The sequence below is a fragment of the Bradyrhizobium sp. NBAIM14 genome, from assembly GCF_020193895.1.
Taxonomy (GTDB): domain Bacteria; phylum Pseudomonadota; class Alphaproteobacteria; order Rhizobiales; family Xanthobacteraceae; genus Bradyrhizobium; species Bradyrhizobium yuanmingense.
Genome location: NZ_JADYVQ010000002.1, coordinates 1 through 57,671 on the forward strand (window position 1 = coordinate 1; position 57,671 = coordinate 57,671).

Genomic DNA, 57,671 nt, shown 5'->3' on the forward strand with positions numbered 1-57,671 from the left:
CCGTCCCGGTTGCGAGCGCGCCGGGATCGAAGGTCGCCGTCGGATCGCTCCAGCCATAACCGCCATGCACGCCGGCGTAAAAACCGGTCCAGCTGAATGCGACCGGCGCGGGCGGCGCCTTGGTGTAAGCCCTGCCGAGATCGGCCGCGGAGGCGGCGTGGGAGAGACAGAGAGCCGAGATCAGGAGAGTACCGGAGACAATGGATTTCATGACTTCCCTCAAATTGCGCCGAGAGGCGGCGCACCCATGGAACGATTCAGTAGCGGCTTTTCGCCTGCCTATTTCACAGAGGTGATCGCAACCACCATCTGCATGCGCGTTTGCCACCGTGCACCTAGTCGCAATAGCAGAAGCCATAGACGGCACCGATCTTCGCAATGTGAATATCCGCACTGGTCTTTCGCGACGTGGTGTCTGCGTTCGACCTGAAAATGGTCGTGGTGCCCAGGGTCTGCGTGCTCGAGCTGGTCCGTGTCTCGTTGCGGTCGATGTCGAAGTGCATGTAGCGATATTCGCCGCGCAATGACCATCGCTGCGTCAGCTTGAACTCGCCGCCCGCGCCGGCCGTATAACCCGCCACCCACTTGCCGTTGGGCCCTTCGAAATTGCCGGGATCGGGAAAAGTGAAATGGCCCAGCGCCAGGCCGCCGAGACCGTAAAGCATCAAGTTCGGGGTCACGAGATAGCCGGCCCGGCCGATCACGCCGACGTTCGAGCGCAATTGCTCGCTGGCCTGCATCGCCACCTGATTGACACCTGTCGTCACGACACCGTTGGAAACTTGCCGGGTATTCCTCGTTTGCTCGCCGACCGTCTTGAACGCGACATCGGAGAACAGCGTGCCTTCGATCTGACCGCCGGCCACGACATTGCCGGCTCGCCAATTGTAGCCTGCGAACAGGTCGACCATCGAGCCCATCGTGTCGCCGACGGCATTGCCGCGGGTCGTCGTGCTGACGACGCCATTCGTCGTTAGCACGGCGCCATTGAAATTCTGCTGCGCGGAGTCGGCCGTCGAGGCGAGGTTCTGTCGGGCGCGGCCTGCGCCGGCAGCGAAATAGGCGCCGAGATAGGGGCCCGCCCAGTGGTCGCTGGGCGCGCCAGGCATCGCGGCCATGGCCGAACGCGGTCCGCCTTCACCGAACCGGTAGACCATGCCGATCTTCCCGGTGTGGAAATCGGCATTGATCTGACGATGGGTGCTGTCGGTGGACACAGAGGTCCTGGAGGATCCGGTCGATTGCGAGTTCGATGCGAATTTGCTGGATTCGTCGCGGTCGAAGCCGTAATGCGCATAGCGATACTCGCCACGCAGCGACCAATTGCCTGTCAGCTTCACTTCGCCGCCGGCGCCCAATGTGTAGCCGGCCACCCACTTGCCGCTGGAATCGCCGCGGCTGAAGTCCCCGTCTGCGTTAGTGAAATGCCCCAGCGCCAGACCCCCGAGGCCGTAGAGCAGCACGTTCGGTGTCACCAGATAACCGGCCCGGCCGATCACGCCGACATTCGAACGCAGCTGCTGCGGAGCCTGGCTCGCGGCGGTTTGCGAGCCCGAGAACCGCGAGGTGACAGCTCCGTTCGAGGTGTCGACTGAGGTGAATGTCTGAGGACCGATGGTGTTGAACGTAACGTCGGAGAACACCGAGCCTTCGATCTGCCCGCCGGCCACGACATTGCCGGCGCGCCAATTGTAGCCCGCGAAAAGATCGACCATCGAGCCCGTCACGTCCCCGACGGGACGGCCGCGCGCCGATTCAGTGCTGGTGGAGGTCGTGGTCCCGACGCTGGTGGTCGTGCTGGTCCTGCTGTTGTTCGTTGCGATGGTTTCCGCCGCACGTCCGGCACCGGCACCAAAATAGGCACCGATATAGGGTCCCGCCCAGCCGTCGCTCCAGGCCGGGCCCGGCGGTGCCGCCATCGCCGACCGCGCGCCTGACGCGCCGAATTGGTAAACCAGTCCAACCTTGCCGACGTGGAAATCGGCATCGATATGCCGCCGGTGGACGGTGCTGTTGGTGGACGTGTTGGTGCCGCCGCCCGATACGGACGTCGACGAGTTGCCTGACGGCTCGTTACGGTCATATCCGAAATGCATGTAGCGGTATTCGCCGCGCAGCGACCAGCTGTCCGTCAGCTTGACCTCGCCGCCCGCGCCCGCGACATAACCGGCCACCCATTTGCCGTTCTTGTCGCTGACCTGCGCTTCCGGGTCGGGATAATTGTCGGGATAGGTCAGGTGCCCCAGCGCCAGGCCTCCGAGGCCGTACAGCAGCACATTCGGTGTCACCAGATAACCGGCCCGGCCGATCACGCCGACGTTCGAGCGCAATTGCTGCCGGTCCTCGATGCTGTTCGTCCCCGATTCTGTCGAGGTGACGACGCCGTTGTCGCTCGACACCGAGCTGTATGCCTCGTTGCCGACCATCCTTGTGGTGACGTCGCTGAACAGGGTGCCTTCGATCTGCCCGCCGACCACGACATTGCCGGTTCGCCAATTGTAGCCCGCGAACAGATCGACCATCGAACCGGTCATGTCGCCGGCGAGATTGCCGAATCCTGATCGCGTGAACGCCGACGACCCGCCGAGACTGCTGGCATTGCCTTCGTCGTCGATTCTCGTGGAGGTCTGCCTTGCCCGTCCGGCGCCGGCGCTGACGTAAGCACCGATATAGGGGCCGGCCCAGCTGTCACCCCAGGCGCCTGCGAATGAAGACCCGCGTGCTGCCGAAGGTATCGCCGCCATTGCGGACAGCGGCCCGGAATCACCGAATTGGTAGACCAGACCGATCTTGGCCAGGTGGAAATCAGCATTTATGCGTGACGAAAAGGATTGACTGCTAGTCGAGACGGACGTGGTTGCGCCCGTCGCCGAGTTGGCCGTTGAGCTGGCGGCTGCGCTCCGGTTGAAGCCAAAGTTCAGATACCGATACTCGCCGCGCAGCGACCAATTGCCGGTCAGCTTCAGCTCGCCGCCGGCGCCGACCGTGTAGCCGGCCACCCATTTGTTGTTGTCACCGCCGAAAGGATCGGCGCCGTCGGCAAAGGTAAAGTGACCGAGCTCGAGGCCGCCGAGGCCATACAGCAGCAGATCCGGACGCGCGAGAAAACCGACCCGGCCGATCAGCCCGACCCGCGAGCGCAGCTGCTGGTTGCTCTGCACGATCGCCGTGCGGGCACCCGTCGAGGTCACCGCCCCGAGCAGCACGTTGGTGCTGACGCTGTTGAGCGTCTCGTTGCCGAACGGCTTCAACGCGACATCGGAAAAGACCGTGCCTTCGACCTGTCCGCCCGCCACGATACTCCCGGCCTGCCAATTATACCCCGCGAACAGGTCGACCATCGAACCGGTCACATCGCCCGCAAGATTGCTCGCAGTCGTTCCGGCCAGGGTCGAGCTCGACGTCACAACACCGGCGTTTGTCGAGACAGAACTGTTACCGAAACGGCCCGTCGAGGATTCCGTCACACGTCCGGCACCCGCGCCGAAATAGGCGCCGATATAAGGCCCGGCCCAGCTATCCACCCAAGCGGGTCGGGGTGGCGCCTTCACAGAGAGGTCGGCGGCCAGAGCTCCTGCAGAAACCATGATCGAGGCGCCAGCCAATGAAGCGCCCGTCAGTGATGTCAGCTTTTTCACTCCACCCCCCAATTCCAATTCCAAAGCAGGCGCTCCAAAACCACAGGAACGCGCCCCGTCAAAAGGCGTAGCGCACCACGCCCTTGCCGCCGTCGTTTGATGGCTAAGTTACTGACACGTCATGGCCATCGGCTTCTTGTCCTGGCCTGCACCCGAGTTGAACGATTCCGCATCGTCTGCCCTTTTCGGAATCCATGTTGCTCGGTGGATACATTCGCCCGTTCAAAGCATGACGAAGTTTGACAGCGACGTGCTCGACTTAGACTGGCGCGCGCAGCCAATTGGTTCTCGCAGAGAATGCGGCGCTTTACCGCACACGTAGCGCTTGCGCCGCGATAAACTCTGCGGCGGTATCAAGTTACACCTGAACTTTGCCGTGCAACGATGTCCAAGGTCGTATTCGCTTCGGATCAGCTTCCCGCGCATCTTGACGAAGGTGCGCGCCAGCGGCTGTGGCTCGACCTGTTCACCGACCATTTGTGCGCGGCGGACATTTCGTTCTTTCCCGATGCGCCGTTTTACTCGCGGTCCGAATTCCTGAAACTCGGCGATATCGCGGTCACCCAGCTTGAGGCTAATATTCAGACGGCAGTTCGTACCCAGCGTCACGTCGAAGCCGATACCCGCGGCGACTACATCATCGGCACCACGTTCAACGGTGTGAGTACGCTGATCAGGCAGGAAGGCCGCGAAGCCATTCGCGGCGCGGGGGAGGCGATGCTCTATACCAACGCCGCGCCGATCGCGTCGCAACTTGATGGGCCGATCGCCTTTCGCGGCATCACGGTGCCGCGCGCGCTGCTGGCCGAGCGGCTGCCGAATTTCGAGGACCTTGCCTTGACGCCGTTGGCTGCATCGCCGGCCTTGCGTCACCTGGAGCGCTATCTCGCCATCGTCATCGACTCCGACATCGATGCCGACCTCGTGCTGAAGGAGAACATCGGCACGCATCTCATCGATCTGGTCGCGCTGGCCCTCGGCGCCCGCGGCGATTCAGCCGAGCTTGCGACGCGGCGCGGGTTGCGTGCCGCGCGGCTGCAGGACGTGATCGCAGATATCAGGGGGCGTTTCGCTGATCCGTCGTTTTCGCCGAGCGAACTTGCACGCAAGTTAGGGCTTTCGCCGCGTTACGTCCAGGAACTGCTGCAGGAGACCGGATCGAGCTTTACCGAACGTGTCACCGAGCTGCGGTTGCAGAAGGCACGGAAGATGCTGCTCGATTCCCGCTACAACCGATCGAAGATCAGCGATATCGCCTATGCCTGCGGATTCAACGAGGTGTCCTACTTCAACCGCTGTTTCCGCCGCCGCTTCGGAACTTCGCCGAGGCATTATCGCCGCGATGTCGGCGAGCCGATGTGATCGGACGCGCAGTCCGGCGCTCGGCTGGCTCGCGTCCACCACGCACCATGATCGCCTCCGATCGTGTCGTGGCTGCGGCTTGCCAGGCGGAGACACCTTGCCGCCGCTGTTGGTGTTGAGGCAAAGTGTCCGCAAGAAAGTCAGGGCTATCGCATATGACTAGTGGCGGCCTGCGCGCACTCAGCCCTCATCCTGAGAGCCCGCCTAAAGCGGGCATCTCGAAGGATGGCCGCAAGGAGAAGCTTTCAAATGCGATAGCCCCGCGCAAGGCAGGGAGGTCAGCATGTCACTGCTCGGCAAGGCCGCCGTCGCGATGTGGTGGAGTGTCCGCCCGGAGCAGCGCAGCGAGTTCGGTGACTGGCATTCGCACGAGCACTTTCCCGAGCGGATGAGCATTCCCGGCTTTCGCCGGGGTTCGCGCTGGACCAGCGCGACGGATGCCGAGGGCTTCTTCGTGCTCTACGAGCTCGAGCACTACGGCGTTCTCACGTCGAAGGGATATCTCGACCGGCTCAATGCGCCGACGCCGTGGTCGACGAAGATGATGCCACATCATCTCGGCATGGTGCGCAGCCAGTGCCGGATCGCCGCGAGCTTTGGCGGCGGCATCGCAGGCGCGCTCGCCACCATCAGGCTGTCGCCGCTCAACGGACGGGCCGCCGAGCTACAGGCCCACCTTCTCGATACGCTTGGCGCTCTCGCCTCCAAGCCGGGGCTGACGGGCGCCCACCTCCTCCTGACCGATACGCCCAAGACGAGTTCGCCCACCACTGAACAGCAAATCCGCGGCAATGACGGTGCCGCCGACTGGATCATTCTGGTGTCAGGTTACGATATCGATGCGGTTGACGCTGTCATCGCCGGACAGCTCTCGCCGCCATCGCTTCAAAGAGCGGGCGCGCAGGATGGTCCGACGCCAGGTCGTTACAGATTGGCGTTCACAATGACACCGAATGACGTTGGGGCCTAGGCCGAGCCGATCAAAGAGCGCGCCGCTGCTCCGCAAAGAACTTCCTTGCCGCGGCTTGAAGTTTGCGCCCATCGTTTGGTCGTAGACCGACAATGAGCGCCTCCTGAACTCATTTGGGCGTCGAGCTCTTCTTGGAGGATTGTCCGCCAGGGGTGCTGCTGCCCGAGCCGTCCGTGGTGCCGGTCGACGAGGTCCCGGTCGTCATGCCGCCTTTGGTTTTGTCATTGTTCTTCGTGGTGTCGCTTGTTCCGCCCACCCCGGATTGCGCGCCTCCCTGTTGCTGACTGGGTTGCGCCATTGCGGTGGATCCCATCATCGAGGCGATCACTGCGCCCAGCATGAGCTTCTTGATCATCTGACTGTCTCCTGTTCTGATCGCGAACAACAAGCCGATACGCTCCGTGTTCCTCACGTGCGCGGTTAAACCAGGAGAGAGCTTCTGCGCTCTGCGGTCCCTGCGCAGGCAGGGTTCTCGCATATGAGGGGTTCGCGGTCCCGGCACCCGCGACAAAAAATCCGCAAAGTCCTGTCGGATCAGCGACGTCCCGGTCGTCCTCGTGACATGAATGGGCCATAGAGGCCAGCTCGGGCCCATCAACACTGAGGATAACAACCATGCCCAATACCGTCCGCCTGCACCGCGTTCTCGCCACCAGCCCGGAGAAAGTCTATCGCGCCTTCCTGGAAGCCGACGCGATGGCGAAATGGCTTCCGCCGAACGGCTTTACCTGCACCGTGCAACATTTCGAGCCCAAGGTCGGCGGCACGTTCAAGATGTCGTTCCGGAACTTCACGACGGGCAACAGCCATTCGTTCGGCGGCGAATATCTCGAGCTCGTGCCGGGCGAACGTCTCCGCTACACCGACAGATTCGACGACCCCAACCTGCCCGGCGAAATCCAGGTGACCGTGATCCTGAAGAAAGTCTCGGTCGGCACCGAGATCGACATCACGCAGGCCGGTATCCCCGACGTCATTCCACCGGAGGCGTGCTATCTCGGCTGGCAGGAATCGCTGCGTAATCTGGCCAGGCTCGTCGAGCCGGAGATCAATGAATAGCGGTCAGTATGGTAGGGTGGGCCAAGCGACTTGTCCGCCGTAGCTCGACGAGCGAAGGCGGAAGCGTGCCCACCACCAACGGTCTCTCAACCTCGCAAAGATGGTGGGCACGGCGCGCGAAGAGCGCGCCTTTGCCCACCCAACGGCACTTGCCAGATGGCGCGCACGGCGGAGCGCGCCTTTGCCCACGCGGCGGCACTGGTGTGCAGTCTTGATATGCATCAAGCCGTCAAGACGGCGAAGCGGCTAGGAGCAGACGTCTTCCCTGCGCGCGTCGGAGGCGAAATGATGCGATCTGCTGTCGAATGGTTGATCATTGCCGGTCTTGCCGCCGGTTTCGCCACCGCCGCCAAGGGCGAAGACGTCGATATCGGCAAGGCGGAATTTCAGTCTTCGTGCGCGAGCTGTCATGGCACTGACGCGAGGGGCAACGGACCCGTCGGCAGCCAGCTCAAGACCCGGCCTTCCGACTTGACCGTGCTGACCAAGAACAACAACGGGGTGTTTCCCACCAACGCCGTCTACGAAACCCTGTATGGGTCGAAATCGGTCCCGGCGCACGGCACCCGTGAAATGCCGATCTGGGGCGAGCGGTTCAACCCCATCGTCAACCTGCCTCACGCCGTGGATTCCTATTACTGGCAAAAGGCAGGGCCGCAGCAGAACCCGGAGGTCGTCGTGCGGACTCGGATTCTCGCCGTGATCGACTACCTGAACCGAATTCAGCAGAAATAGCGATCGAACAGCGTCGCCGCACAGACGCCGAACGCCGCCTGCTATGCCTTCGCGGCAGGTGCACCGCCTGCCGTCCAGCGCTCGGGATCCGGACTGTGCCCGATCAGCGCCAGGCCATAGGCGATCGACTCGAACTGGTCGCCGGACATCAGGCGCTCGTTGCCGAAGCGGTCGGCGAACAATTTTCGGACCGCAGGCACAAACGAGGTGCCGCCGGTCAGAAACACCTTCTCCACCTCGCGCGAGGCGATGCGGGCCTCGGCCAGCACCTTGTCGACGGTGGCACCTAACCGGGCGATGTCGTCGGCAATCCAGGCTTCGAATTTCTTCCGCGTGATGGCCGCGCCGATGTCGACGCCGCCGCCCCTAAAGCGGAAGTCCACCTCGTCCTGCGCCGAGAGCGCCACCTTGGCGTCGGACACCGCGCGGTAAAGCGCAAAGCCGAGGTCGAGATCGACGATAGTGATGAAGTCCTCGAGCAGCTCGGGCTTCAGCGCGGTGCGCGCGAGCTCGCGGAGCTCGCGCAGATCGCCGTTGCTCTTCATCATCGCGAGCTGATGCCAGCGCGCCAGGTTCGTGTAGTGCCCGGTCGGGACCGGCAGCACCTTGTCGAACGAGCGGAAGCTGGAGCCCTTGCCGAGCCGCGGCGACACGATGTGGTCGACGATGCGATAGTCGAAGGTGTCGCCGGCAACGCCGATGCCGGCATGGCCGAGCGGCTCGGCGCGAAGAACGCCGCCCGTACGCGAGAAACGCATCACGGAAAAGTCGCTGGTGCCGCCGCCGAAATCGGCCACCAGCACGGTGGCATCGCGCTCCAGCCTGCGGGCAAACGAGAATGCCGCGCCCACGGGCTCGTAGACATAGCGCGCGTGGCCGGCGCCCAAGCGCTCGAACGCGGCGCGGTAGCGCTGCATCGCCAGCGCCTCGTCGGGATTGCCGCCGGCAAAGCGCACAGGGCGACCGACCGTGATGTTCGCCGCCTCGAAGCCGAACTTGTCCCCGCCATGGCGCGCCAGCGTGCGCAGGAACGCCGCCAGGATGTCCTCGAATTTGTAGCGCTGCCGGAAGACTTGCGTGGTGTTGAAGCTCGAGCTCGCTGCGAAGGTCTTGAACGATTGCAGGAAACGGTAGACGTGGCGTCCTTCGAGAAACTGCTCGATCGCCCATGGCCCGCCCTCCGCCTGGGCACCGGCGCCCGGCCGGTCCTCCCAGAAGCACAGCGCCGACACGTAGACGCTGTGACGCTGCCCGCCATGGTCGAAGCGAATGGCTTCGACCCGTCGGTCGTCCGCCGCCAGCGCAACGACCGTGTTGCTGGTGCCAAAATCGATGCCGATCGAGACGGCGGGCGAGGCGCTCGACATGAACCACTCTGAATGATGCTTGGAAAGGGGGCAGAGCACTAACGGCTTTACCGTCCCCTTGCAAGACCTGGTCCGAGATGGTCGAGCGCGGACCTCACGTCGCGTGGCTGGCAGGCACGTCGATCAGTTGGACTGATCGCCTCGACGCCAGGCCGGAAACGGATCGGCGAGAGCGGACCATGCGGCGATGTCCATGGTGGACGTATCAGGGACAAGGCATGCGTCCAGCCTGCCACGGATCTCGGCCTCGTCCATGCCGGTGCCGATGAACACGATCTCCTGGCGACGATCGCCGTACAGCTTGTCCCAATACTGGCCGAGCCGCTTGCGCCAGGCCTCATCGTTCGGCCACCGCTCCTTTGGAACGCTCGCCCACCAGAACCCCAGCGCTTCGGTCCTCACAATCGCTCCCGCCTGGCTGATCTCGCCGAGCCATTGCGGCCTCGTCGCCAGCCAGAAATGACCCTTCGCCCGGATCACGCCTGGCCAGGATGCCTTGACGAACTTGTCGAACTTCGCCGGATCGAACGGCCGGCGGGCGCGGTAGACGAAGTTCTTGACGCCATATTCCTGCGTTTCAGGCACGTGGTCGGCGAAACCATAGAGCTCCTTGTACCAGAGCGGATGCTGCTGGGCCTTCTCGAAGTCGAACCGGCCGGTGTTGAGCACGCGGTCGAACGGCACGCGGCTGTGATTGGCCTCGATGATGTCGGCTTCGGGATTCAACGAGCGGATGATCTGCCGTGCCGCCTCGCGCTGTTGCGGCGAGGCATCGTCCACCTTGTTGAGGACGATCACGTCGGCGAACTCGAGCTGCTCCACGAGGAGATCGACCAGCGTCCGCTTGTCGCCGTCCAGCGCCTCGCCGCGCTCGCCGAGGAACTCGGTCGAGGAATAGTCCTTCAGCAGGTTGGCGGCGTCGACCACCGTCACCATCGTGTCCAGGTGGGCGATATCGGAGAGGCTTTCGCCCTCTTCCGAGCGGAAATCGAACGTCGCTGCGACGGGGAGCGGCTCCGAAATGCCCGTCGATTCGATCAGCAGATAATCGAAGCGCCCGCTTTCGGCGAGCGCACGTACTTCCCTCAGGAGATCGTCGCGCAGGGTGCAGCAGATGCAACCGTTGGTCATCTCCACCAGTTTCTCATCAGTCCGCGAGAGGTTGGCACCACCATCGCGGACCAGGTCCGCATCGATGTTCACCTCGCTCATGTCGTTCACGATTACCGCCACTTTCAAGCCGTGCCGATTGTTCAGGACGTGATTCAGCAAAGTGGTCTTTCCAGCCCCGAGGAAGCCGGACAAGACGGTAACGGGGAGTTTGGGCATGGAGATCGAACAGCCTCTTGAGGGGGATGGGCCGAGGACGACGAGACACGGCATCTCACTATGTAATGTTATAACATTACATTCGCTATACGACCTGACCCTGTCAAGGCGCTCGGTTCACCGCCTATGCCGCAATGCGGAAGAAAGAATGCTGCTATGCAAACAAGAGCATGGACGCTGGCATCTGGCATACATAGATTGTTCCCAGAAATGAGACAGCAAGACTGACTGTTCTCAAGAAAGGGATTTCCGATGTCGAAGACCGCTTCCGTCGCTCTTGCGCCCTCCTCCTCGCTGTTCGCGCGCCTGATGGCCGCGATCGACGGCTTGCTGCTGGCGAGCGCCGAAATCTCCAATCGCAACGGGGACTTGCCGCGTTTCGGCCTGTAAGAAGGCCTTCGCTGCCTCACCGAACGGGCGACGGCACAGAAGCCAAAAACACGGTGTTTGACCAAATGGCCCCGCCTGTCGGGGCCATTTCTGTTTGGCAGCGCCCTCCCTCGCAGGCGAGCGGAACTGCGACGATTAGTCCGCCGAGGCCAACCGACGATTCCGGTTGTTTGTCTACTGGCATTTCGCATACCATCCATTCAAACAAGAATGGTTGCACGATTCAAAAGTGTAAGGACGGGGAAGCGTAACGCAGGACGGAAGGCCGAGTGGCAAGTTTTGCCGCGCCCTTGGCGAAGCCTTAGCCGAAAGATGCGGATGCCGCGCGTTATCCCTGCTCATACAGTTTCTATCGGGACTGCCATGGGTGCTAGACCGCAAGGGTAATCCCGGGGCATGTGACTCGGGATGGGCTAACGCAAGCCGACAAAGAGCGGCTGCGTTGAGGGTTCGACAGGGAGTGAACAAGATGAAGCCATTCGTTCTGAATGTCGCGTTGGCGGCAATGGTGATGTCGTGCGCGAGCAGCACCGCTAGCCGTGCCGCCTGGGAGCCGGTCCGTCCGGTCGAGTTCATCGTGCCCGCGGGCACAGGCGGCGGCGCCGACCAGATGGCGCGCACCATCCAGGGCATCGTCACCAAGCACAATCTGATGAAGCAGCCGCTGGTCGTCATCAACAAGGCCGGTGGCGCAGGCGGTGAAGGCTTCCTCGATGTGAAGACGTCGGCGAACAATCCGCACAAGATCATCATCACGCTGTCGAACCTGTTCACGACGCCGCTGGCGACGGGCATCCCCTTCAACTGGAAGGATTTGACTCCGGTTGCGATGCTCGCGCTCGACGAGTTCGTGCTTTGGGTGAATGCCGAGAAGCCGTACAGCTCCGTGAAAGACTATGTCGAGGCCGCGAAGAAGGCACCAAGCGGCACGTTCAAGATGGGCGGCACTGGATCCAAGCAGGAAGACCAGATCATCACGGTCGGGATCGAGAAGGCCATCGACGCCAAGTTCACCTACATTCCCTACAAGGGCGGCGGCGAAGTCGCGGTGCAGCTGGTCGGCAACCACGTCGATTCGACCGTCAACAACCCGATCGAGGCGGTCGCGCAATGGCGCGGCGGCAAGCTCCGTCCGCTCTGCGTGTTCGACGCCCAGCCGATGGCCTATGACGAGCCGATCGCCGACGGCAAGGCCTGGAAGGACATTCCGACCTGCAAGTCGCAGGGCCTTGCGATGGAATATCTCATGCTGCGCGGTATCTTCATGTCGCCCAAGGCCACGAAGGACCAGGTCGAATATTACGTCGAGCTGTTCAAGAAGGTCCGCGCCACGCCGGAGTGGCAGGAGTTCATGAAGAGCGGCGCCTTCAACACGACCTTCCTGACCGGCGCCGATTACGCCAAGTGGATCGAGGCGGAGGAGAAGCGGCACGAAAGCCTGATGAAGGAAGCCGGCTTCCTCGCATCGAATTGAGCCTGGCATCGATGACGGCCGAGGATGCTGTGCGTCCTCGCGCCGGCAGCGACTGCGAAAGACTGCATTTCCGCCTGGAGGCCTCATGACTGAACGATCCCGAGCCGAATCCGGCCCCGCCCACAAGACGCTGGAAATCGGCATGGGGCTGCTGATCGGCGTGTTCGGCCTCATCGTGATCTTCGGCAGCCTCAAGGCCGGCATCAATTGGGGCCCGGAGGGGCCGCGCGCCGGATTTTTCCCGTTCTATATCGGCGCGGCCATCGTCGCGGCGAGTGCGATCAACGTCTGGAACGCGCAGCGCGACGACGACGGACGGTTGTTCGCCGAATGGGGGCAGCTGCGCCAGGTCATGAGCGTCGTGGTGCCGACCGCCATCTACGTCGGCACAATGCCGTTCATCGGCCTTTACGTCGGCTCAATGCTCTTCATCGCCTGGTTCATGCGCTGGCTCGGCGGCTATCGCTGGCTGACCGTCGCAGCGGTGGCGGTCGGCATGCCGGTCGTGACTTACCTCGTTTTCGAGCGCTGGTTCCTCGTCCCTCTGCCCAAGGGGCCGCTCGAGGAATGGCTCGGCCTGTGAGACCCATCCACCCATTCAATTGCTGCTGCAGGACGTTTTGACATGGAAGAGTTGGCCAATCTGTTTCACGGCTTCGCGGTCGCCCTGCAGCCCTACAACATCATGCTGATGGTGATCGGCATCACGCTCGGCGTCCTCATCGGCGTGCTGCCGGGGCTCGGGGGCGCCAACGGCGTCGCGATCCTGCTTCCGCTGACCTTCAGCATGCCGCCGACATCGGCCATCATCATGCTGTCCTGCATCTATTGGGGCGCATTGTTCGGGGGAGCCATCACCTCGATCCTGTTCAACATCCCTGGCGAGCCATGGTCGGTGGCGACCACCTTCGACGGCTATCCGATGGCCCAGCAGGGCAAGCCCGGCGAGGCCCTGACGGCGGCCTTTACCTCCTCCTTCGTCGGCGCGCTGTTTGCCGTCGTCATGATCACGCTGGTTGCGCCGCTCGTCGCGGGCTTTGCGCTTCGATTTGGGCCGGCGGAGAAGTTCGCGGTGTATTTCCTCGCCTTCTGCTCCTTCGTCGGCCTCAGCAAGGAGCCGCCGTTCAAGACCATCGCCGCAATGATGATCGGCTTTGCGCTCGCGGCGGTCGGGCTGGACTCGATCACCGGACAATTGCGGCTGACCTTCGGCATCACCGAACTGCTCAACGGCTTCGACTTCCTGATCGCCGTGATCGGCCTGTTCGGCATCGGCGAGATCCTGCTGACCATGGAGGAAGGGCTCGCCTTCCGCGGCGGCAAAGCCAGCATCAACCTTCGTGTCGTGCTCCAGACCTGGCGCGAGTTGCCCGCCTATTGGATGACATCGCTGCGGTCCTGCCTGATCGGCTGCTGGATGGGCGTCACCCCGGCCGGCGCGACGCCTGCTTCCTTCATGAGCTACGGCATCGCCAAGCGACTGGCGCGACGCGGCAACAATTTCGGCAAGGGCGAGATCGAGGGCGTGATCGCGCCGGAGACGGCCGCACACGCCGCCGGCACCGCGGCGCTGCTGCCGATGCTGTCGCTCGGCGTGCCGGGCTCGCCGACCGCCGCCGTGCTGCTCGGCGGCCTCTTGATCTGGGGCCTGCAGCCTGGCCCGATGCTGTTCGTCGAGCAGAAGGAATTCGTCTGGGGCCTGATCGCCTCGATGTATCTCGGCAATCTCGTCGGGCTCATCGTCGTACTCACCTGCGTGCCGATCTTCGCCGCGATCCTGCGCGTACCCTTCGGCATCATCGCGCCGTTGATCCTGGTGCTCTGCGCGATCGGCGCCTATTCGGTGCACAACAGCACCTTCGACGTGATGCTGATGTTGGTGTTCGGCGTGATCGGCTATCTCCTGAAGAAGTGCAATTACCCGCTCGCGCCGCTGGTGCTCGCCATCGTGCTCGGCGACAAGGCCGAGGAAGCCTTCCGACAATCGCTGCTGGGCTCGCAAGGATCGCTCGGGGTGTTCTTCTCCAACGGCCTCGTCAGCACCATCATGGCGCTCGGCTTGGTCGCCCTGTTCTGGTCCGCGATCCAGGAAGGCTACAGCCGGCTGCGCACGTCGATGGCGTGAGGCGGGATCTGCGCAATCCGCATCGGTACCGACGCCAAATTGCCGCACTCCAGACTTCTGGAATATAGAATTCCAGAGATTGCGCCGTCCCCGCCGACGGCGCCTCGGCGCACGCGACCAATGCAGGCCTGCAAGAACGCCAAGTGCATAGGCTTTCAACAACGCCCCGCGACGTCGACGATCCGAGATAAAGCGCTGTAAAAACAGCCTCTTAGCTTTAATCAACTGCAATCGCCGCCATCACGCCGACGCGATCGGGCTTTACATTTCCGCGCTCATAGCGCATGTGAACAAGCCCGCGCTATTTCGCCGCACCCTCCCGTCCTCGCTTGAATCTTGGCATATTGCATACCAGAGTGCGCGCCAGCGCATGCATAAAAATGATGGGCGCGTTTGGGAGGGTTTTTGATGACGGACATGGTGCAGTCGGCAGCAGCGGCCCCGAGTGCCGCGCGCGTAAGCGATGCCTATCGCTGGGCGCAATTGGCGATCGGTGTGGCGGCGATGGTGATGATCGCCAACTACCAATATGGCTGGACGTTCTTCGTCCCCGACATCCAGAAGACGTTCGGCTGGGATCGTGCCTCGATCCAATGGGCCTTCACGCTCTTCGTGTTGTTCGAGACCTGGCTGGTGCCGGTTGAAGGATGGTTCGTCGACAAATACGGCCCGCGCATCGTGGTGCTGGTCGGCGGCGTGCTCTGCGCTATCGGCTGGGCGATCAACGCGCAGGCGACCTCGCTGAACGGCTACTATCTCGGCATGATCATCGCAGGCATCGGCGCCGGCGGCGTGTACGGCACCTGCGTCGGCAACGCGCTGAAATGGTTTCCGGACAAGCGCGGTCTTGCGGCCGGCATCACGGCGGCCGGCTTCGGGGCAGGCTCCGCGCTGACCGTGGCGCCGATCCAGGCCATGATCAAGGACAGCGGATTCCAGACCACCTTCCTCTATTTCGGCCTCGGGCAAGGCATCATCATCTGCCTCCTCGCCTTCTTCCTGCTCGCGCCGAAAGCGGGCCAGGTGCCGCACGTGGTGGCGAATGCTAATATCATCCAGACCCGGCGCAACTATCAGCCGACCGAAGTGCTGCGCCAGCCGATCTTCTGGCTGATGTACTTCATGTTCGTGATCGTCGGCGCGGGTGGACTGATGGTCACCGCGAACCTGAAGCCGATCGCGGTTGACTGGAAGGTCGACAGCGTCCCTGTGACGCTGATGGCGGTGACGATGACGGCGGTGACCTTCGCGGCCACGATCGACCGCGTGCTCAACGGCCTGACGCGTCCGTTCTTCGGCTGGATCTCCGACATGATCGGCCGCGAGAACACGATGTTCATCGCCTTCGGCATGGAAGGGTTCGGCATCTGGATGCTCTACCTCTGGGGCCACGATCCGGTCTGGTTCGTGCTGCTCTCGGGCTTCGTGTTCTTCGCCTGGGGTGAGATCTACTCGCTATTCCCCTCGACCTGCACCGACACGTTCGGCACCAAGTTCGCGACCACCAATGCCGGCCTGCTCTACACCGCGAAGGGCACCGCCGCGCTGCTGGTGCCGATCGCCAACTACATGCAGCAGACATCGGGGACCTGGGACAGCGTGTTCATCATCGCGGCCGGCGCCAACATCCTGGCTTCGGTGCTGGCGATCGCGGTGCTCAAGCCCTGGCGCAAGGTCGTGGTCGCGAAATCGACGATCTGACCGGCGATACAATTCAGCAAGCACGACGCCCGGCCTCACGGCCGGGCGTTTTTCTTTGGCGATCGTCGCATCGCCTCGCCGGGGCGCGAGCGGAGCCACCAAGAAGTGACAAGTTAGGGCTTGCAATGTGGAATATCGTATACCAATCTCCGCGTCGCGCCTGCGACGATAAGCCACAATACTCGCGACACCAGGTCGTCTTGCGATCCTGTGTCACGGACAATCAGGCGCTGGGAGGTTCTCGATGATTTCCAGCCCGGACGGCGCCGTCACCGCCGCGCCGCTTCGCACCGGTTTCCGCTGGCTCCAGCTCGGCATGGGCATCGTCTGCATGGCGATGATCGCCAATCTGCAATATGGCTGGACGCTGTTCGTCGATCCGATCGATGCCGCCCACCACTGGGGGCGCACCGCGATCCAGCTCGCCTTCACCATCTTCGTCGTCACCGAGACCTGGCTGGTGCCGGTCGAGGCCTGGTTCGTCGACAAATACGGCCCGCGCATCGTCATCATGTTCGGCGGCGTGATGATCGCACTGTCCTGGATCCTCAACGCCTCCGCTGACAGCCTCACCCTGCTCTATGCGGCGGCGATCGTCGGCGGCATGGGCGCGGGTGCCGTGTACGGCACCTGCGTCGGCAACGCGCTGAAATGGTTTCCCGACCGCCGCGGCCTCGCGGCGGGCGCGACCGCTGCCGGCTTCGGCGCAGGGGCCGCGATCACCATCGTGCCGATCGCGAGCATGATCGCCTCGAGCGGCTATCAGCACGCCTTCCTCACCTTCGGCATCGCCCAGGGCCTCGTCGTGTTCGTGCTCGCCTTCTTCATCCAGCCGCCGCGCCTCTCCATTCCGCCGAAGAAGAAGCAGATCAACCTGCCGCAGACCAGGATCGATTTCACCCCGCCGCAAGTGCTGCGCAGCCCTGTTTTCTGGGCGATGTATCTCGTCTTCGTCATGGTCGCTTCCGGCGGGCTGATCACTGCGGCGCAGATCGCCCCGATCGCACGCGACTTCGGGATTGCCAACACGCCGGTGACGCTCGCCGGCTTCCAGATGGCGGCGCTGACCTTCGCGATCTCGCTCGACCGCATCTTCGACGGATTCGGGCGACCCTTCTTCGGCTGGGTCTCCGACACGATCGGCCGCGAGCCCACCATGTTCATCGCCTTCGGCACCGCCGCCTTGATGCTGCTGACGCTCTCGGCCTATGGCCGGGTGCCTGTCGTCTTCGTGCTGGCGACCGCGGTGTATTTCGGCGTGTTCGGCGAGATCTATTCGCTGTTCCCCGCAACCTGCGGCGATACCTTCGGTGCGAAGTTCGCAACCACCAACAACGGCATGCTCTACACTGCGAAGGGCACGGCTTCCCTGCTCGTCCCGCTCGCGAGCGTGATCTCGACCGCCTATGGCTGGAAGGCCGTGTTCGTGCTGGCGGTGGCACTGAATGCCATGGCGGCGCTGATGGCGCTGCTCGTGATCAAGCCGCTGCGCCGCGCCTTCATCCACGGCCAGGAAGCCGAGCGCACGGACAAAGCGACCGGCACTGCCAAGACCGAGACGGCGTGAGCTGCTGAACCTTGCCGGCTTGCGAAGGGGCGCAGCGATGCGCCCCTTTCTTTTTGGGGCACGGCGATAATGTCAGTACGCCTGTCGCAAGATTTTTCGGATCCGCCAAATCCAGCGCTTGACGATTGGCATTATGTATACCACACTTCCTCACCACTCACCCAGGGAGGTTGCAATGCTGGTCGGAGACATTCTGCGCAAGAAGACGCCGCGCGTTGTCACGGTGCGTATGAACGAAACGGTGGGGATCGCGGCCAAGCTGATGCGCGCCAACAATATCAGCGCGCTGGTGGTCAAGGATGTGGTCCGCTCCGAGGGCAACACCGCGGTCGGCATGTTCACCGAGCGCGACGTGGTGCGCGCCGTCGCCGAGCACGGCGCGGGCGCCGTCAACGTCAAAGTCTCCCAGCTGGTCTCGGTGCAGCAGCTGGTGTCCTGCACCTCCACCGACACGATCGAGCACGTCCGGCATCTGATGAACCGTCATCATATCCGCCATCTGCCCGTGATCGACGATTACAGCCTCGTCTCCGTCATCAGCATGCGCGACATCGCCGCGGCGATGGACGAGGCGCTCAACGGCACGCCGCAAGCGGCGGCTTAAAGCATGATCCGGAAAAGCGCGCAGCGGTTTTCCGACAAGATCATGCTCAAACAATAGACTAAAGCGCATCGCGCTTTAGAGCGGCAAAACTTCCCCCTGCGACTGCCGGCCCCGGCTCGGATCCTTCCGAGCCGGACCGGATCTTTCGTCCCAAAATCCGTCTCTGCTCGCGAGGATTTCATGAAGATCTGCATCTACGGCGCCGGCGCGATCGGCGGATATCTCGGGGTTCAGCTCGCGCGCGCGGGCGCCGACGTCAGCCTGATCGCACGCGGCGCGCACCTTGCCGCCATGCGCGAGCGCGGCCTGACGCTGCTCGCGGGCGAGGAAAAGCACACCGTTCATCCGCGCTGCACCGATGACCCCACCGAGCTCGGCGTGCAGGACTTCATCATCATCACGCTGAAGGCCCATTCGATCACCGGCGTAATCGAAAAGATGCAGCCGCTGCTCGGGCCTCACACCCGCATCGTCACCGCCGTCAACGGCATTCCCTATTGGTACTTCTACAAGCACGGCGGCCAATACGAGAACTCGACGCTGGAGAGCATCGATCCCGGCGGCCGGCAGTGGGGTGAGCTGGGGGCCGAGCGCGCCATCGGCTGCATCGTCTATCCCGCCACCGAGATCGAGGCGCCCGGCGTGATCCGCCACGTCTACGGCAACAACTTTCCGCTCGGCGAGCCCTCGGGCGAGATCACCTCCGACGTGCAGCGCCTCGCCGATCTCTTCGCCGCCGCCGGCCTGAAGGCTCCCGTGCTCGACCGCATCCGCGACGAGATCTGGTTGAAGCTTTGGGGCAATGTCTGCTTCAACCCGATCAGCGCGCTGACCCACGCCACGCTCGACGTGATCTGCACCGATCCCGCCACGCGCGCGCTGTCGCGCGCGATCATGGTGGAGACGCAAGCCATCGCCGAGACCTTCGGCGTCAAGTTCCGCGTCGACGTCGAGCGCCGCATCGAGGGGGCGCGCAAGGTTGGCGCGCACAAGACCTCGATGCTGCAGGATCTCGAGCGCGGCCGCCCGATGGAGATCGATCCGCTCGTCACCGTGGTGCAGGAGATGGGCCGGCTCACCGGCATCGCCACGCCCGCGCTCGATTCGGTGCTGGCCATGGTGACGCAGCGCGCCCGCATCGCCGGCCTCTATGACGGCGTCTCGACACCGGCTGATCCGCGCGCACTGGCGGTGGCGTGATGACGAGCGTGACCAAATGGCTGCGCTTCCGCCATGCCGGGACGACGGGCTTCGGCACGCTGACGTCCTCCGGCATCACCGTGCACGAGGGCGACATGTTCGGTCGCAACGCCGCAACGGGCAAGATTTTGGCGCTCTCGGAGGTCGAGCTGCTTGCGCCCTGCGTGCCCAGCAAGATCGTCGCGCTCTGGAATAATTTCCACGCGCTCGCGGCCAAGCTGAACCAGCCTGAACCGCCGGAGCCGCTGTACCTGCTCAAGGCCACCACCAGCATCGCCGCACCCGGCGCCGTGATCCGCCGCCCCTCTTATTACGACGGCAAGACCACCTATGAGGGCGAGCTCGGCATTGTCATCAGCAGGACCTGCGCCCGTGTCTCGCCAGATGAGGCCGACGGCTACATCTTCGGCTACACCTGCGTCAACGACATTACCGCCAACGACATCCTGACGCGCGACCCCACCTTCGCCCAATGGGCCCGCGCCAAGGGCATCGACGATTACGGTCCGTTCGGCCCTGTGATCGCGACCGGTCTCGATCCAGCAAAACTCACGGTTCGCACCATCCTCAACGGCGCGGAGCGGCAGAACTACCCGATCTCGGACATGATCTTCAGCGCGCAGGAGCTGGTGAGCAGGATCTCCCACGACATGACCCTCTCGCCCGGCGACCTCATCGCGGTCGGCACCTCGGTCGGCGTCGGCGTGATGAAGGAGCCCGTCAACACGGTGACCGTCGCGATCGACGGCATCGGCGAGCTCACCAACGAGTTTCGGCTGTAGACTTTTTCGCCGCCGCAGAGCAGCAAAATTGATCTGGCGCAAACCCGCCGTCGCGGCCAAGGCTACCCTCCCCGGCAAAAGATTGATTTCTGATGCAAGGGAGGACGCACATGTCGAATGCCGGCAACGCACTGCTGTGGACCGTGCTGTACTTCGCTCTCTCGTTCGCCGCGATCTTCGTGGTCTGGTTCGCCGATAGGATTCGGTCGAACTTGCTCGGGAAGCGATAGCCCCAGGGCACGTTGCTTCGTCCTAGCGCTGGCGGCTGGCCTGGGTGCAAGCGGGCCGGCACAGGGACGTGGGCGCCACCTCGCATCTTCCCGCAGCGCCTGGCGTTGACGGAATCCCGGTGCTGCGCGCTCCCGGCAAGCCCAGCGGGCCCCTGTCGGCACCAAGGGTCGGTCGCGCTCCGAAACATCCAGACACATCACATCTTCGCGCGCCCGAGCAATGCCGCCAACATGTCCCGTGCGCGCCGCAACTTGGACGCATTCGGCCGCCCTTTTGGGAGGCGTGTCTGGGGGCACGGCATGACCGTGTTTGGACCAAACCTTCTAGGGGTATCACTGTGAAGAAGATTGTATTTGCTCTGGGTGCCACGCTTGCTTTTGCGACGGCTGCAAACGCTGCGGATCTGCCGCGCCGGCAGCCGGTGCCAGCTTATCCGGGCGAGCAGGCGCCAATCGGCAAGATGCCGATCGGCAAGAGCCCGATTGGAAAGGCCCCGATCGGCAAGGCGCCGGGCCCGGTCGCCGCGCGCTACTGACGCGCAGCGAAATACGCGTCAGACATTTGCGCTCGATGGTCGAGGGGGAATAGCGTGACGAACAAAGCTGGTCGATCGGGATCCTGCATCCTCGCGGGCTTCGCTCTTGCAGCTATGCTCTCATGCACGACGCCCTCGGCCTCGGCCCATGAGACCGACAAGCAGACCGACAGGCGCGTTGCCGATGCGAACGCGCTTGCTACGACCGACACTGCCTCGCGGCCACAGCCGCAATCGACGCGGCGCTCCGTCGCGCGTGCAGAGAAAGGCCCCTATTACGTCGACTTCCGCGCCCGCACGGCCGCGAGCTGGGGCCATGCCTTCGTCTGGTACGGCAAGACCAGCGAGAAGGCCGTCGAGGTTGCGGGCCTGACACCGGCCGGCGATACGCTCGCTTACGTGCTCGGTCACATTACCTTTGTGCCATCCGAGACCGGCGCCAGCTACGGCGATCTCGATCCGGAATATCTGACCGCGAGCTATCGGGTCTATCTCAACGAAGCCGACGCCAAGCGCGTGTTCGCCTACATCAAGGAGTTGCAGGCCAGCTCGCCAGTCTGGAATGCCGAGACCATAAACTGTACCGGCTTCATCGGCGACATCGCGGAGTTCATGGGATTGAAGGTCCCCCATCGCTGGCAGCGCCCGGAAAACTTCGTCAACAGCCTCAAGGAAATCAACGGCGGGCGCCAGATGGTGCGGCTGTCGGCGAAGTAGCTCTTCGCCCCATACTCGGTGTCATTGCCCGCAGAGGCGGGCAATCCAGTATTCCAGAGACTGCGAGGGTAGAGCCGAGAGGTCGCGGCGTACTGGATACCCCGCCTTCGCGGGGTATGACGGCGGAGTTTGAGGAAAGAGCTTGCCCTCATCAGGCAGCAGCGCACCCCAATTATCCGCCCCGCGGAATCTCCTCGCCTTCCGCATGGTCGCCCCGCCGGGCGGCGCAATAGACTTTTCCCACCCCCAGCGGCATCCTGCCGCCATCAACCGAGAACAAAGCGCCACGCGGGGCGCGGGGGGAAACAGATCATGTTGCAGACACGGTTCACCAAGCTCGTCGGCGTCCAGCACCCGATCGTTCAGGGCGGCATGCAATGGGTCGGACGCGCCGAGCTGGTCGCAGCCGTCGCCAATGCCGGCGCGCTCGGCTTCATCACCGCGCTGACCCAGCCGACGCCGGAGGACCTGACCAAGGAGATCGCGCGCTGCCGCGACCTCACGGACAAGCCGTTCGGCGTCAACCTCACCATCCTGCCGGCGATCAAGCCGCCGCCCTATGCCGAATACCGCGCCGCGATCATCGAGAGCGGCATCAAGGTGGTCGAGACCGCCGGCAACAAGCCGCAGGAGCATGTCGACGAATTCAGGAAACACGGCGTCAAGGTCGTGCACAAATGCACCAGCGTCCGTCACGCGCTCTCGGCCGAGCGGATGGGCGTCGACGCCATCTCGATCGACGGCTTCGAATGCGCCGGCCATCCCGGCGAGGACGACACGCCCGGCCTGATCCTGATCCCGGCCGCCGCCGACAAGATCAAGATTCCGATGATCGCCTCGGGCGGCTTTGCCGATGGCCGCGGCCTGGTCGCGGCGCTGGCGCTGGGAGCCGAGGGCATCAACATGGGCACCCGTTTCATGGCCACCAAGGAGAGCCCGATCCATCAGCTCATCAAGGAGAAGATCGTCGCCAATGACGAGCGCGAGACCGAGCTGATCTTCCGCACCATGCGCAACACCTCGCGCGTGGCCAAGAACGCGGTCTCGACCAAGGTCGTCGCGATGGAGAAGGAAGGCGCCAAGTTCGAGGACATCCGCGAGCTCGTCGCCGGTGCCCGCGGCAAGATGGTCTATGCCACCGGCAATTCCGACGAAGGCATCTGGTCGGCCGGCCAGGTGCAGGGCCTGATCCAGGACATCCCGAGCTGTGCCGAGCTCGTCTCCCGCATCGTGCGCGAGGCGGAGGCGATCATTCGCAGCCGGCTCGAGGGGATGATCGTTCAGTCACAACGCGAAGCGGCGGAATAATCACTGCAAGACGTGAGAGTATTGCATGAAAGCCTACGTCTACGGCCCTGAAGGCGCGAGGATTTCCGACGTCGCTCAACCAAAGCCCAAAGGCACGCAGGTGCTCGTCCGCGTTCGCGCCTGCGGCCTCAACCGCGCCGACACCGGCATGCGCAAGGGCCACGCCCATGGCGCGGCCGGCGGCGTCGGCACCGTGCTGGGCATGGAATGGGCCGGTGAGGTCGCCGAGCTCGGGCCCGATGCGAAGGGCGTGAAGATCGGCGACCGCATCATGGGATCGGGCGGCGCGGCGTTCGCCGAATATACGCTGGCCGATCACGGCCGGCTGTTTCACGCGCCCTCGAACATGAATTTCGAGGAGGCCGCCACCCTCCCCGTCGCGCTCGCGACCATGCACAACGCCGTCGTCACGATCGGCGGGGTGCAGGCTGGCCAGAGCGTGCTGGTCCAGGGTGCGAGCTCCGGCGTCGGGCTGATGGCAATGCAGATCGCCCGGCTCAAGGGCGCGAAGCTGGTGATCGGCTCGTCCACCGACGCGTATCGCCGCGGCCGGCTGAAGGAGTATGGCGCCGGCCTCGCCGTCGACAGCTCCGATCCGAAATGGGTCGACGAGGCGCTGAAGGCGACGAACGGCGAAGGCGTCGACCTCGTCGTCGACCAGGTCTCGGGCAAGGTCGCCAACCAGAACCTCGCCGCGACGAAGATCAAGGGCCGCATCGTCAATGTCGGCCGCCTCGGCGGCACCCACGCCGACTTCAATTTCGACCTGCACGCGGCCCGCCGCATCGACTATGTCGGCGTCACCTTCCGTACCCGTACCATCGAGGAGGTCCGCGAGATCTTTGCCGAGGTCCGCAGGGACATCTGGGGCGCGGTGGAATCGCGCAAGCTGCAACTGCCGATCGACAAGGTGTTCGCGTTCGACGACATCGACAAGGCGTTCGAGCACATGGAAGCGAACAAGCATCTGGGGAAGATCGTGGTGACGGTGCCGTAGGGCGCCGGCAGCGGCCCGGTAGGGTGGGCAAAGCGAAGCGTGCCCACGATCTGCATCCATCGCGGACGAATGGTGGGCACGGCGCTAACGCGCCTTTGCCCACCCTACGGGGCCGGAGCAAGGCGTAGACCGCTCCTGCAACTCACTAGCGACTACATCCTGTGGATCATCGCTTGATGTCCCACACGGGGCTGCTAAATCCCCGCCCATGACCTCCCAGCATGACAAAACCTCGGTCGCGGCCATCTCGATCTTCGCCAGCGGCGGCATGGCGGCGGCCAAGTTCGCGGTCGGGATCGCGATCGGCTCACTGGCGCTGATCTCGGAAGCCCTGCATTCCCTAATCGACCTGGTTGCGACCATCATCACCTGGGCGGTGGTGCGGGTGTCCGACAAGCCCGCCGACGAGGAGCACCATTACGGCCACGGCAAGCTGGAAAGCATCTCCGCGCTCGGCGTCACCGCCCTGCTCTACGTGCTGGCCGGGGGCATCCTGGTCGAGGCCTATAGCCGGCTGCGCGAAGGAACCCCGCCGCCGACCATCTCGGCCGTGCCGTTCGTGGTGCTGGTGATCGATATCGCCGTCAATCTCTGGCGCGCCCGCGCCCTGCACCGTGCCGCGCGGGAGACCAGAAGCCAGGCCTTGGCGGCCGACGCGTTGCATTTCGCCTCGGACGTGATGGGCTCCTGCGCCGTGATCGTGGGCCTGATCCTGGCCGGGCTCGGCTTCTGGTGGGGTGACACCGCGGCGGCCGCAGCGGTTGCCGTGATGATCGCAGCGCTCGGCCTGCGCATGGCCGGCTCGACCGTGCAGACGCTGGTCGATCGCGCTCCCGAAGGCGCGCAGGAGAAGGCCAAAGCGGCGATCCGCAGTGTGCCCGGCGTGATCGACGTCGAACGCTTGCGCGTGCGCATGGTCGGAGCGACCACGTTCATCGACACTATTGCGAAGGTGCCGCGGACCTATCCGATCGACCGGGTCGAGGACATCAAGCGCAACGCGCAGGCCGCCGTCGCCAAGGCTTTCGGCGATGCCGACCTTACCTTCGCCGCAGTGCCCGTCGCGCGCGACAACGAGACCGTGCGCGACCGCATCATGGTGATCGCGCGCAATTCCGCCCTCGCCGTCCACCACGTCACGGTGCACGATCTCGGCGTCAAGCTGATCGTCAGCATCGACCTCGAGGTCGATGCCAACATGCAGCTCGAGGCCGCGCACGACATCGCCAACACGCTGGAGCGCAACATCCAGGAGGAGTTTGGCGAGGACGTCGAGGTCGACGTTCACATCGAGCCGCTGGAACCGGAACTTCCGTTCGGGGTCGATGCCACGCCGGACCGGGTGCGGACCATCGCCGCCGCGCTGACGGAATATGCCGCCGGCGGCGAGATCCACGACATCCACAATGTGCGCGTCCGCAACACGGATGCCGGCGAGATCGTCAACTTCCACTGCCGCGCAACACCGTCGATGAGCGTGATCAAGGTGCACGAGCATGTCGACGCGATCGAGCGTGCGTTGCGGCGCGCGTTCCCGAGCGTGAAGCGCGTCATCAGCCACGCCGAGCCGCCGCGGGCGTGATGAAGAATGCGCGACGAGTCACACGTTCTCGTTTCGGACTCGTTGCACCCGTGCCTTTGCGGACGCGCGACGCACAAACTGCGTGTTGGATAAGAATAATTTCGCGTTAACGATTCGTTGACTCTCGACAGCCCGCGAAAACTGGATTCAAATCGGTGTGATTCGGAAGTGACGTGGGGCTGCTTCCGGAACTCGTTTTTCAGGGGGCCGAAGGCATGTCGCGTGCAGACGCCGCGAACGCGTGCGTCCAATCCGATTCGATCAAGGGATTGGCGCAATCGATCGCGAAACCTGCCTATCATCGGCTGTTGATCGCGGAGCCGGCGCTGCGTCGCGCCGTGCCGACGCTCATCATCGCCTTCCTGATCACGATCTGCCTCGGTGCCTTCGTGCAGGTGGTCGATCAAACGCGCCAGAAGCGGCTGGTGATCCGACACGACATTTCGGCGCTCGCCGACCTGCTCGCCGAGCGCATCGACCGCCTCACTTCGGTTCGCCAGGAGCGGCTCAAGACCATCGAGGGCCTGCCGACGCTGCTGCCTGATCTCATTCCGTCCTGGGCCACGGCCTCGGGCCGGCACGTCATCGTCACCTCCGCCGGCATCGACCGCCGCATCCTCGCGCGCATCCCGGCCGACAGCGACCCGATCGGCAACGACCGCCTGCTCGATGCGATCACGACCGCGCAGCTGGTCGCGGCGCCGCCACGCGACGCCAACGTCTCCGACCTGACGCTGCCGAGCGGCAACGCGGCGATGGCGACCTCGCGGCAGATCAAGTCACTGCCCGGCTTCGTCACCGTGATCCAGGAGCGCAACGAGCCGATCTGGGGCTCGGACGCCGCGCTTTCAGTGACGCTGTCGGCGACCACGGGCTTCGTCGTCCTGATCCTGGGCTTCGCCTTCCACTGGCAGTCGACCCGCGCCCGCGAAGGCGACCTCATCAACGACGCGGTGCGCGGCCGCATCGACACGGCGCTCAACCGCGGCCGCTGCGGGCTGTGGGACTGGGACCTGTCGCGCGGCCGGATCTTCTGGTCGCAGTCGATGTTCTCGATCCTCGGTCTCGACGGCCGTCACGAACTCCTCACCTTCGGAGAGGTCAATGCGCTGGTGAAGTCCGACGACATCGACCTGTTCGCGATCGCCGACCAGCTCATCTCCGAGAAGATCGACCATATCGACCAGACCTTCCGCATGCAGCATGTCGACGGCCACTGGATCTGGCTCCGCGTCCGCTGCGAGAAGACGCGCGGGGCGACCGATTCCAGCGTCCACCTGATCGGGATCGCCGTCGACATCACCGAGCAGAAGAGCCTCGCCGAAAAGACCGTGGAAGCCGACCTCCGCCTGCGCGACGCGATCGAGACCATTCCGGAGGCCTTCGTGCTGTGGGATGCGAGCGACCGCCTGGTGCTCTGCAACTCGCACTTCCAGCGCCTGCACAAGCTGCCCGACAGCGCCGTCATCCCCGGCACCTCCTACGAGACCGTGCTCGAGGTCGGCCGCATGCCGGAGGTGCGCACCCGCCACAACGAGACCGCGGCCCAAGGCCCGGGGGCGCGCACCTTCGAGGCGCAGCTCGACGACGGCAGCTGGCTGCACATCAGCGAGCGCCGCACCAAGGACGGCGGCTACGTCTCGGTCGGCACCGACATCACCCGTATCAAAGAGCACGAGCAGAAGCTGGTCGACAATGATCTGCGCCTGCGCGCCACCGTCATCGATCTCAAGCGCTCGCAGGCCGCGCTGGAGCGCCAGGCGGTCGAGCTCGCCGACCTCGCCGAGAAGTACCAGCGCGAGAAGACCCGCGCCGAGGAAGCCAACCAGACCAAGTCGAAATTCCTCGCCAATATGAGCCACGAGCTGCGCACGCCGCTCAATGCCATCATCGGCTTCTCCGAGATCATGGGCTCGGGCATGTTCGGCGAGCTCGGCAGCGAGAAGTACCAGGAATATTGCCAGGACATCCTGACCAGCGGCCATTATCTGCTCGAGGTCATCAACGACATCCTCGACATGTCCAAGATCGAGGCCGGCCGCATGAAGCTCGACATGGAGGAGCTCGACCTCGCGCAGACGCTCGCCGAATCCTTGCGCGTCGTCACCGGCCGCGCGCAGGACAAGCACCTGACGCTGGATGCCGACATCGCAAAATCCATCTCGGTCGTCGCCGACCGCCGCGCCACCAAGCAGATCATCGTCAACCTGCTCTCCAATGCCGTGAAGTTCACGCCGGACGGCGGACGCGTCGTGGTGCGCAGCCGGCAGCTCGACGACAGGATCGTGCTGATGATCGCCGACACCGGCATCGGCATCGCGCCGCATTCGCTGGCGCGGCTCGGGCGCCCGTTCGAGCAGGTCGAGAGCCAGCTCACCAAGACCTATCACGGCTCGGGCCTCGGCCTCGCCATCGCCCGCTCGCTGGCGCAGCTCCACGGCGGCTCGATGCGCCTGCGCTCGAAGATCGACGTCGGCACCGTCGTGCGCGTGACCCTGCCGCGGGATGCGGTGAAGGCGGGATCGGGGATATCGGCTGCGGCTTAAAACCGCGAGCAACGATCGAGTCAGTTTCGATCTGGGATGCCCTTCTCCCCTTGTGGGAGAAGGTGGCGCGAAGCGCCGGATGAGGGGTGTCTATCCACGCGCAATACTTTCGGGAGGAGAGATACCCCTCACCCGTCTCGCCGCTACGCGGCGAGCCACCCTCTCCCACAAGGGGAGAGGGGAAGAAGAGCTCTCGGTTCACTCGGCTCAGCCAAAAGACCTTCCGCTTACGATTGCAGCGTCGGCGCGACTTCGCGCGCGACGTTGACCAGAGCTGCAATCAGTGGCGTCATGGGATCGCGCTGCGGGATCACCAGGCCGATGCTGTAAGTGACTTCGGGGTCGACGATCGGGATCGACCGCACGGTGTCGGACAGGCCGAGTGTCTCGGCGAGCTTGGCCGGCATCACACTCGCCCAGCGCCCGGTCTTGACGTGTGTGAACAGCACCAGCAGCGAATTCGACGTCAGCGTCGGCGTCGCCTCCGCGCCGACCGATCGCAGCGCGCGGTCGATGATGCGGCGGTTCTGCATGTCGGGCGTCAAGAGGCACAGCGGCACTTGCCCGACCTCGGTCCAGGTCACCGTCTCGCGATCGCCGAACATCGCGTCCGGCGCGGTGAGCAGGCGATAGCTCTCGTTGTAGAGCGGGATGGTGCGCACCTTGCCGATCGGCTCGTTCTCGATATAGGTCAGCCCCGCATCGACCTCGAGATTTTCCAAGAGCCCCAGCACCTCGGACGAGGTGGTGGACTGGATGCGGAAGCGCACGTCCGGATGCTTGGCACGGAACGGCGTCGTCAGCGCGGCGACCATGCCGAGCACGGTCGGGACCGCCGCGATCCGGATCTCGCCGGAGAGCTGATGCTTCAGCCCGTTGATCTCGTCGCGCATTGCGCGGGCATCGCCGACGATCCGCCGCGCCCAGTCCAGCGCCCGCTCGCCTTCGGGGGTAAATCCCTGAAAGCGCGAGCCGCGCTGGACCAGCATCACGCCGAGAATCTCCTCGAGCTGCTTGAGCCCGGTCGACATCGTCGGTTGCGTCACGCCGCAGGCCTCGGCCGCGCGTCCGAAATGACGCTCCTTCGCCAGCGCCAGCAATAGTTCAAGCTTGTCGATCAACCGGCCGTCCCCTCGGATTCCATCGTGGCACGCAAGCTAGCACGCCGGGCCTGCACCAACACGCAAAAACCCGCAGCCGACCGAACTTTCATGACCAATCCGTATCGATCGATTGCGGTTGCAAATCGATCAGAATCCGCAATCGCAGCTTCTGAGCGATGAGCTCGGTCACCGCGCTGAAGCAGGCTATGACCCTTCCAGCAGCGCCCTGAACACGCGCCGCACCTCGCTCTGGGTCTCCTTCACCCGCGCCTCCAGCGAGGAGAAATCCGGCGCGTCGCCGGCGCGCGCCATGACGCGTTGCAGGTCGGTGCCGGCGGTATCAGGCTTGAAGCGCTCGCTGACGCAGAGCCGCAGGATCTGGGTGAGGTCGTGATAGAGCCGCGCCGCGGCCCGCAGGATCTCCGTCTCCGATTGTGCGAGCACGCCGATCCTGCAGGCGTTCTCCAGCACCTGCATGGTGCTGACGTCGAGAATCTCGGGCTTGTCGTGCGCGTGCACGAGCTGGAGATACTGCGCGATGAAGTCGATATCGACCATGCCGCCGGCGGCATGCTTGAGATCCCAGCAATCCGCCTCGCCCTTCTCCTGCGCGATCGCGCGCCGCATGTCGGCGACGTCGTTGGCGGTGATGGCGGGATCGCGGCGGCGGGTGAGGACATCGCGGATGACGCGCTCGATCCGTTCCCGGAATTCGGGCGAAGCCGAGACCACGCGCGCACGCGTCAATGCCATGTGCTCCCAGGTCCAGGCTTCGTTGGCCTGGTAGTCCGCGAACGAGACGAGGCTCGAAGCCACCGGACCTGCGCGTCCCGAGGGCCGCAGCCGCATGTCGATCTCGTAGAGCACGCCGTAATTGGTGCGGGTCGTGAAGGCGCTGATCAGGCGCTGGGTGAAACGGGCGAAATAGTGTGCGCCGTGAAGCGATTTCACCCCGTCGGAGTCCGGATGGTCGCCGTCGAAATCATAGAGCAGGATCAGGTCGAGATCGGACGAGGCCGTCATCTCGCGGCTGCCGAGCCGGCCCATCGCGACGATCGCGGTCTCCTGACCCTTGATGCGGCCGTGCTGGGCGGCGAAGCGATCGGCGACGAGACCGTGCACGGTGTGGACGATTCCCTCCGCGACGTCGGCGAAGGCCGTGCTCGCCTGCTGCGCCGAGACGGTGCCGGAGAGGATGCGCGTGCCGATCAGGAACAGGCTCTCCTGCCCGAACAGGCGCAGGCGATCGAGGAACTCCTCGTATGAGCCGGCGTCCTGCACGGTGGTCGCGAGCCGCCCCGACAATTCCTGCCTGTCGGGCATGGCGCCGAAGAAGCGCGGATCGATCAGGCCGTCCATCAGCTGAGGCTGCCGCGCCAGCATGTCGCCGAGCCGCGGCGCGGCTCCCAGCACCAGCGCCACCAGCGCGACGAGATCGCGGTTCTGGCCGAGCAGCGTGATCAGCCGGCCGCCGCGCTGCAGCGCGCCGAGGAAATGATCGAACGAAACGACGGCGCGATCCGGCTCTTCGGCATGGGCAAGGCCGTCGATCAAGGCCGGCACGAACTCGACGAAGGCGCTTCGCGTCGCCTCAACGCGGAAGACGCGATAGTCGCCGGTGATCCAGTCGCGCACCGTCTGCGCGACCGCGGCGGGCTTCTTGAAGCCGAGCGTCGCGAGGTGCTGCAGCAGGCGCGGATCATCGGGGCCCGCACCGTAGTCGAGCGCCGGCAGCCTCGCCGTGCCGGTGGGGTCATCGCCCTCGAACAGTTTTTCGTAATGGCCCTGGACGATCTGGAGCTGGCGCAAGAGGTCGCGCGCAAAGGCCTCCCGAGTCCGATAGCCGAAGAACCACGCAAAGCGCTCGACCGCTTGCTTGTCCTCCGGCAGCGTGTGGGTTTGCTCGTCGGCGATCATCTGCAGGCGATGCTCGACACGGCGCAGGAATTCGTAGGCGGTCGCCAGCTCGTCACGCGCCGCCACAGTGATCCAGTTGCTGGCGGCGAGCACGTCAAGCGCCCGCAGTGTCGGCCGCACCCGCAATTCCGGATGGCGGCCGCCGGCAATCAATTGCTGGGTCTGCGCGAAGAATTCGATCTCGCGAATGCCGCCGCGTCCGACCTTGACGTTGTGGCCCTCGACCGCAACCTCGCTCTGGCCGCGATAGGTCTGCATCTGCCGCTTCATGTCGTGTACGTCGGCAAGTGCGGCAAAGTCGAGATGCTTGCGCCAGACGAACGGCCCGATCTCGGCGAGCAATGCCTCGCCCGCTTTTGAATCGCCGGCACAGGTCCGCGCCTTGATCATCGCGGCGCGCTCCCAGGTGCGCCCTTCCCGCTCGTAATAGTTCAGCGCGGCGTCCCGCGAGATCGCCACCTGCGTCGAGGACGGATCGGGCCGCAGCCGCAAATCGACGCGGAAGACGTAACCATCATAGGTGCGCTGCTGCAGGATGCGCGCCATGCCTTGCGTCACGCGGACGAAGAACGGCTGCGGCTCGATATCGGGCGCGAGGGTCGTCGCATCGGGATCGAAGAACACGATGAGATCGATATCGCTGGAATAGTTCAGCTCGCCCGCACCCATCTTGCCCATCGCGAGCACGATCAGCCCGCAGCCCTCTTCGGGTGCCTCGGGATTGGGCGGTGAGAGCTTGCCGCGTGCGGCTTCCTGCCGCAGCAGATATTGCAGTGCCGCCTGCACCGAGGACACCGCGACATCGGTCAGCGCCGCCGTCACCCGCATCACCGGCCAGACACCGCCGATATCGCACAGCGCGATCAGGAGCGCAGCCTCAGCCTTCATGCGGCGGAGCAGCCGCATCACCTCGGCCTCCTCCGAAGCCGCGAGCACCGCGCTGCGCGCCTCCGCGATCAGCGCCGTCAGATGCGCATCCGGATCGCATTCGAGCAGCCGGATCAGGCGCAAGGTATCGGCGCGCACCAGTTCGAACAGATAGGGCGAGAATTCCGCAATCCCGGTCAGGATCTCGCGGGCGAAGGGATGGCCGAGATGCGTTTCGAGACGGGCCGATTGTGCCGGCTCGAGCTCGGCCAGCCAGCTTTCGAAACGGGGTTCATCGGTTGCGGAAGCGGCAATATGGGGAGCCTCCGCGAAGCGTGCGGCCAGCCTCTCACCATGCTTGTCCGCGTTTCCCGGCGCGGAGTGGTTCATGCCACCTTCTGTGGCACATCCGGTGTTGGCGGAGCAACCCTGTCGCCGGCGCCCGCGCGCGCCGGCAGCACGAGCGTGGCGACGAGGCCGGGATGGGCATCGCCCAAGCGCAATTCGCCGCCGTGCAACGTCGCCACCGCCGAGGCGAGGCTGAGGCCGAGGCCCGAGCCCGGCAGCGTGCGGCTGGCCTCCAGCCGCACGAATCGCTCGATGACGTGCTTGCGGTCGGCTTCGGGGATGCCGGGGCCGCGATCGGTGACGCTGAGCAGCACCTGGTCGCCCTCGCGCCTCGCCTCGATCGTGATTTGCCTCGCGTCCATGCTGACCACGGTTCCCGCCGGCTGTGCCGCGGGCTGGCCGTATTTGATCGCGTTCTCGACAAGATTGGCAAGCGCCTGGCTGATCAGCTCGCGATTGGCATGAACCGGCGTCGGCTCGCACTTGACCTTCAGGGTCATGCCGTCGTCCTCGGCGAGCGGCTCGTAGAGCTCGTGGATGCCCTCCGCGACCTCCGCGGCATCGAAGTCGTCCATGTTGCCGCGCGCCTGTCCGGATTCCGCGCGCGCGATCATCAGAAGCGCATTGAAGGTCCGGATCAGCCCGTCGGACTCCTCGATGGTCCGCTCCAGCGCGGCGCGATAATCCGCCTCGCAGCCCGATTTCGCCAGCGCCTCCTCGGCGCGATTGCGCAGCCGCGTCAGCGGCGTCTTGAGGTCGTGGGCGATGTTGTCGGAAACCTCCTTCAGCCCCGCCATCAGCGCCTCGATCCGCTCCAGCATGGCGTTCAGGTTCTCGGCGAGGCGATCGATCTCGTCGCCGCTGCGCCCCACGGGCAGGCGCTCGCTGAGATCGCCGGTCATGATCCGCTGCGCCGTGCCGGTCATCGCGTCGATGCGCCTCAGCACCCGCCGCGCGACGAAGATGCCGCCGCCGAGGCCGAGCACGACGACGATCAAGACCGAAAACTGCGCCGCCTTGGCGACGATGCCGAACAGGCGCCGCCGCTCGGCCAAGTCGCGGCCGATCAGAAGCCGGAAGCCGTTCTCCAATTCGGTGACGCGAACGAGCGCGCGATGATCGCGGTCATCGCTGTCCTCGATCCGCCGGTAGGCTGTCTCCGACCAGCCGCGCGTCGCCATAACGCCCGGCGCCAGCGAGCCGACATTGCCGGCGATCGCCTGGCCCGTCGGCGTGGTCACGAGATAGAGATTGGCGCCTGGCCGCAGCGCCCGATACTCGATCGTGCGCACGAGACCGACTAGGCCGCGGCGGTCGTAGATCTCGTTGATCTCCGAGGTCTCGGCATTGACGGTCTGCGTGATCTCCTCGGTGATCAGCCGCCGCGTATTCCAGGCGAAATAGGCCAGCAGCGAGGCCGCGAACATCGCGAACAGCAGCAGATAGACCAGCGTCAGCCGGAACGCCGTGGTGCGGACGAGTTTACCGAATGCCGTCACGGATCATGTACCCAGTTTCAGCCACGCGCCTGCATCACGAGCATCGAAACTCACGTATTTCGCTTTGTTTACAATAACATAGCCTATAGATTGTCGCACCTGCGCCTAGGTCCCTTGTGGAACGAGCAACGCGAAAGGCATTCGTGACCACACGTGATAGGCGCACGCGGAACGTTAAAGGGGCACTCGATCGGAACCAAGTTAAATCCCCGCAAGCTCGGGCCATGCGGACACCGGACGGAGCCTGCGGGAGCAGTGATCCGCTGTGGGCCTCCCCTTCCGACCACGCTGAGGAACATCAGCCGTTACGGGCGGACGTCCTTGTCGAGGGCATCGCGCCATTGCGGTCAAACCCGCCGGCTTCCCTCACACTTCCAGCCATTGCGCCCGAACGTCGCTGTTTGATTTCAGTTGCTCGGGCGTACCTTCGAAGACCACACGACCGTGCCCCATGACGTAGACGCGGTTGGAGATCTTCATCGCAATCGACAGCTTCTGCTCGACGAGCAAAATTGCGACGCCGGCCTGCGCAATGCGGGCGATGAGATCGCCGACCTGCTGCACGATCAAGGGCGCAAGACCTTCGGTCGGCTCGTCGATCATGATGAGATCGGGGTCGCCCATCAGGGTCCGGCACGTCGTGAGCATCTGCTTCTCGCCGCCTGACAGCACCCCCGCAGGCGTATCTGCCCGCGCGGCAAGATTCGGAAACATGTCGAGCATGTCCTGAAGCTGCCATTTGCCGGGACGCCGCGTATCCTTGATGCCGAGGAGCAGATTCTGGCGGACCGTCAGCCCCGGAAAGATGTCCCGATGCTCTGGCACATAGCCGAGACCGAGGCGCGCGATCCTGTAGCTCGGCAGCCCCGCGATGTCCTTGCCTTTGAAGCGGATCGTGCCTTGCGGCGCAACCTCGCCCATGATCGCCTTGACAGTGGTCGAACGTCCGACGCCGTTGCGGCCGAGCAGGCTGACGACCTCGCCTGCCGCAACGTCGAGATCGACGCCCTGGAGAATGTGGCTCTTGCCGTAATAGGCGTGCAGGTCCCTGACCTCCAGCATCAGTGCGCCTCCTCGCCGAGATAGGCTTCCTTAACTTTCGGGTCCCGCCTGATCTCCTCCGGCGTGCCGGAAGCAATGATGTGGCCGTAGACCAGCACGGAAATGCGGTCGGCCAGGCCGAACACAACGCTCATGTCGTGTTCGACGATGACCAGGGTCTTGCCCTCGGTCAGGCGCCGGATCAGCGACACCGCGCGGTCGGTCTCGGCGTGGCTCATGCCCGCCGTCGGTTCGTCCAGCAGCACGACGGTCGCGCCGCTGGCGATGGTGATGCCGATCTCGAGTTCGCGCTGCTCCGCGTAGGTCAACAAGCCGGCCGGAACATCGCGCCGATGCGTCAGATGGATGTCGTCGAGGATTTGCGCCGTGCGCTCGCGCACCTCCGGCAGGCTATCGACGTTCTTCCAGAAGGCGTATCGGTGCCCCGTCGCCCACAGCACGGCACAGCGGACGTTCTCCCAGACCGACATGCGCGCGAATACGTTGGTGACCTGGAACGACCGCGACAGGCCGCGCCGGTTGATCTCGAACGGCCTGAGGCCGGAGATCACATCGCCGTTCAGTCTCACCTCGCCCGAGGTCGGCTTGATGTGGCCACTGATGAGATTGAACGTCGTCGATTTCCCGGCACCGTTCGGACCGATGATGGCGTGACGCTCACCTTGCGCGACGCTGAGATTGAGATCGCGGATGATGCCGACATTGCCAAAGCGCTTCTCAACGGCGCGGACTTCGATCGCTGCCGTCATGCCAAGTACCCCCGATCGCGCGCGACCGTCGCCGCGCGGTCCCATGCCTCGGCGACGCGCCGCCAGCTCAGGCGCGCGACGAAGAAGCCGCCGATGAGGAGGACCGCCGCGCTCGCCCACGTCAGCGGCGACGCCGGACTGAAGGCAACGCCGAACAGGTTGATCGGATTGCCCTGACCGCTATGCGTGCGCGCGATCGATTCGATCGTCAGGATCACACCGCAAGCCAGTGCCAAGGTCGGCACCGCCGCGATCAGATAGGAAGGGATCACCGTCGGCAGAGTTCCGGCGCGAACCAGCGGCCGGTGCATCATGACCAGCCCGGCGATGCCGCCGGGGGACAGCATCACGATGCCGATGAAGATAATGCCGAAATAGAGCTGCCACACGCCGGTGACGCTGGTCAGCCCGAGCTGAAGATAGGTCACGAGGATTGCACCCAGGATGGGTCCGAAGAAGTACGCGACGCCGCCAATGAAGGTCGAGAACAGCACGAGGCCGGATTGGATCGCGCCGAGATAGGCGGCGTTGGCGATCTCGAAGTTGATCGCGGCCAGGCCCCCTGCCACGCCAGCGAAGAAGCCGGCAAAACAGAAGGCGATGTAGCGCACCACGTGCGGATCATAACCGATGAACTGGACGCGCTCGGGGTTGTCCCGCACCGCATTGCTGATTCGCCCCAGCGGGGTCCGCGTCAGCGCATACATCGCGACGGCCGAGATCACCAGCCAGAACGCGATGAGATAATAGACCTGAAGCTGCGGGCCGAAACTCAAGCCGAAGATCTTCGGCAAAGCCGTGCGGTCGGTCGATATTCCGGACTCGCCGCCGAACACCGAACGCAGGATCAGCGAGGACGACGCCACCAGTTCGGCAATGCCGAGCGAGATCATCGAGAACACGGTACCAGCCCGCTTGGTCATCAGCCAGCCGATGATGATCGCGAAAACGAGGCCGCCGAGTCCACCGAACAGCGGTATGAACGGCAGCGGGATTGGCCAGCCGTGCGAGACCACTGCATTCATCATGTGGCACGCTGCGAAGCCGCCGAGGCCGTAATGCACCGCATGGCCGAACGACAAGAGGCCGGTCTGGCCGAGCAGGATGTTGTAGGACAGCGCGAACACGATCGCGATGCCGATCAGGCTGAAGGACGTCAGCGAGCCGCCGGAGGAGAAGATCAGCGGCAGCACGATCAGCACGGCGATGCCGGCAAGCCATATGCCGTAGAAGCGCAGGCCGTCGCCGGCCGGCTTCCCTGCGATTGTCGATGTCGGCGTCGATGTCGTTTTGGCGTTCATGTCTCGCGCGTCCCCATCAGGCCCATGGGGCGTACGATCAGAATGATCACCAGCAGCAGGTAGGGTACGATCGGCGCCACCTGGGCAATGGTGACGTTCCAGATGTCGGTGAGCACGGACGGCCCTGCCGACGGATCGAGCGGACCGAAGGCGCTCGCCAACGAACCGTTCAGCGCCACCGCGAAGGTCTGTATCAGGCCGATCACCAGCGAGGCGATGAAGGCGCCCGGCAAGGAGCCGAGGCCGCCAAACACGATGACGACGAACAGGATCGGTCCCAGCGCCGCGGCCATGTCGGACTGCGTCACCAGCGCCGGACCGGCGATCACGCCGGCAATTCCCGCCAGCGCGCTGCCGACGCCGAACACCAGCATGAATATGCGTCCGACATTGTGACCGAGATGCCCCACCATATGGGGATGCGTCAGCGCGGCCTGAACGATCAGGCCCACCCTGGTGCGCTTGAGCACCATCAGCAACACGATGAATATCAGGATCGACACAGCCAGCATGAAAATCTTGTAGGCGGGATAATTCGTCGAGAAGATCGTGAAGGCCGGAAAGTCGAGCAGCGCCGGCACGCGGTAATCGACGGGGCTCCTGCCCCACATCATCGCCACGATTTCTTCGATCGCGAACGCAAGACCGAAGGTCAGGAGCAACTCCGCCACATGGCCGTGCTTGTGCGTATTGCGCAGGCCGTAGCGCTCGACCGCCATGCCGATCGCGCCGACCAGCAGCGGAGCCAGCAGCAGGGCCGGCCAGAAGCCAATCCATTTGGTGAGCTGGAAACCGAAGAAGGCGCCGAGCATGTAAAAGCTGGCATGGGCGAAGTTGAGCACGCCCATCATGCTGAAGATGACGGTCAGGCCGCTCGACAGCAGGAACAGCAGCATGCCGAACAGCAGACCGTTCAGCGTCGATATAACGATCAGTTCAAGCACAGTAATCACACCTCTGGCCGGGACAGAAACGGCCCCGGCGAAGTCGGTCCGGATGCGAGCAGCAACCTTCCCGCGAGCCGCTGTCGGCTGCGGGAAGGCAAAGCTATTCCAGGCTTACGGCCGGGTCATCTTGCAGGTTGTGGGAACCATCGTCTTGGATGTGTCGATCTTGGAAACCAGATGCCATCCCCAGCCGGTGCCTTCCTCGTCGAACGGCTCGTCTGCAGCGAGCTTGCCGAAGGACGAGATGTAGATCGGCTGGAAGAACTGGTGATCGTCCTTGCGCATGACGCCCTCACCGCCATCCAGCACCTCGAACTTGAGATCCTCGAGGGCAGCCGCGACCTTCACCGGGTCGAGCGAGTTGGCCTTCTCGGCCGCGGCCTTGAACATACGCATCTCGTTGACGGCGCGCGGATACCAAAGCGACATGTTGACCTTGGCACGGAAGGTCTTTTCGAAGTCCATCGCCGGCTGGTGGCCGGAATTGGCAAAGCCCTCGGTGATCTGGAAGACCTGATGGTCGAGACCGGTCTGCTTGATTGCGGTCGGACCACCAGCGCCGCCGGCATAGTAGGTGTACCAATTGACCTTCAGGCCGGCGTCCGCCGCGGCTTTGAGCAGCAGTGCGATGTCCTGGCCCCAGTTGCCGGTCACGACGCTATCGGCGCCCGAAGCCTTGATCTTGGCGATATAAGGCGAGAAGTCGGTGATCTTCAACAGCGGATGCAGTTCGTCACCGACGATTTGGATGTCGGGCCGCTTGGCGCCCAGCATCTTGCGCGCATCCGCACGCACCGACTGGCCGAAGGAGTAGTCCTGGTTGATCAGGTACACCTTCTTGATCGCGGGGACATCCTTCATGTAGCTGGTGAGCGCTTCCATCTTGATGTCGGAGCTCGCATCCCAGCGAAAATGCCAGTAGCTGCACTTTTCGTTGGTCAGGCTCGGATCTACGGCGGCATAGTTGAAGTAGAGCACTTCCTTGCCGGGATTGCGCGTGTTGTTCTTGGTAACGAAGTCGGACAGCGCTGCGGCGACCGACGAGCCGTTGCCTTGCGTGATGAAGCGGGCGCCGGCATCGATGGCCTTCTGCGCCTGCACCAGGCTTTCCTGCGGGTTGGTCTTGTTGTCGAGAGGCAGAATCTCGATCTTGCGGCCCAATATGCCGCCCTTGGCGTTGATCTCGTCAGCCAGATACTGGAACGTCTTCAAGCCGCCTTCACCGATGCTGGCGCCACCGCCGGACAGCGGATCGATGTAGCCGAACTTGATTGTTTCCTGCGCGAATGCCGCTCCTCCGAGCATCGTCAGCGCTGCCGCCGCAGCAATTGCGAGCTTGTGCATCCTGGCCTTCTCCCTTTTGTATGTTCTTGTCCTTGGCGATCGAAGCTGACTCACAACGTCGGTCGCGCCCACTCTTCGCTACTCCAATATTGAATACTGTGTAAAGTTTTGGTGCAAGAAGTAATTGCGGCCTCAACGTGAAGATTGCCGCGCGCCGTCCGGAATATTGAATTCACAGGCAACTTTTGGGATCAAAGCCGCGCTCAATCTGCGGCTGACATCAAGTCCGAACGGGAAAGGATGAAGAGCGCGATCAGGGTCTCAGATTGGTTGCTTTATACCACTCCCCGACGGGGCTTGAGCCCCAAAAGGAACAGCCGCGAAAAATAATCGGCAATCTGCATCGGAGACCAGCTCCGCTCGTCCCTGAACCAGATCGGGTACCAGTGGCCCATTCCAGTCAGAACGCGTTCGGCGAAGTAAGTGTCGACGCTGCGGAAGTATCCCTCGTCGATCCAACACTGGTGGTTTCTCTGGTCCTGCTGGATCGTTGCGAGCACCTGCCTGACATAGTGCTTGCGGTCAACGTCGTTGAGATAGTTGATGTTGTGGTAGGTCGCCTTCGGGCCGCAAGGGGTATCGTGCAGCATCAACAACAGGCGGACTCTCTGGACGACGTAATCGAACGCCCCGAGCCTCAGGTCCTGCAAATATTCTCGAATCCCGATCTCACCGGCCAGACCTCTTCGCAGGCAAGCCAGCAAGAGGCGCTCCTTCTCGCTGAAATGATAATAGATGCCGGCGCGGGTCATGCCTGCCTCCGCCGCGATGCTCTCGAGCGACGTACCGGACGCGCCCCTTCGATTGAAACTGTCCGAAGCAATCGAGAGCATCCTGTCCAGCTTCGCGGCGCGCTTGTTCAATTTCGAGCGGGACTGGAGAAATGGTGCCAGGCTCGGCGCTTCAGGCATGTCCGGTAAGGCAATCTCACGCCGATACACCCCATGCGTGATGATGTCGTCAATGGCATCAATCGCCTGCTGGCGCGAATAATAGTCGCGCTCGGAGAACCAGAACGGAACCCAATCCAGGATGGAGATGAGGGCGACGGCCGTAAGGAGCGGCTCCTCGCAGGCAATCGAGCCGTCGGCAATGCCACGCTTCAGAAAGTCGGCGAGCAGCGCGGCATTCTGCCAGCGCCTGGCATGCACGTCTTTGCTGTAAGACGCAGCCAGTGCATCGATGTCGGAGAACAGGATCATGCGCTGGCCTTCAGGCCGCAGCCGGGCTCTTATGAAGCGCCTGACGATTTCGAGCCCGTCTATCCCGGGTTCGGCCGCCGTCTCGATTTCGTGCCTGTAGATCGCAAGACCGCGCAGGTAGCAGTGAAAGATCAGGTCTTCCTTGTCGCGGAAGTAGTGGTACAGCGCTCCCGGCACCGATCGAACCGATGCTGCGACCTGCTCCATCGTCACATTCGCATAGCTATGGCGGGCAAACAGCTTGGAAGCCGACACGAGGATCTCTTCAGCTCGGTCGGACGGGAAGGCGGCGACTTGCAAGCTTGAATATCCTTCCTGATCGTGGACGGATTCACCCCGGTGAAACGTCCACTACCACACGTCGGATATTCTTGCCATCGGACGAGGCGTTAGGCCAGTATCGCCCGCAACCCTCGGACGGCGGTGCAAATGAAGACGCAGCCGATGATTGCAGGCGCGCCGTAGATCGACGCCGAACGCCCTATCTCATGCCGTCACGGATCATGTATCCGGCGCCGCGGATCGTGTGCAGCAGCGGGCGCTCGAAGCCCTTGTCGATCTTGGAGCGCAGCCGCGAGATGTGCACGTCGATGACGTTGGTCTGCGGATCGAAATGATAGTCCCAGACATTCTCCAGCAGCATGGTCCGCGTCACCACCTGGCCGGCGTGCTTCATGAGGTATTCGAGCAAGCGAAATTCGCGCGGCTGCAGCGTCAGCTCGTCCTTGCCGCGGGCGACGCGATGCGAGAGCCGGTCGAGCTCGAGATCGCCGACGCGATAAAGCGTCTCCTCGGCGGGACCGCCGCGGCGGCGCGACAGCACTTCGACGCGGGCCAGCAGCTCGGCGAAGGAATAGGGCTTCGGCAGATAATCGTCGCCGCCGGCGCGCAGACCCTTGATGCGGTCATCGACCTGCCCGAGCGCGGAGAGAATCAGCACCGGCGTCGTATTGCCCTTGTCGCGCAATGCGCCGATCAGCGACAGCCCGTCGCGCTTGGGCAGCATGCGGTCGACCACCAGCACGTCGTATTCGCCGTTCTCTGCCATGGCGAGGCCTTCCTCGCCGTCGGCGGCGTGGTCGGCGATGTGTCCGACTTCGCGAAACGCCTTGGCGAGGTAATCGGCGGATTCACGGTCGTCTTCGATGATGAGGAGGCGCATCGTGCGTTCGGCGGCGGTCAAGGAGGTCAACCTTCTCTAAACATGGCGCGAGCGGCGACCGCATGCAAGCCGAGCAGGAGAGGCTCGAAGCGGGGAAAAAGGCGGGCGGTGAAGCTGGGGGGACCTCACCGCCCTAGGCCTTCCGACGGAGGGGGGCGTAATTCCACCGGAAGGTAGATGAGGGAAGCCAGCGTTGCGCTGCTTCCCCGAAGGGCACCGGCGGCGGGGGCGACTGATGCCGGCGGTACCCTTCATCTCGTGGGCCTCCTGAAGGCCTCAGCCCTTGGCGATGGGCACCGCGACGAAGCGCGACTGGCCGCCGCTCTTCACGCGCATCAGGACGCTGTTCTTGTTGTCGGTCCGCGCCGCATTGATGGCGTCGCGGACTTCGCCGGCGGTCGCCACGCTCTTGCCGCCGACCTCGAGGATCACGTCGCCTTCCTTGAAGCCGCGTTCGGCCGCCGCGCTCTTCGGATCGACCTCGGTGACCACGACGCCTTCCTTGCCGGCACCGGCCACGGAATTGGCCGGCGCAACGGTCATGCCGAGCTTCGGCACGTCGGTGCCCTTGCTGGCGCCCTTGCCGCTGTCCTTGTCGGTATCGGCCTTGGCCTCGACCGTATTCGGCAACTGGCCGAGGGTGAGATTGACGATCTTGTCCTGGCCCTTGTGCAGCACGTTGAGCTTCACGGACGCGCCGGGCGCCATGCCGCCGATCGTGCGGGCGAGCTCGCGGGCATCCTTGACGGGGTCGCCGTTGACCGCGGTGATCACGTCGCCGGACTCGATGCCGGCCTTCGCGGCCGGACCGTTGGCCTGCGGCTCCGCCACCAGCGCGCCTTCGGCCTTCTTCATGCCGAGGCTGTCGGCGATGTCGGAGGTGACGGGCTGGATCTGGACGCCGATCCAGCCGCGGCTGACCGAGCCCTTGTCCTTGAGCTGCGCAACCACGCTCTTGACGGTGTTGGCCGGGATCGAGAACGCGATGCCGACGCTGCCGCCGGAGGGCGAGTAGATCGCGGTGTTGACGCCCATCACCTCGCCGTTGGTATCGAAGGCCGGACCGCCGGAATTACCCTTGTTCACGGGCGCGTCGATCTGGATGAAATCGTCATACGGGCCGTTGCCGATGTCGCGGCCGCTCGCCGAGACGATGCCCGCGGTCACGGTGCCGCCGAGACCGAAGGGATTGCCGACCGCGAGCACCCAGTCGCCGATCCGCGGTTTGCTGTCGGCGAGCTTGGCGAACGGGAAGTTCGTGCTGCCTTCGACCTTGATCAGCGCGAGGTCGGTGCGCTGGTCGGTGCCGATCACCTTGGCGGTGTAGGTCTTGCCGTCGTCGGTGGTAACCTCGACCTTGTCGGCGCCATCGACCACGTGGTTGTTGGTCACGGCATAGCCGTCAGCCGAGATGAAGAAGCCGGAGCCCTGCCCCTGCACGACGCGGCCACGGCCGCCCTTCAGGCCGGGGGGCAAACCATCCGGACCACCGAAGCGGCGGAAGAAGCGCTCCATCGGCGAGCCCGGCTGGAACGGCGAGGAGGAATCGTCGCCGTCGTCATTGCTGGCGGTCTTCTCCTTCATGTTGACCTTGACCGAGATCACCGAAGGCTTCACGCGCTCGACGACGTCGGCGAATCCGACCGGACGCTCGACCTTGCGGACCTCGTTGTTGACCTGCGCATGCGCCGGGCTGGAGAACAGGTCGGCCGGCGAGGTCGACGGGCTGAAGCCATAGACAGCCGCGCCGAGACCGGCGACGACCGAAGCCATCAGCGCGAGCTTGCGCGCGGAAAACACCGACCGGCGCGGCTGCCGGTAGGACGGGAGGTTCGAAAGGTCGATACGATCGTTCATGCGGAAATCTCCAGAGCCCTGAATTCCTGTTGGTGCCGGATGCCGGCACCTTGCGGACCTGAACATGGGGACTCCCGCCTTACCGCGCGCTGGCGGCGGGGTTAAACTTTCGTAATGATGTGTCGAGGCGGATGCGGCAGTTTAGCACAGGCCAAAAATCGTGGCCTTACAGGAACTTAATCGAGTTCCCCGACAAAGCGGCAGGCGCGAATTCTGGCCCCTCAGCTCGCCCTGACACTGACGATGAACTCGTCGACTTCGCGCTTCAAGGTCTCGGCCTGCCGCGACAGATCGACGGCCGAATCCCTGGCTTCGGCCGCCATGCGGCCGGTCTCGGCCGAGGTGGAGGTGATCTGGACGATATGGTTGGAGACGTCGAGGGTTCCGCGCGCGGCGTCCTGGGCGCTGCGCGTGATCTCCTGTGTGGCGTTGCGCTGCTGGGCGGTATCGACCTCGATGCCCGACATAATCGACGAGATCTCCGACAGCGTCCTGGAAATGCCGTCGATCGCGCCGCGGGTCTCCGCGGTGATGCCCTGAATGCTGGCGACCTGCGAGGTGATCTCCTCCGTCGCCTTGCTGGTCTGATGCGCCAGGTTCTTCACTTCCGAGGCGACCACCGCAAACCCCTTGCCCGCTTCGCCGGCCCGTGCCGCCTCGATGGTGGCGTTGAGCGCCAGGAGATTGGTCTGCGATGCGATCGCCTGGACGAGCTGGACGACCTCGCCGATCTTTTCGGCGGCATCCGACAGCGTGTGAATGGTATCGCGGCTCTTCTCCGCCTGGCTTGCAGCGCCCTCGGCGCGCTGGGTCGCGTCCGTGACGCGGCGGCTGATCGTGCCGATCGAGTTCGTCATCGCCTCGGCGGACCCTGCAACCGTCTGCACGCTGGCGCTGGCCTGGCTCGCCGCGCTCGCGACCGCATTGGCCTTGGTGCTGGTGTCGTTGGCGGTCCGCGACAGCGTCTCCGCGTTGGTCTTCAGATGCACGGCCGATGACGCCACGCTGGCGACGACACTGGCGACGAGATCGTTGAAGCGCTTGATCCTGTTATCGAGGAATTTCGACCGCTCGGCCTGATGCTGCGCTTCATGCAGCTGCTGCTCGGAGAGGCGGCGCCGCTCGATGCCGTTGGTCTTGAACACCTCCAGCGCACCGGCGAGCAGGCCGATCTCGTTGGTGCGGCCGAGCCCCGGAACTGATGTCTCGAACTTCTGGTCGGCAACCTCGCGCATGGCATGCACGATGGCCGCGAGGGGATTGAGGATGCCGTTGCGCACGGCGAACCAGGTGGTGAAGCAGATCGCGAAAGCGACGACGGCGATCACGCCGCAGGCGACCAGGAAATAAGAAAACGCGGTCTGCGCCTGCTGGTAGATCTGCATGGCATGGTCGCGCGCCGGGCCGCTCAGCGCGGCGAAGTTCGAGGACAGGCTGGTGATCTCGTTGTTGAGATAGAGGACCGCGATGAAGCCGGTGCCGCCGCCGATGCCAAGCAGGAACAATAACGCAGCGACGACGGCGCCGACCAGGAAGCGGATCGTCAGATTGCTGTTCGCGAACATCGGGGGGACTCAGGAGCTGGAATCAAATCTCGCGACAAGCTTCCAGACAAAGGTCAATTTAGCATGAACCACGCAGCCGTTGCCGCGCACTGCGTGCACGACGTAGACGGCTTCAGGGCGATTTGGGTTCGTCCGACATCAAGGCCGCGAGCCGTGCCTTCTCGTCGGGCGTGAGCGGCGGTGCCGGTACGTCCACACCAGTTCGCGAGCGGCGGCGGATTTGCAGCCACAGCGCCAGGCCGCCGCCGATCAGCAGCACCGGCCCGAGCAGCCACAGCAGCAGGGTCTGCAGCTCGAAGCGCGGCTTGAGCAGCACGAACTCGCCGTACCGCGCCACCAGGAAATCGAGCACCTGCGAATTGCTGTCGCCGGCCGCGATGCGCTCGCGCACCAGCAGTCTGAGATCGCGTGCCAGCGGCGCATCGGAATCGTCGATCGACTGATTCTGGCAAACCATGCAGCGAAGCTCGCGCGACAATTCGCGCGCGCGCGATTCCTTCACCGGATCCGGCATGATCTCGTCGGGCTGCACGGCGTGGGCCGCCGGCAAAGCCAGCAACACCAACGCGATGAACGCGGCCATCATCCGGCGCATCGGGTCATTCCGCGGGCTGGAGGCGCTGCTTGGCCCGCGCCGGCTTCGGCGCGCCGACCCGCAGACGGCGGTCGGAGAGTGAGAGCACGCCGCCGAACGCCATCAGCACCGGTCCCCACCAGATCAGGAGAACCAGCGGCTTGTGATAGATGCGCACGGCGATGGCGCCTTCGGCGGTGGCGTCGCCGAGCGAGACGTAGAGCTGGCTCGCGCCGCTGGTCAACAGCGCGGCCTCCGTCGTCGAGGAGCCGCGGGTGGTGAAGCTGCGCTTGGACGGCGTCATCACCGTGACCGCCTCGCCATCGCGGCTGATCTTGAACTCTGCGATCATCTCGCGGTAGTTCGGGCCCTGGCGTTGAAACAGCCCGTCGAGCTTCAGATCGTAGCCGGCGACATGGGCAGTCTCGTTCGGTTTCATGGTCGCGATGTATTCGCTGTTCCAGGTGGTCTCGCAGACGATCCCGATCAGCGCAACGCCGAGGCCGGCATGCGCGAACGCGGTGCCCCAGGCCGAGCGCGGCAGGCCGCGCGCCCGGTGCAGCACCGTTGCGAACGGCAGGCGCACCAGGCCCGTCCGTTCGACGAGGTCGGTGACCGCGCCGGCGATGACGAAGACGCCGAGCCCGATCGCGAGCGGTGCCAGCGCGCTGCCGCCCCGCACCCAGGCCCAGACGATGGCGACCACGACCAGCCCGGCAACGCCGGCCGCGAGCAGGCGCTGCATCACGCCGAGCAGGTCGCCGCGCTTCCACGCCAGCATCGGCCCGAACGGCACCGCGAGCAGCAGCAGCGCGAACAGCGGCGCGAAGCTCAGATTGTAGAAGGGTGCGCCGACCGACATCTTGAAATCGGCGAGCATCTCCATCGCGAGCGGATAAAGCGTGCCGAACAGCACCACGGCGCAAGCCACCGTGAGCAGCAGATTGTTCAGCACCAGCGCGCCCTCGCGCGAGATCGGTGCGAACAGGCCGCCCTGCTTCAGCGAGGTGGCGCGGCCCGCGAACAGCGACAGGCTGCCGCCGATGAACAGGCACAGGATCAAGAGGATGAACACGCCGCGGGTCGGATCGGTGGCGAAGGCGTGCACCGAGGTGATGACGCCCGAGCGCACCAGAAAGGTGCCGAGCAGCGACAGCGAGAAGGTCAGGATCGAGAGCAGGATGGTCCAGACCTTCAGCGCGTTGCGCTTCTCCATCACCAGCGCCGAATGCAATAGCGCGGTGCCGGCGAGCCAGGGCATCAGCGAAGCGTTCTCCACCGGATCCCAGAACCACCAGCCGCCCCAGCCGAGCTCGTAATAGGCCCAATACGAGCCCATGGCGATGCCGAGGGTCAGGAAGATCCAGGCGACCAGCGTCCAGGGCCGCACCCAGCGCGCCCAGGCCGCATCGATCCGTCCCTCCATCAGCGCCGCGATCGCGAAGGAGAACGAGATCGAGAAGCCGACATAGCCGAGATAGAGCATCGGCGGGTGCACGGCGAGACCGATGTCCTGGAGCACGGGATTGAGATCGCGTCCCTCGATCGGGGGGCTCGCGATGCGCAGGAACGGGTTCGATGTCATCAGGATGAAGAGGTAGAACGCGCTGGCGACCCAGGCCTGCACAGCCAGCACATGCGCGCGCAGCGAGAGCGGCAGATTATTGCCGAAGCTGGCGACCAAGCCGCCGAACAGCGCGAGGATCAACACCCACAGCAGCATCGAGCCTTCATGGTTTCCCCACACGCCGGTAATCTTGTAGAGCAGCGGCTTCATCGAGTGGGAATTCTCGTAGACGTTGGCGACGGAGAAATCCGAGTTCACGTGCAGCATCACCAGCGCGGTGAACGAGGCGCCGACGAATAGCAGCTGCGCGAGCGCGGTGGAGCGCGCCACGTTCATCAGGGCGGCGTCGCCAAGGCGCGCACCGACCAGCGGCACGACGGACTGGATCAGTGCGAGGGCGAGCGCCAGCACCAGCGCGTAATGTCCTGATTCCGCGATCACCGCACCGCTCCCTGCGGATTGCCCTGGGCGGTCGTCGCCGCGGGTTTGGCAGCGCCAGAAGCTTGGGCGCCGTAATCGTCCTTCCAGTGCCCCTGCTTCTTCAGGGCATCGGCGACGTCCTTGGGCATGTAGGTCTCGTCGTGCTTGGCAAGGACGGTATCGGCCTTGAACACGCCGTTGGCATCGAGTGCGCCTTCCGCCACGACGCCCTGCCCTTCGCGAAATAGGTCGGGCAGAATGCCTTTGAAGGCGACCGGCAGCTTGGCGTTGCCGTCGGCGACCTCGAACGTCACCGCGAGATTGTCGCCGCGCTGGAGCGAGCCGGGCTGCACCAAGCCGCCGAGGCGAAACCGCTTGCCGGGCTCGACATGCTTCTCGGCGACCATGGTCGGGGTCGAGAAGAACACGATGGAGTCGCGCAGCGCGTTGAGCACCAGCGCGGCGGCGAGCGCGAGCACGGCGAGCGATCCGCCGATGATGGTCATACGTCGCTGCTTGCGCGTCATGGCGTATCCGTTCTCCGCATCTCTCGTCCCGAAATCATCATCCGCCGATCCCGAGAGTCTTCAGGCCTTCGTTGAGCTGGCGCAGCCGCTCGGCGTTGCTGGCAACCGCCTGCCGGGCATCGGCCGAAGCGCCCATTGCCTTGTCCCGCTCGCCCATCACCAGATAGGCGCGCACGAGACGCAGCCAGCCCTCGACATCGTCGCCGTTCTGTTTCAGCCGCGTCGCGAGACGATCGACCATGCCGCGCACCATGGCGTTGCGATCGGTTTCGGCCATGTCCTTGGAGGCAGCAATCGTCTCGTCGGACAGCGCCGGCAGCGTGCCGCCGCCACCGACCCGCGCCAGCGAGGACTGCACCAGGGCACGCCACGGCGCATCCGCAGGCGCTTTCGCAAGCAGCGCGCGCCAGATATTGGCCGCGTCGTCCTTGCGGCCGTCCTGCTCGGCGGCAAGGCCCAGAAAGTAATTCGCCTTGGGATCGTCGGCGTTCAAGGCGTGTGCGCGCTCGAATTCGGCCTTGGCCTCGGCGGTCACCACGCCGCCGGCGGCAGCCGAGATCGCTTCGCCGAGATCGGACCTGCGCTCCGCGCTTTCGCCATTGTAGGTGAGCGAGTTGCGATAGGCGCGCACCGCGTCGTCGAAGCGGCCGAGCCGCTCCAGAACCGGCGCGAGCACGTTCCAGCCGCGCCCGTCCGTCGGATTCTTCTCAAGATGCTGCTCGACCTGCACGACGAGGTTCTCGAGCGACTGCGCCATGCCACCCCCGCGCTCCCGCTGCGCAAGGGGAAAGTCCTGCAGCCGGGGCGAGCCGAGTGGCATGTAGACGCCGGCCGCGATGAGCGGCAGTCCGGCAAGCGCCAGCACGGCCGCCGCACGGCGCCATTTGAGGTTCGACTTCGGCGCCGTTGCCGGCTCGCTGGCCGCCGCCGCGAGCAGCCTGCGGCTGACCTCGACGCGCGCAGCCTCCGCCTCCGGCGCCAAGATCAACCCTGCGGCGAGATCACGCTCAATTTCGGCCAGCTGGTCCTTGTAGACCGCGACCTCGCTGCCCTGATCTTGTGCGCGGCTGGTGCGGCCAAGCGGCAAGAGCACGGCGAAAATCGCCGCGACCGTCATCAGCGCGAACACGAACCATAGCGTCATCTGGCAAGCTTCCGGCGGCGCCCGAACCGCGCCTGTAGGTGCCTTTACACCACGGCCGGACGATGCGGCAATTGACAATTGTCAAGGCGGCGCAACCGCATGTAGTGCCGAAAAGGTGAAAATCCAACGCCTTAGCCGATCTCGAAGTCGACACTTTGCGCGGCCTGCTCGCCGTGCCCGTCGAAGGCCTTTAGGAAGTATGTTCCCGGCTTGATTGCATCCGGCAATCTGATGCGCAGCGCTCCGACCGGAACCCGAGATGCAACCCTGGTGGCGGTCTCAGGCAGCTGCCGATCGCTGGCCTTCTCGACCAGCACCACCTTGGCTCCAACCATCAGCCGTTGATACTTGGCAACGATGACGCGGTTCTCAATTTCAATCGAGCTGATGACCGGTTTCATGCGCCTACAGATGGAAATTTCCAGACTTGCACCCGCGAAAGTACGGTGCGCCATCGGCGTCGTCAACTTAAAATTGTGATCAGGAAAAATGCGCGCCGATCAGCCTGCGCGCGACGATTTGCGCTCGCCCGTGAGTGCATTTTCGGCGGCCCGGCTCATCAATGAGGCGTAATCGTCGCCGAACAGCACCTGGCAGAAGCGGATCGCGGCCTGCACCTGCTGCTGCCGATAGGTGCGAACCTTGTGATCGGCGGCACGCAGCGACTGCACCAGCTGCTCGGTCGACCGTTCCACATATTGCTGGAGATCGGAGAAGGTACGCAGCGTCACCTCGTTGATCGCAAGCTCGCTCGCATAGTTGCGGCACGTCGCGACGAAGTCGATCAGTGCCACCGTTTCCTCGACTTCGGTGCTGTCGATCCGCGCGCCCGGCGGAATGTCCTTTTCGGGGCGCTGGCGTAGGATGCGGCGGACGCGGCCGGGAACGCTGTCGATCTCGGACTGCAGCGCATTGGAGATGTCGGCCCGGATCGACGTCAGTTGCTTGCCCCAGGTCGAATCGTTGCGCAGGTCGAGCTCGGTGCGCAGTCCGCGCACGCCGTCGTGCAGCGTCTTGAGGTTGCCGGCGACATTGTCGAAATGGCCGCGCTTGATGTCCATGCGCAGGACCGCGGCGACGCAGGACAAATCGTGCAGGGCCATCGTGACGGCCATACCGTAGGGCGTCGCCGCGACGCGGATCTCGTCATCGGACGCCGCTATCTTGACCGCAAGGCGGATGATCTGCCAGGGCGCGGTCATCCGCTGCACGACGATCGACAAGGCGAAAGGCAGCATCTGCGGCGTCTGAAGCGCCGGAATGTTGAGCGCCGACGTCACCGAGGCGATCTGGGAATCCCCGAAGGCCCGCAAGGTGCGCGGTAATTTCTCGTTCAATGTCGCAATGGCGTCCCGGACCTGGAGCACCGCACCGATCGAATAGAGATCCTCGATCACGTTGGGCGGTCCGACCCGGGCCAGCGCCCGCGACTTGTCGCCGCCGCCCGGCCCCGTCAGCTCGAAGATGGCGTCCGCGGCCACCGCCTGAAGCTTCTGCGCCAGGGCTTCGACCTGCCCAGCACTGTCCGCCGGCATGCGCGCCAGCGCCGCCTCGAATTCGTTCACCTTGTCCGGTGCGCCGTCACGGCCAAGCCACTGCCAGATTGGCTGCAGCGAGGAGCGGCGAATCTGGCCGGCCCTGACAGGAGTGCCCGCTTCGACGAGGAAAGGTTCCAACACCTGGAATAGGAGCCGCGACAGATCGTCCGTGCGCGGCGGCAAAGCCTCGTCGGCCTCGCTCTTGCGGACGATCTTGCGCAGCTGCTCGAGCACGAGGGTGGCCACCGCCGTGTCCTGGCCGCGCTCCAGCGCACGCTCGAACTCCCGCATCAGCAGTGCCTGCGACTGCGGCGGGAGCTGCGCGAGATATTCCCTCAGCCGCTCGATCGATGTCTGGCTCATGCGCCCGGGTAATGCACGGTAAAATGGCGGACATGGGATGGGTCCGGCGCGATCATAGGGGGTCCCCACTTAAGAAGCCGTTTAGGAAGCTGCCTCGAATGCCTCCCATGCTTCGCTGGAGGAGCCTCGGCCGCGCCGAAAATTGTCGTCGAAACAAGGGATTATAGTCCGGGAAGAACCAGCTCGGCGCGCAGCCCCCCAGTCGGAGCGCTGCCGAGCGAAAGGCTGCCGCCATAGAGGGCCGCGAGGTCGGTCACGATCGACAGCCCCAGTCCCGACCCGGGCTTGGACTCGTCGAGGCGCTTGCCGCGCCGGGCGACCTGGGCGCGCTCGGCTTCCGACAGACCACGGCCGTCGTCGTCGACGATGACCCGCAAACGCGGGCCGGCGCCGGCCCGCTGTTGCGGCTCGACCAGGACCTCAATGAGGACGCGGGAGGCCGCCCATTTGCAGGCATTGTCGACGAGATTGCCGACCATCTCCTCAAGATCCTGCCGCTCGCCCCGGAACTTGGCGGATGGATCGGCCTTGGCCTCGACCACGATGCCGCGGTCGCGATGGATCTTCTCCATGGTCCGCCGCAGTCCCTCGATGGCAGGCGCCACCTCCGTCACGGTCGCGACCACCGAGACCCGTGCCGCGATGCGGGCGCGCTCCAGATGATGGGCGACCTGATCACGCATCACATCCGCCTGCTCCATCACCTTCTCCGCGAACGGATCGGCGGCATGCGCGCTGGCTTCGTTGACGATGACCGAAAGCGGCGTCTTGATCGCATGAGCGAGATTGCCGACATGGGTGCGCGCCCGCTCGACGATCTCGCGATTGGCGTCGATCAGCGCGTTGGTCTCGCGCGCCAGCGGCGCGATCTCGACCGGGAATTCACCCTCGAGCCGTTCCGCCCGCCCGGAGCGGATGTCGGCGATCGCGTCCGAGATGCGCTTGAGCGGTGCAAGGCCGAAACGGACCTGAAACACGGTCGTCAGCAGCAGCACGATGCCGAGCGCCGTGAAGGTGCCGCCGAGATAGTAGTCGAAGCTGCGTGTCTCGTCGAAAATCTCGGTATCGTCCCCGGCGACGCTGACCAGAAATTTGCCGTCGGCACCGAGATCGACCGGCCGTTCCACCATGCGCAGATTCTGCCCTTCCGGCCCGTCGACATAGGCGAGGCGGATGCCGGCGGCGGTGAGCTCGGCACCCTGCTCTTCGAGCTTCGGTAGCTTCTTGTCCCAAAGCGAGCGCGAGGAGCGCACTTCCGGCTTTTCGGTGTCGGTCCGCGTGATCTGCCAGTACCAGCCGGACAGCGGCAGGTCGAACAGGGGCTCGCCAAGCGACTGGAACTGGCGGTCCGGCGGCTCGTCGGGCGTTGCGACCTCGGCGATGAGGGTGCGCAGATAGAGATTGAGCCGGCGGTCGAAGGCGCGCTCGGTGGCGTTCTTGTAGACCGACGACAGCACCACGCCTGTGATGGCCAGGATCACCACGAGCCAGGCGGTCGCCGACAGGAACAGTCGGTTCGCAAGCGAGCTAGCGGCCATCGGAATGATCCCGGGCGGCGCAGGATGGCAGGTGGTCGGACGTCATGACCGGACCAAGGGCCCTGTTCGGCCTCCCGTCAAGCCAAGATACTTCAAAGGCCGGAACGCCTCAGGCGCCCGGGGCCGGCGGCGGGGTCAGGAGATAGCCCAGGCCGCGGACGGTCTGGATGATGTCGACGTCGAGCTTCTTGCGGATGCGGCCGACGAAGACCTCGATGGTGTTGGAGTCGCGGTCGAAATCCTGGTCGTAGAGATGCTCGACCAGCTCGGTGCGCGAGACCACCCGCCCGGAATGGTGCATCAAGTAGGCCAGAAGCCGATATTCGTGCGAGGTCATCTTGACGGGATTGCCCGACACGCTGACCCGGCCGGTTCGGGTATCGAGCGTCACCGGCCCGCATGTCAATTCGCTCTGGGCGTGGCCGGTGGAGCGGCGCAGCAGGGCGCGGATGCGCGCCAGCACCTCCTCCAGGTGGAACGGCTTTGCGACGTAGTCGTCGGCGCCGGCATCGAAGCCCTGCACCTTGTCGCTCCAGCGGTCACGTGCGGTAAGGATCAGGACCGGCATGGTGCGGCCGTTGCGGCGCCAGGCTTCCAGCACCGAGATGCCGTCCTTCTTCGGCAGGCCGATATCGAGCACCACGGCGTCATACGGCTCGTTGTCGCCGAGATAGTGCCCCTCCTCCCCGTCGAAAGCCCGATCGACGACATAGCCGGCGTCGGTCAGCGCCTTGGTGAGCTGGCGATTGAGATCGGGGTCGTCCTCAACAACGAGCAGGCGCACGCTTCTCTCCAAGGATAGGCTGCAAGAACAGGCGACATGAACACCGCCACAGATGAGCAATTCCGGCGTGAACTGAATATGAACGCAGGGAACCGGGCTACGTTACTTTTTGGTCATATACGACCCGGCGCGCGCAAATGCGACTGCGCCCACCATGCCGCCGGAGGAGCCGGTGGCATGGTGGGCGCAACGTGCCGCATCGCGCGGCGAGCCGGAAGGTGCCGGCGTGCTGATCCGGCCGTCAGGTCCGGAAGAACACGAACCAGACGACGGCGAGGATCAGGATCGCAAGCCCGGTCGAGATGGCGAGCAGCGCCGCCACCGATGGTCCGGGCTCGCCCTGGCGTGCCTCGGTCGGAGTTTCGACGATCCGGTTCTGCTCTCGCCTGGTTGCCATGGTGACCTCGATCTGTGGCTGTCGCGTCGGATGGCCGCGACCTCCTCGGCGATGAATTGCCGGGGCAACGCGTCATCTCGGGCGATGTTCCGGTCCAGCAAACACGGCGCAGGCGGCGATTAACGCCGTTGCAAGATTCCGCGCCGGCGGTTGCTATGATTCGCAACTGGGCGATGGTATCCTCAAAGCTTGTCCGCTGTTGCGTCTGGAGTAGCCCATGGCCCCCCGCGCCAATTGGAAGGGTTTTCTGCGTCTGTCGCTCGTGACCTGCCCGGTCGCGCTCTATCCGGCCACTTCGGATACGGAGAAGGTTTCGTTCAACCAGATCAACCGCAAGACCGGCCACCGCATCAAGTATCTCAAGGTCGATGCCGAGACTGGCGACGAGGTGACGTCCGAGGACATCGTCAAGGGCTACAAGGTCGACACCGACACTTATATCGAGGTCACCAAGGACGAGCTGGACGACATCGCGCTCGATTCCACCCACACGATCGAGATCGACGAGTTCGTGCCCAAGGCCGACATCGACAACCGCTATCTGATCCGCCCCTACTACCTCGTGCCGGACGGCAAGGTCGGCCACGACGCCTATGCGGTGATCCGCGAGACCATCCGCAGCATGGACAAGGTCGCGATCGGCCGCGTGGTGCTGACCAACCGCGAGCACATCATCGCGCTGGAGCCGCTCGAGAACGGGCTGATGGGCACGCTGCTGCGCTACCCCTACGAGGTCCGCAGCGAGAAGGAATATTTCGACGACATCCAGGACGTGAAGCTGACGAGGGACATGCTCGACCTCGCCAAGCACATCGTCGAGAAGAAGTCCGGCGCGTTCGAGCCCGAGCTGTTCGAGGATCATTACGAGACCGCTCTGATCGATCTCATCAACAAGAAGCGCAGCGGCATGCCGATCACCGCCAAGGCCGCACCGAAGACCGGCGGCAACGTCATCAGCTTGATGGACGCGCTGAAGAAGAGCATCGCGAACGAGAAGGACGCGGCCCCCGCGGCGAAGGTCGCCAGGGACACGGACAAGGAGACCGCCAAGGACACCAAGGCCAAGAAGCCGAAGAAGCGCGTCGAGGGCCAGCGCGAGATGCTGCTGCCGATATCAGGCAAGGGCGGCAAGGACGCTGCGGCGAAGGCTGCGACCACGCCGAAGAAGGCCGCCGACAAGCCGGTGCGCGCGCCGGCGCGGGCAAAGAAGGCCGGCTGACAGCACCACGCCCCGCGATCACGCCGTGATGTCTCTCCTCGCCGATCGGCCGGCCTGACATGCCCTGGTCGACGGCGTTCGACGATCCCGTTCGCGTGAGCAACAAGCGCAAGCTGCTCACGCTTCAAGAAGCCGCCGACTACATCATGGAGCTGCCCGAGGACGCCCAGCACGAGGCGCATTGGCAGACCGCGATCGAGACCTTGATCAATGCGGCCGAGACCGGCGGCGGCTGGGTGATGTTCGCCCGCATCGCGATGTTGCGGGCGCTGAATACGGACGGCCGGCGCGGATGAGCGCGATCGAGACATCCTTGCCTATTCGTTGACGAACAGGCTCAACAATCGGTTAAGCGGTCAAGCCAATGGGGGCAATGCACCGGGCTGTCGGTTTGACTTCATTTGAACGGATCGACGGAACCCTAATTTAATGAATGCCGTCGTACGAGGTAAGGTGCGATCGCCGTGTTCTGGCGCGCTCGGAGATTTATTCGATCGATTTGCAAGTCCGATAACGACGCGACCATCCATCGGATCGGATGAACAGGAGTTGGCAATGCGTCTGCTTAGGTCCTTCCTTGCCGATGAGAATGGCGCAACCGCAATCGAGTACGGCCTGATCGCCGCAGGGATCGCTCTGGCAATCGTGACCATCGTCAACAGCACGGGCGCTGCGCTGCTCAACAACAAGTTCAACTCGGTCAGCACGGCGATGAAGTAACCGCCGGCCAACGGCCTGCGCAGCGGCTGCCCGCCGGAGCGGCGGGCCATGATCTGGGTCAACAGCATCGGGACGGCGACGTCTAAGCATGGAGGTCCGACTCCCTGCTGCCGGCCCGTCCATGCATCCAGACCTTCCGCATTCCCAACTGAAGATCCGCCGCGTCCGCCTCGACACCGGCCGTGAGAACGTCGTCGTCGTCTCGAGGCGCTCCAAGGCGCTGCGCGCGGAGATCTTCCGCGGTTTCAGCCGCGTCGAGCTTCGTCAGGGCGGCAAGGTTCTGCTGGCGACCCTGCTGATCACGGACGACGATACGCTCGCGGCTCCCGACGAGATCGGCCTCTCCGAGCCTGCGTTCCGGCGCTTCGCCGAAGCGGTCGGAACGGAGGTCACGGTCAGGCCCGCCTCGCCTCCGGAGAGCCTGGAAGCGGTGCGTGCGAAGATCCGCGGACGAACTCTGAGCCAGGCCGAGATCGGCGCGATCATCAGCGACCTTGCCCATTATCGCTACTCCGACATGGAGATCGCCGCCTTCCTGATCGGATCGGCGAGCTTCATCACCAGCGACGAGCTGCTCGCCCTCACGGGGGCCATGGCGCAGGCCGGCACGCAATTGGTCTGGCCGACCCCTGTCGTCGTCGACAAGCATTGCATCGGCGGCATCCCCGGCAACCGCACCTCGATGGTGGTGGTGCCGATCGTCGCCGCGCATGGCCTGCCGATCCCGAAGACCTCCTCGCGCGCGATCACCTCGCCGGCCGGCACCGCCGACACGATGGAGGTGCTGGCGCGGGTGAATATCTCCGTCGAGGAGATGAAGGCGATCGTCTCCTCCTGCAACGGCTGCCTGATCTGGGGCGGGCACGTGAACCTGTCGCCGGCCGACGACGTCCTGATCTCGGTCGAGCGCCCGCTGAGCCTGGATACTCGCGAGCAGATGGTCGCGTCCATCATGTCCAAGAAGATCGCGGCAGGCTCGACCCATCTGCTGATCGACATTCCGGTCGGGCCGACCGCGAAGGTCACCGGCGGCGTCGAGGCCATGCGGCTGCGAAAGCTGTTCGAATTCGTCGGCGACCGCTTCGGCCGGACGGTCGAGGTGATCACGACCGACGGCAGCCAGCCGATCGGCAACGGCATCGGGCCGGTGCTGGAGGCCAACGACGTCATGGCGGTGCTCGGCAACGACAAGGATGCGCCGCGCGATCTGCGCGAGAAGTCGCTCCGGCTCGCCGCCCATCTGCTGGAATACGATCCCAAGCTGCGCGGCGGGGCCGGCTATGCCCGGGCGCGCGAACTGCTGGATAGCGGCGCGGCACTGAAGCAGATGCAGAAGATCATCGACGCACAGGGCCCCTCGACATGCAGCAACGAGCTCGGACCGCTCAGCTTCGACGTCGAGGCGAGGCATGACGGCATCGTGTCCGCAATCGACTGCCTGCGTCTGAACCGCCTCGCCCGCACCGCCGGCGCGCCGCTCGACAAGGGCGCAGGCATCCGCCTGTTCAAGAAGATCGGCGACCGCGTCGAGCAGGGCGAGCCACTCTATCGCGTCTACACGTTCGGCCGGTCGGAGCACGATTTGGCGGCCAGCGCGACTGCGGCCGACAACGGCTATGCGATCAACGGCAAGCCTCTCGGAGAATGACAGATGAGCATCACCGTTCGATTCTGCGGTGCCACCCGCACCGTGACCGGCTCGAGCTATCTGTTCCAGACCGCAAGCGGCTGTTTCCTG

Annotated in this window: 49 protein-coding genes and 1 pseudogene (1 of these 50 running past the window's edge); 24 read left to right on the forward strand and 26 right to left on the reverse strand. The window is 64.4% G+C overall.

What is annotated here, in order from left to right:
• Positions 1–211: pseudogene (locus I6F28_RS05820) on the reverse strand (outer membrane protein); the annotation flags it as partial.
• Positions 212–335: 124 nt separating this feature from the next.
• Positions 336–3,587: an outer membrane protein gene (locus I6F28_RS05825; RefSeq protein WP_225139462.1), complete on the reverse strand. Its 3,252-nt coding sequence runs from the start codon at positions 3,585–3,587 to the stop codon at positions 336–338.
• 435 nt (positions 3,588–4,022) lie between these two features.
• Here I6F28_RS05825 and I6F28_RS05830 point away from each other — a divergent pair, with 435 nt between their 5' ends.
• Together I6F28_RS05830 and I6F28_RS05835 are read left to right on the forward strand one after the other, a co-directional pair.
• Positions 4,023–5,000, forward strand: a complete 978-nt coding sequence (locus I6F28_RS05830) for an AraC family transcriptional regulator (RefSeq protein WP_109144350.1) — start codon at positions 4,023–4,025, stop codon at positions 4,998–5,000.
• A gap of 283 nt (positions 5,001–5,283) precedes the next feature.
• The gene (locus tag I6F28_RS05835) at positions 5,284–5,970 is read left to right on the forward strand and encodes a hypothetical protein (protein WP_225111768.1); all 687 of its coding nucleotides are present in this window, start codon (positions 5,284–5,286) and stop codon (positions 5,968–5,970) included.
• Positions 5,971–6,079: 109 nt separating this feature from the next.
• On the opposite strand, the gene I6F28_RS05840 is transcribed toward I6F28_RS05835, so the two are convergent.
• Positions 6,080–6,325: a hypothetical protein gene (locus I6F28_RS05840; RefSeq protein WP_036005707.1), complete on the reverse strand. Its 246-nt coding sequence runs from the start codon at positions 6,323–6,325 to the stop codon at positions 6,080–6,082.
• 260 nt (positions 6,326–6,585) lie between these two features.
• Here I6F28_RS05840 and I6F28_RS05845 point away from each other — a divergent pair, with 260 nt between their 5' ends.
• Positions 6,586–7,029, forward strand: coding sequence for an SRPBCC family protein (locus I6F28_RS05845; RefSeq protein ID WP_225111767.1), 444 nt, complete (start codon positions 6,586–6,588; stop codon positions 7,027–7,029).
• A 156-nt stretch (positions 7,030–7,185) separates the two neighbouring features.
• Positions 7,186–7,764, forward strand: coding sequence for a c-type cytochrome (locus tag I6F28_RS05850; RefSeq protein WP_225111766.1), 579 nt, complete (start codon positions 7,186–7,188; stop codon positions 7,762–7,764).
• A 41-nt stretch (positions 7,765–7,805) separates the two neighbouring features.
• Here the strand turns inward: I6F28_RS05850 and I6F28_RS05855 are convergent, their stop codons facing one another.
• Both I6F28_RS05855 and zigA read right to left on the reverse strand, forming a co-directional pair.
• The gene (locus I6F28_RS05855) at positions 7,806–9,131 is read right to left on the reverse strand and encodes an Hsp70 family protein (protein ID WP_225111765.1); all 1,326 of its coding nucleotides are present in this window, start codon (positions 9,129–9,131) and stop codon (positions 7,806–7,808) included.
• A gap of 123 nt (positions 9,132–9,254) precedes the next feature.
• Positions 9,255–10,460, reverse strand: a complete 1,206-nt coding sequence (gene zigA / locus I6F28_RS05860; protein WP_225111764.1) for a zinc metallochaperone GTPase ZigA — start codon at positions 10,458–10,460, stop codon at positions 9,255–9,257.
• Positions 10,461–10,712: 252 nt separating this feature from the next.
• Between zigA and I6F28_RS05865 the strand changes: the two genes are divergently transcribed.
• From I6F28_RS05865 to I6F28_RS05935, 15 genes are all read left to right on the forward strand, one after another.
• Positions 10,713–10,850, forward strand: a complete 138-nt coding sequence (locus I6F28_RS05865) for a hypothetical protein (protein WP_167361641.1) — start codon at positions 10,713–10,715, stop codon at positions 10,848–10,850.
• 469 nt (positions 10,851–11,319) lie between these two features.
• The gene (locus I6F28_RS05870; protein ID WP_036023325.1) at positions 11,320–12,324 is read left to right on the forward strand and encodes a Bug family tripartite tricarboxylate transporter substrate binding protein; all 1,005 of its coding nucleotides are present in this window, start codon (positions 11,320–11,322) and stop codon (positions 12,322–12,324) included.
• An 85-nt stretch (positions 12,325–12,409) separates the two neighbouring features.
• A complete protein-coding gene (locus I6F28_RS05875) occupies positions 12,410–12,907 on the forward strand; it encodes a tripartite tricarboxylate transporter TctB family protein (RefSeq protein ID WP_036005718.1) in 498 nt (165 codons plus the stop codon).
• A gap of 42 nt (positions 12,908–12,949) precedes the next feature.
• Positions 12,950–14,449, forward strand: coding sequence for a tripartite tricarboxylate transporter permease (locus I6F28_RS05880; protein WP_036005721.1), 1,500 nt, complete (start codon positions 12,950–12,952; stop codon positions 14,447–14,449).
• A gap of 408 nt (positions 14,450–14,857) precedes the next feature.
• Complete coding sequence (gene oxlT, locus I6F28_RS05885; protein ID WP_036005723.1) at positions 14,858–16,150, forward strand: oxalate/formate MFS antiporter; 1,293 nt, start codon at positions 14,858–14,860, stop codon at positions 16,148–16,150.
• 244 nt (positions 16,151–16,394) lie between these two features.
• Positions 16,395–17,717, forward strand: coding sequence for an oxalate/formate MFS antiporter (oxlT, locus tag I6F28_RS05890; protein ID WP_225111763.1), 1,323 nt, complete (start codon positions 16,395–16,397; stop codon positions 17,715–17,717).
• Between the two features lie 175 nt (positions 17,718–17,892).
• A complete protein-coding gene (locus tag I6F28_RS05895; protein WP_036005729.1) occupies positions 17,893–18,321 on the forward strand; it encodes a CBS domain-containing protein in 429 nt (142 codons plus the stop codon).
• 180 nt (positions 18,322–18,501) lie between these two features.
• Positions 18,502–19,521, forward strand: a complete 1,020-nt coding sequence (locus I6F28_RS05900) for a 2-dehydropantoate 2-reductase (RefSeq protein ID WP_225111762.1) — start codon at positions 18,502–18,504, stop codon at positions 19,519–19,521.
• The gene (locus I6F28_RS05905; protein WP_225139463.1) at positions 19,521–20,303 is read left to right on the forward strand and encodes a fumarylacetoacetate hydrolase family protein; all 783 of its coding nucleotides are present in this window, start codon (positions 19,521–19,523) and stop codon (positions 20,301–20,303) included. The genes I6F28_RS05900 and I6F28_RS05905 overlap by 1 nt, the downstream gene beginning before the upstream one ends.
• Positions 20,304–20,871: 568 nt before the next feature.
• Complete coding sequence (locus I6F28_RS05910; protein WP_198399686.1) at positions 20,872–21,069, forward strand: hypothetical protein; 198 nt, start codon at positions 20,872–20,874, stop codon at positions 21,067–21,069.
• A gap of 54 nt (positions 21,070–21,123) precedes the next feature.
• Positions 21,124–21,786, forward strand: a complete 663-nt coding sequence (locus I6F28_RS05915; protein WP_225139464.1) for a hypothetical protein — start codon at positions 21,124–21,126, stop codon at positions 21,784–21,786.
• Between the two features lie 312 nt (positions 21,787–22,098).
• Positions 22,099–23,094, forward strand: coding sequence for an NAD(P)H-dependent flavin oxidoreductase (locus I6F28_RS05920; protein ID WP_036005739.1), 996 nt, complete (start codon positions 22,099–22,101; stop codon positions 23,092–23,094).
• A gap of 25 nt (positions 23,095–23,119) precedes the next feature.
• Positions 23,120–24,091, forward strand: a complete 972-nt coding sequence (locus tag I6F28_RS05925; RefSeq protein WP_225139465.1) for a zinc-binding dehydrogenase — start codon at positions 23,120–23,122, stop codon at positions 24,089–24,091.
• Positions 24,092–24,299: 208 nt separating this feature from the next.
• A complete protein-coding gene (locus I6F28_RS05930; protein WP_225139466.1) occupies positions 24,300–25,673 on the forward strand; it encodes a cation-efflux pump in 1,374 nt (457 codons plus the stop codon).
• Between the two features lie 215 nt (positions 25,674–25,888).
• On the forward strand, positions 25,889–28,219 hold the full coding sequence (locus tag I6F28_RS05935) for a PAS domain-containing sensor histidine kinase (protein ID WP_225139467.1): 2,331 nt from the start codon (positions 25,889–25,891) through the stop codon (positions 28,217–28,219).
• A gap of 227 nt (positions 28,220–28,446) precedes the next feature.
• Here the strand turns inward: I6F28_RS05935 and I6F28_RS05940 are convergent, their stop codons facing one another.
• From I6F28_RS05940 to I6F28_RS06040, 21 genes are all read right to left on the reverse strand, one after another.
• Positions 28,447–29,340 (reverse strand): LysR family transcriptional regulator, encoded by an 894-nt coding sequence (locus I6F28_RS05940; protein WP_225139468.1) that lies wholly within the window; start codon positions 29,338–29,340, stop codon positions 28,447–28,449.
• 186 nt (positions 29,341–29,526) lie between these two features.
• Positions 29,527–32,496 (reverse strand): bifunctional [glutamine synthetase] adenylyltransferase/[glutamine synthetase]-adenylyl-L-tyrosine phosphorylase, encoded by a 2,970-nt coding sequence (locus tag I6F28_RS05945; protein WP_225139469.1) that lies wholly within the window; start codon positions 32,494–32,496, stop codon positions 29,527–29,529.
• The gene (locus I6F28_RS05950) at positions 32,493–33,953 is read right to left on the reverse strand and encodes a sensor histidine kinase (RefSeq protein WP_036005755.1); all 1,461 of its coding nucleotides are present in this window, start codon (positions 33,951–33,953) and stop codon (positions 32,493–32,495) included. The genes I6F28_RS05945 and I6F28_RS05950 overlap by 4 nt, the downstream gene beginning before the upstream one ends.
• 366 nt (positions 33,954–34,319) lie before the next feature.
• Positions 34,320–35,015 carry an ABC transporter ATP-binding protein gene (locus tag I6F28_RS05955; protein WP_036005758.1) on the reverse strand — a complete coding sequence of 232 codons (696 nt, stop codon included), beginning with the start codon at positions 35,013–35,015 and terminating at the stop codon, positions 34,320–34,322.
• Positions 35,015–35,764, reverse strand: coding sequence for an ABC transporter ATP-binding protein (locus I6F28_RS05960; protein WP_036005761.1), 750 nt, complete (start codon positions 35,762–35,764; stop codon positions 35,015–35,017). Before I6F28_RS05960 ends, I6F28_RS05955 begins: the two co-directional genes overlap by 1 nt.
• Positions 35,761–37,065, reverse strand: a complete 1,305-nt coding sequence (locus I6F28_RS05965) for a branched-chain amino acid ABC transporter permease (RefSeq protein ID WP_225111756.1) — start codon at positions 37,063–37,065, stop codon at positions 35,761–35,763. The genes I6F28_RS05960 and I6F28_RS05965 overlap by 4 nt, the downstream gene beginning before the upstream one ends.
• Positions 37,062–38,009: a branched-chain amino acid ABC transporter permease gene (locus I6F28_RS05970; RefSeq protein WP_036005767.1), complete on the reverse strand. Its 948-nt coding sequence runs from the start codon at positions 38,007–38,009 to the stop codon at positions 37,062–37,064. The genes I6F28_RS05965 and I6F28_RS05970 overlap by 4 nt, the downstream gene beginning before the upstream one ends.
• Before the next feature lie 114 nt (positions 38,010–38,123).
• Complete coding sequence (locus tag I6F28_RS05975) at positions 38,124–39,356, reverse strand: branched-chain amino acid ABC transporter substrate-binding protein (RefSeq protein WP_036005770.1); 1,233 nt, start codon at positions 39,354–39,356, stop codon at positions 38,124–38,126.
• A gap of 275 nt (positions 39,357–39,631) precedes the next feature.
• Positions 39,632–40,858 carry a TetR/AcrR family transcriptional regulator gene (locus I6F28_RS05980; RefSeq protein WP_082641338.1) on the reverse strand — a complete coding sequence of 409 codons (1,227 nt, stop codon included), beginning with the start codon at positions 40,856–40,858 and terminating at the stop codon, positions 39,632–39,634.
• 181 nt (positions 40,859–41,039) lie between these two features.
• Positions 41,040–41,720, reverse strand: a complete 681-nt coding sequence (locus I6F28_RS05985; RefSeq protein ID WP_036023302.1) for a response regulator transcription factor — start codon at positions 41,718–41,720, stop codon at positions 41,040–41,042.
• Between the two features lie 276 nt (positions 41,721–41,996).
• A complete protein-coding gene (locus I6F28_RS05990) occupies positions 41,997–43,577 on the reverse strand; it encodes a Do family serine endopeptidase (RefSeq protein ID WP_036035199.1) in 1,581 nt (526 codons plus the stop codon).
• 221 nt (positions 43,578–43,798) lie between these two features.
• Positions 43,799–45,142 carry a methyl-accepting chemotaxis protein gene (locus tag I6F28_RS05995; RefSeq protein ID WP_036005777.1) on the reverse strand — a complete coding sequence of 448 codons (1,344 nt, stop codon included), beginning with the start codon at positions 45,140–45,142 and terminating at the stop codon, positions 43,799–43,801.
• Positions 45,143–45,254: 112 nt separating this feature from the next.
• Entirely contained in the window at positions 45,255–45,737 is a 483-nt protein-coding gene (locus I6F28_RS06000; protein ID WP_036005780.1) for a cytochrome c-type biogenesis protein, read from the reverse strand.
• 4 nt (positions 45,738–45,741) lie between these two features.
• Entirely contained in the window at positions 45,742–47,724 is a 1,983-nt protein-coding gene (locus I6F28_RS06005; RefSeq protein WP_225139470.1) for a heme lyase CcmF/NrfE family subunit, read from the reverse strand.
• Positions 47,721–48,230 (reverse strand): cytochrome c maturation protein CcmE, encoded by a 510-nt coding sequence (gene ccmE, locus I6F28_RS06010; protein WP_036005786.1) that lies wholly within the window; start codon positions 48,228–48,230, stop codon positions 47,721–47,723. The genes I6F28_RS06005 and ccmE overlap by 4 nt, the downstream gene beginning before the upstream one ends.
• Before the next feature lie 37 nt (positions 48,231–48,267).
• Positions 48,268–49,374 (reverse strand): c-type cytochrome biogenesis protein CcmI, encoded by a 1,107-nt coding sequence (gene ccmI / locus I6F28_RS06015; RefSeq protein ID WP_036005789.1) that lies wholly within the window; start codon positions 49,372–49,374, stop codon positions 48,268–48,270.
• A 131-nt stretch (positions 49,375–49,505) separates the two neighbouring features.
• Positions 49,506–49,775, reverse strand: coding sequence for a hypothetical protein (locus tag I6F28_RS06020; protein WP_057027207.1), 270 nt, complete (start codon positions 49,773–49,775; stop codon positions 49,506–49,508).
• A 99-nt stretch (positions 49,776–49,874) separates the two neighbouring features.
• Positions 49,875–51,275: a hypothetical protein gene (locus tag I6F28_RS06025; RefSeq protein ID WP_036023270.1), complete on the reverse strand. Its 1,401-nt coding sequence runs from the start codon at positions 51,273–51,275 to the stop codon at positions 49,875–49,877.
• Positions 51,276–51,436: 161 nt separating this feature from the next.
• Entirely contained in the window at positions 51,437–52,813 is a 1,377-nt protein-coding gene (locus I6F28_RS06030) for an ATP-binding protein (RefSeq protein ID WP_109144361.1), read from the reverse strand.
• 109 nt (positions 52,814–52,922) lie between these two features.
• Entirely contained in the window at positions 52,923–53,597 is a 675-nt protein-coding gene (locus I6F28_RS06035) for a response regulator transcription factor (RefSeq protein WP_036035233.1), read from the reverse strand.
• Positions 53,598–53,838: 241 nt separating this feature from the next.
• Entirely contained in the window at positions 53,839–53,994 is a 156-nt protein-coding gene (locus I6F28_RS06040; protein ID WP_167361642.1) for a hypothetical protein, read from the reverse strand.
• Between the two features lie 217 nt (positions 53,995–54,211).
• On the opposite strand from I6F28_RS06040, the gene ku reads away from it, so the two are divergent.
• The 5 genes from ku to I6F28_RS06065 form a co-directional block, all read left to right on the forward strand.
• Complete coding sequence (ku, locus tag I6F28_RS06045; RefSeq protein ID WP_036005804.1) at positions 54,212–55,213, forward strand: non-homologous end joining protein Ku; 1,002 nt, start codon at positions 54,212–54,214, stop codon at positions 55,211–55,213.
• 59 nt (positions 55,214–55,272) lie between these two features.
• Complete coding sequence (locus I6F28_RS06050; protein WP_036023267.1) at positions 55,273–55,509, forward strand: hypothetical protein; 237 nt, start codon at positions 55,273–55,275, stop codon at positions 55,507–55,509.
• Between the two features lie 259 nt (positions 55,510–55,768).
• On the forward strand, positions 55,769–55,933 hold the full coding sequence (locus tag I6F28_RS06055; protein WP_036005811.1) for a Flp family type IVb pilin: 165 nt from the start codon (positions 55,769–55,771) through the stop codon (positions 55,931–55,933).
• A 121-nt stretch (positions 55,934–56,054) separates the two neighbouring features.
• A complete protein-coding gene (locus tag I6F28_RS06060) occupies positions 56,055–57,581 on the forward strand; it encodes a thymidine phosphorylase family protein (RefSeq protein ID WP_225139471.1) in 1,527 nt (508 codons plus the stop codon).
• A gap of 3 nt (positions 57,582–57,584) precedes the next feature.
• Positions 57,585–57,671 carry the start of an MBL fold metallo-hydrolase gene (locus I6F28_RS06065; RefSeq protein ID WP_225139472.1) on the forward strand. 1,509 nt of this gene lie beyond the right edge of the window, so only the first 87 of its 1,596 coding nucleotides appear in the window; it begins with the start codon at positions 57,585–57,587; its stop codon lies off the right edge, out of view.

Excerpts from the sequence above, each read along its gene's own strand:
- I6F28_RS05825 (WP_225139462.1), bottom strand. The coding sequence starts at position 3,587 with ATGGTTTCTGCAGGAGCTCTGGCCGCCGACCTCTCTGTGAAGGCGCCA.
- I6F28_RS05830 (WP_109144350.1), top strand. The coding sequence starts at position 4,023 with ATGTCCAAGGTCGTATTCGCTTCGGATCAGCTTCCCGCGCATCTTGAC.
- I6F28_RS05835 (WP_225111768.1), top strand. The coding sequence starts at position 5,284 with ATGTCACTGCTCGGCAAGGCCGCCGTCGCGATGTGGTGGAGTGTCCGC.
- I6F28_RS05840 (WP_036005707.1), bottom strand. The coding sequence starts at position 6,325 with ATGATCAAGAAGCTCATGCTGGGCGCAGTGATCGCCTCGATGATGGGA.
- I6F28_RS05845 (WP_225111767.1), top strand. The coding sequence starts at position 6,586 with ATGCCCAATACCGTCCGCCTGCACCGCGTTCTCGCCACCAGCCCGGAG.
- I6F28_RS05850 (WP_225111766.1), top strand. The coding sequence starts at position 7,186 with ATGGCGCGCACGGCGGAGCGCGCCTTTGCCCACGCGGCGGCACTGGTG.
- I6F28_RS05855 (WP_225111765.1), bottom strand. The coding sequence starts at position 9,131 with ATGTCGAGCGCCTCGCCCGCCGTCTCGATCGGCATCGATTTTGGCACC.
- zigA (WP_225111764.1), bottom strand. The coding sequence starts at position 10,460 with ATGCCCAAACTCCCCGTTACCGTCTTGTCCGGCTTCCTCGGGGCTGGA.
- I6F28_RS05865 (WP_167361641.1), top strand. The coding sequence starts at position 10,713 with ATGTCGAAGACCGCTTCCGTCGCTCTTGCGCCCTCCTCCTCGCTGTTC.
- I6F28_RS05870 (WP_036023325.1), top strand. The coding sequence starts at position 11,320 with ATGAAGCCATTCGTTCTGAATGTCGCGTTGGCGGCAATGGTGATGTCG.
- I6F28_RS05875 (WP_036005718.1), top strand. The coding sequence starts at position 12,410 with ATGACTGAACGATCCCGAGCCGAATCCGGCCCCGCCCACAAGACGCTG.
- I6F28_RS05880 (WP_036005721.1), top strand. The coding sequence starts at position 12,950 with ATGGAAGAGTTGGCCAATCTGTTTCACGGCTTCGCGGTCGCCCTGCAG.
- oxlT (WP_036005723.1), top strand. The coding sequence starts at position 14,858 with ATGACGGACATGGTGCAGTCGGCAGCAGCGGCCCCGAGTGCCGCGCGC.
- oxlT (WP_225111763.1), top strand. The coding sequence starts at position 16,395 with ATGATTTCCAGCCCGGACGGCGCCGTCACCGCCGCGCCGCTTCGCACC.
- I6F28_RS05895 (WP_036005729.1), top strand. The coding sequence starts at position 17,893 with ATGCTGGTCGGAGACATTCTGCGCAAGAAGACGCCGCGCGTTGTCACG.
- I6F28_RS05900 (WP_225111762.1), top strand. The coding sequence starts at position 18,502 with ATGAAGATCTGCATCTACGGCGCCGGCGCGATCGGCGGATATCTCGGG.
- I6F28_RS05905 (WP_225139463.1), top strand. The coding sequence starts at position 19,521 with ATGACGAGCGTGACCAAATGGCTGCGCTTCCGCCATGCCGGGACGACG.
- I6F28_RS05920 (WP_036005739.1), top strand. The coding sequence starts at position 22,099 with ATGTTGCAGACACGGTTCACCAAGCTCGTCGGCGTCCAGCACCCGATC.
- I6F28_RS05925 (WP_225139465.1), top strand. The coding sequence starts at position 23,120 with ATGAAAGCCTACGTCTACGGCCCTGAAGGCGCGAGGATTTCCGACGTC.
- I6F28_RS05930 (WP_225139466.1), top strand. The coding sequence starts at position 24,300 with ATGACCTCCCAGCATGACAAAACCTCGGTCGCGGCCATCTCGATCTTC.
- I6F28_RS05935 (WP_225139467.1), top strand. The coding sequence starts at position 25,889 with ATGTCGCGTGCAGACGCCGCGAACGCGTGCGTCCAATCCGATTCGATC.
- I6F28_RS05945 (WP_225139469.1), bottom strand. The coding sequence starts at position 32,496 with ATGAACCACTCCGCGCCGGGAAACGCGGACAAGCATGGTGAGAGGCTG.
- I6F28_RS05955 (WP_036005758.1), bottom strand. The coding sequence starts at position 35,015 with ATGCTGGAGGTCAGGGACCTGCACGCCTATTACGGCAAGAGCCACATT.
- I6F28_RS05960 (WP_036005761.1), bottom strand. The coding sequence starts at position 35,764 with ATGACGGCAGCGATCGAAGTCCGCGCCGTTGAGAAGCGCTTTGGCAAT.
- I6F28_RS05965 (WP_225111756.1), bottom strand. The coding sequence starts at position 37,065 with ATGAACGCCAAAACGACATCGACGCCGACATCGACAATCGCAGGGAAG.
- I6F28_RS05975 (WP_036005770.1), bottom strand. The coding sequence starts at position 39,356 with ATGCACAAGCTCGCAATTGCTGCGGCGGCAGCGCTGACGATGCTCGGA.
- I6F28_RS05985 (WP_036023302.1), bottom strand. The coding sequence starts at position 41,720 with ATGCGCCTCCTCATCATCGAAGACGACCGTGAATCCGCCGATTACCTC.
- I6F28_RS05990 (WP_036035199.1), bottom strand. The coding sequence starts at position 43,577 with ATGAACGATCGTATCGACCTTTCGAACCTCCCGTCCTACCGGCAGCCG.
- I6F28_RS05995 (WP_036005777.1), bottom strand. The coding sequence starts at position 45,142 with ATGTTCGCGAACAGCAATCTGACGATCCGCTTCCTGGTCGGCGCCGTC.
- I6F28_RS06000 (WP_036005780.1), bottom strand. The coding sequence starts at position 45,737 with ATGCGCCGGATGATGGCCGCGTTCATCGCGTTGGTGTTGCTGGCTTTG.
- ccmE (WP_036005786.1), bottom strand. The coding sequence starts at position 48,230 with ATGACGCGCAAGCAGCGACGTATGACCATCATCGGCGGATCGCTCGCC.
- ccmI (WP_036005789.1), bottom strand. The coding sequence starts at position 49,374 with ATGACGCTATGGTTCGTGTTCGCGCTGATGACGGTCGCGGCGATTTTC.
- I6F28_RS06020 (WP_057027207.1), bottom strand. The coding sequence starts at position 49,775 with ATGAAACCGGTCATCAGCTCGATTGAAATTGAGAACCGCGTCATCGTT.
- I6F28_RS06025 (WP_036023270.1), bottom strand. The coding sequence starts at position 51,275 with ATGAGCCAGACATCGATCGAGCGGCTGAGGGAATATCTCGCGCAGCTC.
- I6F28_RS06030 (WP_109144361.1), bottom strand. The coding sequence starts at position 52,813 with ATGGCCGCTAGCTCGCTTGCGAACCGACTGTTCCTGTCGGCGACCGCC.
- I6F28_RS06040 (WP_167361642.1), bottom strand. The coding sequence starts at position 53,994 with ATGGCAACCAGGCGAGAGCAGAACCGGATCGTCGAAACTCCGACCGAG.
- ku (WP_036005804.1), top strand. The coding sequence starts at position 54,212 with ATGGCCCCCCGCGCCAATTGGAAGGGTTTTCTGCGTCTGTCGCTCGTG.
- I6F28_RS06050 (WP_036023267.1), top strand. The coding sequence starts at position 55,273 with ATGCCCTGGTCGACGGCGTTCGACGATCCCGTTCGCGTGAGCAACAAG.
- I6F28_RS06055 (WP_036005811.1), top strand. The coding sequence starts at position 55,769 with ATGCGTCTGCTTAGGTCCTTCCTTGCCGATGAGAATGGCGCAACCGCA.
- I6F28_RS06060 (WP_225139471.1), top strand. The coding sequence starts at position 56,055 with ATGCATCCAGACCTTCCGCATTCCCAACTGAAGATCCGCCGCGTCCGC.